The organism is Paenarthrobacter sp. PH39-S1 (assembly GCF_030063245.1).
Lineage (GTDB): Bacteria > Actinomycetota > Actinomycetes > Actinomycetales > Micrococcaceae > Arthrobacter_M.
Genome location: NZ_JASISR010000009.1, coordinates 55519 through 112469 on the forward strand (window position 1 = coordinate 55519; position 56951 = coordinate 112469).

Consider the following 56951-nt stretch of genomic DNA (forward strand, 5'->3'; position numbering starts at 1 on the left):
TCCGCCGATGATGCCCCTGAGGATTATGCAGAATTGGCTGCGGTGGTCCAGCTTGTGATTGCCGCCGTGCCCGTCAAGCCCAAAAAGAAGTTCCCCTGGGTCCCCGTGGCAGCAGCCATCGTCGTCCTCATCCTCGGCGTCGGTGCCGTTTGGTTCTTTGTGGCACGCGGGGCAGGACGGCAGGGGGCCCAGCCGGCCCCTTCGACGACCGCACAAACTCCTGCTGCGCAACAGCTGCAGTTGGCATCGTTGCAGCCGGCGCAAGGGAGCGTCAGCGGCGGAACGGTGGTGCAGCTGATCGGCCGATTTAAGGAGCCCACGGTGGTTACCCTGGGCGGAGTCAGCATTCCGGCGGCGCGCGTCAGTGACACTCAGTTCTCCTTCACGACACGGCAGGCAACACAGGCTGGGAAGGTGCTGCTGGAAGTCCGCAGCGGCGATCAGCTGGTTGGAGCATCTTTGTTCGAATACACCGCTGAGCCGACGGGCGGCACCGGCCGATGCTTGAATCCGAAAGAATGTGTGAACGTGCAGATTCAGGACTGGAAGGTCATGCGCGACCCCGGCGGACCGGTGATCGATCCGGAGCCGGGCAAAATCTTCAATCCCAAGCTGGACGGGGCAATCATTGACCAGCTGCAGAAGCTTGGTCAGTGACCGAACCGCTGACCCGGATGGCGTTAACGATCGCGGGAATTGAGCCGATCAGCATGGTGAGCGCCCAGATCAGGGCGACAATACCTATAACGATGGCCCAGAACTGATCTCCGATCGCCACCACGGGTCCTGGAAGAAATCCGTGGATGAGGCCCAATACCAGCTGCAGCACGACGGATACGGCGACGAGAATCACCAGGCCTTTGACCCGAAGGAAACGCGGTTGTGAGAGCACGAGGGAAACGCCGAAGACGACTTTCAGAACCAATATGAGTGCCAGCACCGCTGCCGCGGCCCCGGTGGGGAATCCTCCCCAGATGGCGAGGTATGCGAGTGTGCCAAAGGGTGCGGCCACGAACAAGCCAATCATCAACAGCAACTTGACCACGGCGAGCAGGACCAAAAGGACGCACATCAGCAACCACAGCAGGCTCACTATGAGAGTGACGACCCCCTGGACCCTGCCGTACGTCCGCAGTGGAACAATCAGACTCAGGCCGAGCATCAGCAACGTAAAGAGCAGGAGCCCGTCCAGCAGGGCGAGAAATCCGATTCCCGCCCCGGGCGGCTCGGAACTGCCTTCGGTGCTTGCCGCAGCCACGCCCGGCGGAACCCCTAGATCCATCGCACCATCAGCGGCTGATCCTGCGGCCCCGTTATTGCCCAGCCAGAAAGACAGACCCACCTCGGCCAGGACGATCAGGACGACCATCAGGACAGCGACAACGAAAAACGGCCGACGCAAATCACCGGCGGCAGGCACTGCCTAATCCGTTTGTCCGCGCGTGCCGTAGGAGAGAGCGAGAAAGATGCCGCCGAGAATTATCAGAGCGATTCCGACGACGATAAGGAACACCGTATTGGTGGCGATGCCGATAATTAGGACAATGATGCCAACAACAATCGCGAGAATCCAAGAGATCCGGCCTCTGGAAAATAAGCTGACCATGGTGCCCTCCACGGGATGAAAACCCGAACTGCCTACCTCCGCATTTTAGCCCCAAACGGCGGGATCAGGAGGAAAACCGTTGGGAATATGTCAGGCAAGTTGCAGTCCCCGGCAGCTAACAAAACGCCGGGGACTGCCGACAGTAGCTTGCGACGGCCCCGTAGGGTCTGACGAGGCGAGGATGAACCGATGATCGTAGTGACCCGGCTGGATAACCGCGAATTTGCGATCAACCCTGACCTCATCGAGCGTATCCATGCCAACCCGGACACCACCTTGGTGATGGCGGACGGTGCCAAGTATATTGTCACCGAGCCGCTGGCCGAAGTCATCGAACTGATCGCTCGGTACCGTGCCTATGTCATCAGTCTGGCGCGCCATGCCCCCGCAGCGGTGGCGCAGCACGGCGGCCGCACCCTAACGATTGTTCCGCCCTCTGATCCCGGCAGCGAGCGGCCCGGCAATACCGTCCCGCTACCACCAGCAAGGTAACTCCATGGACCCGTCAACACTTATTGGCCTGGCCCTCGCCTTTGGCGCCCTGTTCGGCATGGTCACCCTCGAGGGCGCCCATATTCAGTCCCTGCTCCTGCCTCCGCCGATGATCCTGGTCTTTGGCGGGACCCTCGCCGTCGGGCTTGCCGGCTCCACCTTCAAGGACGTCATGCAGGCTGCGAAGGCGCTGCCCCGTGCCATCAAGGGCAAGACCACGCCGCCGACGGAAAGCATTGACCAGGTGGTCAAGCTGGCGGAGACGGCCAGAAGCGAAGGCCTGCTCGCCCTGGAACAGGAGGCCGCCAAGGTCAGCGATCCCTTCCTGCGCGGCGCCCTGCAGAACATCGCCGACGGCACGGATGGCGATGAACTGCGGATGATGCTCGAAGACGAGGTCGGTACGAAAATCAAGACCGATCATGGCGCCGCCAAGTTCTTCAACAGTCTCGGCGGGTATGCCCCGACCGTCGGCATCATCGGTACGGTCGTTTCGCTGACCCACGTGCTGGAGAATCTCAGCAGCCCGGACAAGCTGGGACCGATGATCGCCAGCGCGTTCGTCGCCACGTTGTGGGGGCTGCTGTCGGCCAACTTCATCTGGCTGCCGATCGGCAGCAGAATGGCCCGGATTTCGGAGCTGGAGGTGGAGCGGATGGTGCTGCTGATGGAAGGTGTCCTGGCCGTCCAGGCCGGCAGTCAGCCGCTGCTGCTGCGCGAACGGCTGCGGGCCATGGTCCCCGCCCATGATCTGAAGACCGGCTCCGCATTGAAGGGCGCCAGCGGACCTAAGAGTCCCAAGAGCAAGGAAAAGGAAGCGGCGTGAGCGCACGTCCGCGCCGGCGGAACTTCGGGAAGCCGGCGGTACAGCACGCCGACGAACGGTGGATGGCTTCCTATATGGATATGGTCACCGTCCTGATGTGCATGTTCATCGTCCTGTACGCCATGTCCACGGTGGATTCCAACAAATTCGAGAGGCTGAAGAATTCCCTCGCCACCGGCTTCGGCGTCGAACAGACCACCAAGGTTGACACCGCCACCGGCGTCGTGGTCCCGCCGGACAAGATCAATTCGGAAGCCGAAGGCTTTGCCGATCCGGCGGTGATCCAAACGAACGTGGCCCCACCGGAATCCGTCCAGAAGGAATTGGCCCAGAAGGAAGTCGCGCGGCTGACAGCCCTGCGGGACAAGATGGAGGCCAACCTTGCGGCCATTGGCATGACTGCTGCCGTGAAGTTCAAAATCGACGAGCGCGGCCTCACCGTCCGACTGGTGAGTTCGGAGACATTCTTTATGCCCGATGATGCCCGACTGACCAGACCTACGACCGCCGTCTTGGATGCGATTGCCCCGGTCCTGGCAGAGGTGTCGTTGGATGTCTCGGTGGAGGGAAACGCAGCGCTGGTGCCGGAGTCGATTCCCAATCCGCAGTACTGGGAAATCTCCGCAGCCCGGGCCACCAACGTCGTCCGGCATCTGATCGAGGCGGATGGTATATCCCAGACCCGGATGGCCGCGGTCAGCTTTGGGGCGGCCCGGCCGGTGGGGGCGACGAACAGCGCCGACGATCTGGCCAAGAACCGCCGGGTGGATATCGTGGTGCTTTCGGACCAGCCCGAGAGCGTGCGCTCGCTGATTCCTCAGGTCCTCAAGGCCGGCGGACAGTGAGCGCCGGCTGCCGGCAGAAGAGGTTCGACGGCGGCGGCTAAGAAAGCCGCGGGTAACTGCTAACGGCGCGGACAGACCGGCCGATAGTGGCTGACGTGAGAGTAGTGCGAGAAGGAACGCCCGACGGGACGGCCGGCAGGCAGACCTCAGGCATCGACGTTTTCGATTTCGGACGTCCCACGACGCTGGCACGTGAACACAGCCGCGTCCTGGAACTCGCCATGGAGACCTTCGCCCGGCAGTGGGGCACGCACCTGACCGCCAGGGTCCGGGTGAAGTCGCGGATTGTTTCCGGTCAAGTCCTCATGCAGACCTATGACGAGTACTCGGCGGCGTTGCCGTCCACGACGGCGATGGTGCTGTGCGCGCTCGAAGGCAACACCTCCCAGGCGGTGATTCAGTTTCCGACGGCGGCCGGGCTCGGCCTAGTGGTCCATATGCTGGGCGGCAACGGGAGCCAGCCGTTGCCGAACCGGAAATTTACCCAGATCGAGCAGTCCCTGGTCCTGCATTTGATGGACGACGCACTGGAGAATCTGCGCTACTCGCTGGATTCGCTGCTGACCGTGCCTATTAAGATCGCCGGTATCCAGTACAACTCCCAGTTCGCCCAGGCAGCGGCTCCCTCGGATCTGATGATTGTGTCCTTCTTTACGATCACGGTGGGCGGAGTCAGCGCCCCCGCCACGGTGGCCATACCTGCCGAAATACTGCTCCCGCACCTGGGCGCAGCCAATCCCCTGGATACGGCCGTGCATTGCCGGGAACGCATCCTAGCGCAGCTGGTACACATTCCGGTGGATGTCTCCCTGCAGCTGACCCCCACCACCATCCGGCCCGGCGCCATTTTGAACCTTGCTGTGGGAGACGTCCTTCCTCTGCCGCACCCGAAGGACCGCCCGGTCGACCTCGCCGTGGATGGCCAGCCGCTGGCCGCCGCGGCGCTGGGCTCCAAGGGATCCCGATTGGCCGGCATCATCGTTACTACCGAGGAGAACCCGCGATGAGCGCGAATCAGACCCTACACACCGCCGCTGCCGCTGCACTGACCGACCTGCTGCCGACCGTGACCGCGCTGCGTGCGGCCGTGCATCCGGGCGGCCTGCCCGCGCGGGTATCGGTAACCGGCACCGTCATGGCCTCCTTTGTGGGTGCACTGTCCGCGGATATTGCGCTGGTGCTGACGGACGCTGCCCCGCTGGCCGGTGCCGGCGGGACGGACTCGTCCCTGGTTTCGCTGGCGGATGTGCTCCGCCCTTCCTTCGAGCGTGCAACCTCGGTGCTCGGTGCGGGCGTGCTGGGCCAATCCCGGACCGAGGACGGTGCCGCGCTGTTCTCGGATCCCGAAACCGTAATCTTCGAACTGACCGGCGCGGCGGAGACGGCGGGCTGGTTCGCCATCCGGATCCGGGAACACGCCCCGAACGGTGCCGGTGCCCGGGCCTCCGATGAATCGATGATTGGCAAACTGGGCCGGATCAACAACGTCGAAATGACCCTCACCGTCGAGATCGGGCGAACCCGCATGTCCGTGCGCGACGTGCTCGGGCTGGAACCGGGCCGCGTGATCGAGCTCGACCGCTCTGCCGGCGCTCCTGCCGACGTGCTGCTTAACGGGCGGCTGATCGCCAAGGGCGAGGTCGTCGTCGTCGATCAGGACTACGCCATCCGCATCACCAAGATTCTCGACGTCGCCGAAGCGGTCGGTTAGATGGACACGTTGATCCTCGCCCTGCGGGTGGTGCTCTCCCTCGGGGCGGTGATAGCCGTGCTCTGGCTGGTGCAGCGGCGGCTCAGCCGCGGCGCCGGTGTGCGCGGCGCCCTGGATCCGCTGAAGGTGGTCGCGAGGCGGGGTCTTGGCCAGAAAGCGTCCGTGGTGGTGGTGGAAACCGGGGGACAGCGGTTCGTGCTCGGCGTGACCGAGCACTCGGTCAACGTCCTGCACTTATCCGAGCTGCCGGTTGAAGAAGCCGCCGCCGAAGCGTTTGCCGGTACGCTGCATCAGGCACAGGCACAGGCACAGGCACAGGCACAGGCACAGGCACAGGCACAGGCACCGTCGGAGGGGTTCGGGGCCGCCGGTCCCGCAAGGGCGCCGTTGAGCCGGCGCGAACGCAAATCGGCACTTAACAGATCCTGGCGGGGACCCATTCGGGCACCCCTGCAGGGCGAAGCCCCCAACCAGGGATCCATGGGCGGGTCCCTGGGCGGATCCATCCTGTCCGCCTCCACGTGGCGGCAGGCGGCCGCGGCGGCCCGGAAAGGGCTGGCCGGTTGAAAGCCGCCGTCCGGGCGCGCCGGGCGGGCAGGCCCGTTTCATGGCTGGTGCTCGCGCTACTGGCTGTCACGGCGCTCCTTTTCCTCGGCACCGCCGGTGCGCACGCTGCACCGCTGGATGCCGTTCCCGCGCACCCCCTGCCAGCGGCGCAGGTCCCGCTGGCTCCTGTCCCCTTTGTCTACGCCCCGACGGCGCAGGTCCCGCTGGCTCCTGTTCCCTTTGACCCGGCGGATCCCACCGTGCCGGCGGACCCAACGGCGCCGGCTGATCCGACGAATCCGGCCAATCCGCCGTCGTCCGACGGCGGCGTAACGGTCAAAATCAACGGTCCCGACGGCACTCCGTCCAGCGCCGTCGTAACGCTGATTGGTATCACGCTGCTCTCCGTTGCGCCGGCACTGCTGCTGATGATGACCTCGTTCACCAAGATCTTTGTGGTGCTGGCGATGACGCGCAATGCCCTGGCCCTGCCCAATATTCCGCCGAACCAGGTGCTGGCCGGCCTGGCGCTCTTCCTGTCCTTCTTCATCATGATGCCGGTCCTAACGGACGTGAATAACCTGGCCGTGCAGCCCTATCTGGGCGGGCACCTCGATTTCGGTGCGGCGGTTGAGGCGGCATCGAAACCGCTGCAGACCTTCATGCTTGCGCACACCCGGCAGGAGGACATTGCCCTGATGACGCGGGCCGCGGGGATGGATAATCCTGCCAGTGCTGCTGACGTGCCGATGACCACGCTCATTCCGTCGTTCATGATTTCCGAGCTCCGGGCCGCCTTCATCATCGGTTTCGTCATATTCATCCCGTTCCTGATTATCGACATTGTGGTCTCCTCGGCCCTGATGTCGATGGGCATGATGATGCTTCCGCCGGTGATGGTTTCGCTGCCCTTCAAGATCCTGCTGTTTGTTCTGGTGGACGGCTGGGGCATGGTCATTACGGCGCTGATCCAGAGTTACCGGGGCGGCTGATGGATACCAACGCCGTTCTGGACATCGGAACACAGGCGCTGCTGACGGCGGCGAAGCTGGCCGCCCCGGTCCTGCTGACCGCGCTCGCCGTCGGCCTGCTCATCTCGCTGCTGCAGTCGATCACGCAGATCCAGGAGGTCACGCTCTCCTTCGTGCCTAAAGCCATCGCTGTGGCCGTGGTGCTGTTGATCGCCGGGCACTGGATGATCACCGAGATGGTCACGTTCACGCATGAAATGTTCGCCAAGATCCCCGCCCTGCTCAATGGCGGCGGCTGAGGTGGCGCTCACGCTGAACCCCGCCTGGCTGGAGGCGTTGATGCTTGCCAGCGTGCGGATGGTGGCGTTCTTTGTGGTGGCCCCGCCCTTTTCCTACAACGGATTCCCGCTGCGGATAAAGGCCATGCTGGGGCTGGGGCTGGCCTTGGCCGTGTCGCCGAAGGTGGCGCCGGGCTACAAATCCGCCGATACCGCCGGTTTCATCACCGGCCTGGTGCTGGAGGTGGTAGTGGGTGCGTCCCTGGGCTTTTTGGTGCTGCTGATCTTTTCTGCGGTCCAGTCGGCCGGCAGCCTGGTGGACATGTTCGGCGGGTTCCAGATGGCCCAGGCCTTCGACCCGCAGGCGATGCTCAACGGGGCCCAGTTCACCCGGCTGTTCCAGATGACCACCCTCGCTCTGCTCTTCGCCTCGGACGGCTACCAGCTGGTGATCGGCGGAATGGTCCGCAGTTTCACCGCGCTGCCGTTGGGCGGCGGGATCGACCTGACGCACCCGGTTCAAGCCATGACCGCGGCCACCGGACTGATGTTCCTGGCCGCCGTCCAGATCGCCGGACCGCTGTTGGTGGTGCTGTTCCTGGCCGACGTCGGGCTTGGACTGCTGACCCGGGTGGCACCGGCGCTGAACGCGTTCGCGCTGGGCTTTCCGTTGAAGATTTTCCTCACGCTGGCCCTGGCCGGTGCGGTGTACGCCGCCCTGCCCCGGATTGTTGCGGCGCTGGCCGGCCAGGCGTTCAGCCAGTTGTCAGGGGACGGTTAGATGTCGGATTCACAGGAACGCACCGAAGACGCCACACAGAAGCGGATGAAGGAGGTCCGTTCCAAGGGCCAGTTGTCCCGGTCCCAGGACGTCACCGCGTGGCTGGGTGTGGGCGCCGCCGCCATCATGCTGCCGATCACCATCGCACGGGCCGGCGACGCCGCGGCGGATCAGCTGTTCAGCATCCGTGTCGTCGCGTCCAACCCCGATCCCGGCCGGGCCCTCGCCGCCCTCGGCGCCGGGTGCGCGTCGCTGGCCGCCACCCTGACGCCATTGCTGGTGGTGGTGGCCCTGGCCGTACTGGCCGGAGCGGCCCTGCAGGGTGGCATCCACTTCAAGAAATTTGAGGTCAAGTTCGATCACTTTGACCTGTTGAAGGGACTCAAGCGGGTCCTCGGCACGCAGGCGCTGTGGCAGGGTCTCAAAGCGCTGCTGAAGACCGCCGTCGTCGGCCTGGTTCTTTATGCCGTGGTTCAGGGCCTCATGCCCGTACTCCTCAATGCCGGGGGACTGCCGGTCAGCGCGCTGCTGTCCGCGGCGGGCGGCGGCGTTGCCTCGATGCTGGAGTTCGCGGTGGCAGCCGGTCTGGTGCTGGCCGCCGCGGACGTTTTTGTCATCATGCGGCGGAACCGGAAGAAGACGCGGATGACCAAGCGGGAGGTCAAGGACGAGAACAAAAACACCGACGGCGACCCGCTGATCAAGTCCCAGCGGCGGTCCCGGCAACTGTCCATGAGCCGGAACCGCATGATCACCGCCATCTCAAGCGCCGACGTCGTCCTGCTGAATCCGACGCATCTCGCGGTCGCGGTCAAGTACGAACCAGGGAAATCGGCGCCGCGGGTGGTGGCCAAGGGGGCCGGCCACATGGCGGCGCGGATCCGCCGGGAGGCCGAATCCAAGGGCGTGCCGATGATCCGTGACGTTGCGCTGGCACGTGCCCTGCATGCAGGCTGCGCGCTAGGTCATGAGATTCCTCTTGAGCTTTACGACGCCGTGGCCCGGGTGCTGGCCTTTGTGCTGGCGCTGAAATCCCGGGGCCGGCCCGGCAGGCCCCAGACCATGACCGCGCTTCCGTTGATATCCGAAGGAACCTAGAGTGAACCGCAACTTCTCCAAGCTCGCCGTGCCCGTGGGAGTGGTGGGCGTCATAATGCTGCTGATCGTGCCGATCCCGGCGCCGCTGCTGGATGTGCTGATCATCATCAACATTCTGCTGGCGCTGGTGACGCTGCTGACCACCATGTTCGTGAAAAAGCCGCTCGACTTCTCGGTCTTCCCGTCCCTGCTGCTGGTGGCCACGCTGTTCCGGCTGGGACTCAACGTCTCCTCCACCCGGCTGGTGCTCGGACAGGCCCACGCCGGGGCCGTCATCAACGCCTTCGGCAAGGTCACGGTGGGCGGCTCGCTGATCATCGGCTCGGTGATCTTTATGCTGCTGGTGGTCATCCAGTTTGTGGTGGTGACCAAGGGCGCCGAGCGGGTTGCCGAGGTGGGGGCGCGCTTCACCCTTGATGCCATGCCGGGCAAGCAGATGGCCATTGACGCAGATCTCAACGCCGGGCTGATCACCGATGTGCAGGCGCGTGAACGGCGGGCGGAGGTGTCCGCGGAAGCCGACTTCTACGGTGCGATGGACGGCGCGTCGAAGTTCGTTAAGGGTGATGCGATCGCCGGCATCATCATCATCGTCATCAACCTTGTCGGCGGGATCGCCATCGGCATGGCCCAGCGCGGCATGTCCATCACGGACGCGCTCAACACCTATGCCTTGCTCACCATCGGCGACGGGCTGGTCACTCAGATTCCCGCCCTGCTGATGGCCGTTTCCACCGGTATGATCGTGACCCGCTCCAACGCCGAGTCGGACATGGGCACCACGGCGTCGGCGCAGCTGGGGCAGTCCCGGACGGCCCTGCAGATTGCCGGCCTGGCCGCCATCGCCATGGGCCTGATCCCGGGCATGCCGGTCATTCCCTTTATGCTGGTGGGGATCGGGCTCCTGATCGCCTCGCAGCGGATCAAAACCAAGGACCGGGCTGACAAGGCCGCCAGCGCTGCAGTGGCGGCGCAGGAGGCGGCTGTTCCGCGCCCCGAAACGACGGAGGACCTGATCGAAGCGATGCGGGTGCACGCGGTGGAGATCCTGCTGGCCCCGGACCTGGTAGACCTGGTCTCGGGTGCCTCCGACGACCTGTTGGCCAGGGTGCGTTCGCTGCGGCACAAGATCGCCATGGATCTGGGCCTGGTGGTCCCGCCGGTTCGCACCCGGGACAGCGTGGAGCTTCCCTCGGGCAGCTACGTGATCAGGATTGCCGGCGTGGAGGCCGGGCGCGGGACGGCGCCGGGGGGGAAGGTGCTGGCGCTCGGTGAGAACCTGGAAGGGCTGCCGGGAGTCACCACGGCGGAGCCGGTGTTCGGCCTGGCCGGCAAATGGATCCCGGCGGAGCTGCGGCACAGCGCCGAGATGGCCGGGGCAACCGTCATAGACCGCGTCTCCGTACTGGTCACGCATTTGTCCGCCATCGTCACGGACAACGCCCCCCGCTTGCTCTCCCGCGAAGACGTCCGAGTGCTGACGGACGGGGTCCGGGCGGTCAATCCCTCCGCGGTGGAGGAGCTCATCCCGGGGGCCCTGTCCCTAGCCGAGGTGCAGCGTGTGCTGCAGGGCCTGTTGGCGGAGCAGGTACCGATCAACGATCTGCCGCGCATCTACGAGGCGCTCACGCTGCGGGCCAAGGTGGCCACGGATCCGGAGGGTCTGATCGAAGCCTCACGGCAGGCGCTGGGACCCGCGCTCGCGGCACGTTACTTGGATGGCCAGACGCTCTCCGTCATCATGATCGACCCGCTGCTGGAACAATCCATGCTCGAGGCGGTGCGGCCCTCGGAGCAGGGTACTCAGATTGTGATGCACGCCGGCCGCGTTGAGGCGGTGCTGGAATCTTTGAAGTCTTCCGTCGCCGCGGCCGGCGCACTGGGCCGGGACGTGGTGCTGGTGTGTGCGCCCGCGCTGCGTCCGGCCGTCCGGCGGCTGGTGTCAGCGCAGTCCGGTGGCCTGCCGGTACTTTCATATCAAGAGGCGACGGCGGCCAATGTGGCCATTGAAACGGTAGGGGTGGTACGTGGTGTCGAGCAGATTTCAGCTTAGGGGCGAGTCCATGGAGGGGATTGAATGGAAGCTGTTTAACAGCCATGGCAGCGCGGCCCGGATCATCGCGGCCGAAAAGGTCTCCGAAGGCGGGCTTGGCGGGTTCTTCGCGCGGCACTTTTTTGAGGTCACGGTGGAAGTTGACGGCGCCGTCGTGCCGGCAGCCGCCGTACGGCCTGCACGGACCGGTATAAGCGCGCTGCTGAAAGAGGCCGACGCAGCGGACGCCGCCGCAAACGGGGCACGGTTCCCGACCGTTTCGACCGCTTCAAACGGCTTCGCGGCGCTGCTGGAAGACCTCACGGCGGCAGCCCCGGCGGACGGGGCCCCGGAGGTTACTGACGCGCCCGCCCTCGTTTCCGGATCCGGCAAGGTGGTCATGGTTGTCGGGCTGGCTGCGGATCCGATGGAAATCACCCGATCCATGGGCCGGGTGCTCAAGGACGCGGAGATCAGAACCGCCGGAGCGATCAAATCCATGGGGACCGAACATGTTGCGGGGCGCATCGGTCTGGCGGCTGCGCGTGCAGCCGGCGTGGCGGCCGGGCGGACGGTGATCATCGCTTTCGGGATCAGCCCGGGGGGCCACGTCCCGTCCGCTGCCCTCAGCGAGGTGGATGCGGATCAGGTCTGGGTGGCGGTGGATGCCGCACGCAAGCCGGCCGACACGGCGGTCTGGGTGGACAGGGTCGGCTGGGCCGTGAAGGCAGATGCCCTGGCCGTGCTGGGCAGCACGGAAACCCTGACCCCTGGCACGGTCCTTGAACTGGGACTGCCGGTGGGCTGGATCGAGAGCGGTCCGGCCACCGCCGCGGATCTGTAACGGCTCGTCGCCTGGCCTGGGCCGTCCCCGCCGGCTTCAGCCCCTGGGGAGGGCCCATGCCAGGCAACATATCGTTTCCTCAAGGCAAGGTAGGCTCAAACAGTGCTGGTACTAACACGGAAGCTCGGTGAAAAGCTTCTCATCGGGGAGGACATCGTCATCACGCTCCTCGACGTGCGCGGAGACAGCGTCCGGCTAGGTATTGACGCCCCGCGCGGCATCACTATTGCCCGCGCCGAGGTCATCGAGGCGGTCAGCGCGGCAAATATCGCAGCGGTGCAAACCGATGCCGCAACCGAGGAGCAGATTAAAAACATGCTGGGCCACGCTTTTCCGGGAAAGGCGACCTGAGCAGGACCGGCGGCCGGAACCCTTGACGCGGGCCGTGCAGCCTCTAGCGTTGACGGGGGGACCAATCGACGAAGAGGAAGCATCAGCCATGAAGAAAATCTCATTGGGATCACAGGGTCTGGAAGTTTCCAGGTTGGGGCTGGGCTGTATGGGGATGTCGGCCTTCTACACCGGCAGCGGTGCGGACGACGCCGGCGCCATCCGCACCATCCACCGCGCACAGGAACTGGGGGTCACGTTTTTCGACACGGCCGAAATGTACGGACCGTATCTCAACGAGGAGTTGCTGGGCAACGCGTTCGCGGGAGGGCGTGACGAGGTCGTGATCGCCACGAAATTCGGCACCCTCCTGCACCGCGGTGATGGCGGCCGCGGGCTGGACGGCAGCGCCGAAAACATCCGGCTGTCCGTGGAGGGATCCCTCAGGCGCCTGAAGACGGACTACATAGATCTGTACTATCAGCACCGGATGGATCCCGGCACTCCGATCGAGGATACGGTAGGTGCCCTGGGGGAGCTGATCCAGGAGGGGAAGATCCGTCACTATGGTTTGTCCGAGGCAGCGCCGGAAACGATCCGCCGGGCGCACGCGGTGCACCCGGTTACGGCTGTTCAGACGGAGTATTCGCTCTGGTCACGGGATCCGGAAAAGGAGATCCTGCCGACCGTCCGGGCGCTGGGGATCGGGTTCGTGCCGTATTCCCCACTGGGGCGCGGCTTTCTGACCGGCACGATCAGGTCCGTGGATGAGCTCGATGATTCCGATTTCCGCCGGCAGAACCCGCGATTCGAGGGCGACAACCTGAAGGCCAACATCCGCATCGTGGAGCAGGTGGATGCGGTGGCCGCCGAAGCCGGGGCCGCGCCCGGGCAGGTGGCTCTGGCCTGGCTGCTCGCCCAGGGGGATGACATAGCGCCCATCCCCGGGACCAAGCGGATCGCTTACCTGGAGGAAAACGTGGGCGCCGATGCGCTGGTGCTCACACCCGGGCAGCTTGCGGAGCTGAGCGATCTGCCGGCCGCCGCGGGAGACAGGTATTCGGACATGTCCCCCCTGAACAAGTAAGCGCTGAACAAGTAGCTGTTGAATCAGTAGCCACTCGTCCCAGGCCGTGTCTCAGAGCGGCGCATTCGCGCTAAGGCGGGCGTTCGCTGGCCCGTCAAAGCGGGGCTGGCTCGCGACGAAGGGGCTCGCTCGCGAGAGCGGAGCTGCGCAGCACCGTTGTCGCGGCTCCGCCCCGTCATCGGCGCCCTGGGCTTGCCTCATCACGGCGCACCGGTGCGGGTGACCATCCGCAGCACCGTGGTTCCCTGCTCCTCCAAGGCGGTGAGGTCTACGGCGATCCGGCCGAGGCGCGCCAGCGAATCGACGTGCGTGCCGCCGCACGGGATGCGGGCCTCCCCCTCGGGCAGCGCGCACACCCAGCACCGGCGGGCCGTGAGGGCGCCGCCGTCGCACTCTATCTGCACGGGCGCGCCGGCACGGACCCAGCCGGCCAGGGTTTCGTCGATGGACACGGTGAGCGCGCCCAGCTCCGCGACCAGACCGTCGGCGTTGAACCCTTTGCGCCGCAGGGACTTGTTCAGCCGGAAAACGTCCACCGACCCGTATTCCTCGATGTTGGAGGAGGCAATGGCCGCGCCGTTAAAGTCCGGGCAGCCCAAGGCATCGGCACGGGTTTCCTTGGACCACCGCTGTGCCAGCGCACGGTTCAAGGCCAGCGACGCCTCGTGGCAGGCGCTGTGTCCGGCGCTCAAGGCGGCGCGGTGGTCCGCATCAATGTAAACCTCGACGGCGGCGCCCTCGGGCAGGCGGGCAGCAGCCGGCAGCAGGTGGACCACCACGAAATTCCAGCCTTCGGTTCCCTTGCGGACCGGGATATCGCCGCCGATGAACAGGTCCTGTCCATTCGTCGCGGCCACAACGCAGTCCAGCACCGGCCACTGGCCTGGCTGATCTGCGGCACCGGCTTCTGCGGCACCGGCTTCTCCGGCACCGGCCAGGCGGATCACCGCACGGTCCGCGCCCTGGTCAGGCCAGCCGGCGTCCACCGGATGGCACGGCGTGGTGTCCAGCAGGACTGCCAGCCTGCCGTCGTCGTGCTCCTGCCTGTGCTGGAGGAGCGGACCGTGATGGCGCAACTGACTGGGACTAAGCAGCTGAGTGTGCAGCACGACGGCTTTTCCCGAGGTCTGCCCGGCAGGGTAGGTAACGAGGGTGTCGGATACGGGAAGTGTCATGGAAATCAGCGTAGCCGCACGGATCTGAATTCCGGCGGCACCGGACGCGGGTTGAATGGGGATGGAGATTTCGGAACTACAGCGTCCCGCAGCGCCAATGATGCTCGCTGGCCCATGCACGTCCTTGCTTCCGTCTAGAGCCACTTCTTCCGTTTGAACACCGTGTACATCAGGGCACAGAGGGCCAGCATCAGCCCGATCGCAAAGGGGTAGCCGAACGTCCAGGACAGCTCGGGCATGATGTGGAAGTTCATCCCGTACACCGAGGCGACGAAGGACGGGGCAAAGAAGATTGCAGCCCAGGAGGAGATCTTTTTGAGCTCCTCATTCTGCGCCGCGCTGGCCTCGTTCTGCCGGTTGGTGGTCAGTGTGCCGTCCACCGTCAGCGCATTCTGCAGCAGCTGACGGAAGGAATCCGCGCGGGCCGTGACGTTCTGGACGTGGTCCTGGACATCGCGCAGGGAGCGCTCGAGCTCACGGTGTACGCCGTGTTTTTCAAAACCGAGTTCCAGCGCGGTCAGCATATCCGTCAGCGGGTGAATGGCGCGCTGAAACTGGATCACCTCGCGGGAAAGCTGGTAGATGCGGCGCGAAACGGTGGGATCGCCGGCAAAGAGCTGGTCCTCGATCTCATCGATATCATTTTCCAGCCCGGCAATCACCGGCGCATAGTCATCCACCACCTGGTCCAGGATGGCGTACAGGACGGCCTCTGGCCCCAGCGCCAATAGCTCGGGATTGCCTTCCAGCCTGTGCCGCACGCGGGCCAGCCCCGGGGTCTCGGCATGCCGGATGGCGATCACGAAGTTCGTGCCGGTGAAGATGTGCAGCTCACCGAATTCCACCACCTCATCGGCATCGATGTAGTGCGCGGGCCTCAGGACGGTGAAAAGGATGTCATCATAGCGTTCCATCTTGGGCCGCTGGTGCGCCTTGATGGCGTCTTCCACCGCCAGCTCATGCAGCCCGAATTGGCCGGCGACGGAATCCATCTCGGTCGGGGTGGGGCGGAACATCCCGATCCACACCATCCCGCCGCGTTCGGCGAGCGTCGCGTAGGTCTGTTCGAGACTGAGGGGATCCGCGGTGCGCACGCCGTTGACGTAAACGGCGTTGTCGATGATGGTCACGGGTTCATTATCCGCGTCCGGGGCGGAAACGTCCTTTTAACCACGGCCAGCACTGTTCTGCGGCCATCACTGTTCTGCGGCCATGCCGCCCAGCAGTGGTTGGACACGGTAGGGGATGTGCTCGTGCAGGGCCAGCGACGTTTCGGTGCGGATGACCCCACGGATGCGCAGCAGCGCCCGCAGGGCGTTCTGCAGATGGTGGACGTCGGTGGCGGCCAGCCTGCACCAGACATCGCCGCGGCCGGAAATTTCATAGACCTCCAACACCTGCGGCTGTTTGCGCAGGGCCGCGATGACGCCGTCGAGTTCGCGGTGTGTCACCTCAATCGTGACGAAGGCGACGACGTCGTAATCGATCGCTGCCAGGTCCACCTCACGCCCGCCGTCGCGCAGGGTTCCGGAGCGCAGCAGGCGTCGGAGCCGGGTCTGCACCGTGTTGCGTGCCACGCCCAGTGTCTCGCCCAGCTCACCGATCTGGGCGCGCGGATCCCGCACCAGTTCGAGCAGCAGCTTCAGGTCCAGGGCATCGAGTTTGCTCATCGGGAGCACTCCGGTTCGGTAGTAACGGACGATGTTGATCAAAACCATCAAATATAGGCGCCGTGCGAGTTCAACTGACTCGTGCTGCTTCAGTCTATAGAGGAAATAGTACAGTTCCGGTCACCCTCCGGCAGTACCTGAGCCCCTGAGGAAATGAGCCGCATGACCGTCCTGAATGAATTACGGATGCGTCCCGTCGACGCCGGTCCCCGGGGCTGGAACGCTTCCGTATCGGCGCGCCTGGTATTGGCCGGCGTCGTCATTTTCACCCTGCTGATCGGCGCGAACCTGGCCACCCCGCTCTACGCGCTGCTGGCCGGCCGGCTGGGGTTGAGCCCCTTGGACATCACCGCCGCCTTCTCCAGCTACGTCCTCGCACTCGTGGCGGGGCTGATCTTGTTCGGGCACTGGTCGGACCATATAGGCCGCCGCGCCACGCTCGTACTGGCCGTGCTGATCGGTCTGGCCGGCGGCCTGGTCTTCGGCGCGGCGGAGAACCTGCCGACGCTCGCTGCGGGTCGCGCTCTGCAGGGAGTAGCCGTTGCGCTCGCCACCGGTGCCAGCGCCGCTGCCCTGCGGGATCTGCTGCCCGACCGTCCGGAGTGGGCTTCTCGGTTCACTTTGCTGGCATCCTTCGGGGGTGTCGCCGCCGGCCCAGTGATCGGCGGCCTGCTGTCCCTGTTGCCGGACCCTACCCGGACCCCGTTCGTGATCCACGCCGCGGTGCTGCTGCTGCTGTTGGTGCCGCTGTATCTGCTCGACGCCCGACCTGCGATCAGGCCGGCGGCCAACGGCGCCGCACTGGCCGCGCTCAGGCCCCGCCGGCCCACTGTTTCGCGCGGGGCCCGCGGCACCTTCTGGCTGGCCGCCGGCGTCGGCTTTCTCAGTTTCGCCGTCTTCGGTTTCTGCCTCTCGCTTGCCCCCGGCTATTTTGCCGTCGCCCTGCACACCCAATCGCGGCCGCTGATCGGCGTGCTCGCCGCGCTGACTCTGGGCTCGTCCGCCCTCAGCCAGCTGCTGAGCGTTCGGGGCCGTTTCCTGGTCCCGGCCGGGCTGGCCGTGCTGGGGCTGTCCGTGCTGCTGATCGCGGTGGCCGGCGCGGCACCGTCAGCCTGGCTGTTGGTCCTGGCCAGCGTCACGGCCGGAGCGGGGCAGGGCATCGCCTTTCACATGGTCTTCAACGACGTGGCCCGCGCAGTGGAACCGGCCCGGCACGCGCAGATCATCAGCGCGGTCTATGTCATCACCTATCTGGGCAGCGCCCTGCCGGTGATCGGGATGGGTGCGGCGGCCGGCGTGTGGGGGCTGCCGACCGTGGTGGCGGGATTCGCCGCAGTCGTCGCCGCAGCCTGTGCCGTTCTCGCCGTCGTCGCCTGGCGCCGCGCCTGCAGCCGCCGCGCGGCCGCCATCAGCTGAAGGGGAGGGGGCTCAGCAAGCAGGGGAGAGGCGACCGCTGAGGCGTGATGATTCCCTCCGGGCCCGGGGACGATGGCGCCGTCGAAGAGGTAGGTGTTGACATTGTCCTTTCCGGCATTGTCCTTTTCCACTGACGACAAACGCTGTGAACTGTCCGCCCCCCGGCCCGGTAAGCTTGGCTACATTGGGTTGATGTTCGATGTCCCGCGAGGAGAATTTTTAGTGCCGTTGTGGTTGTTCGTTGCAATCATCGTCGCGGTCTGGCTGGCCGCCATCTTCGTCATCGTTATTTTCATGATGGGCGCAGCCAGAGGCCGTGAACGCGACCGTGCCGAGTTGCAAAAGAGTCAATTGCAGCCGGCCGGCGATGGCGTCGCCAACGAATCTGACGTGGCCGCATAGACCTGCCGGGAGCCGGTGACGGTTCGGGGTACTGCGAGGCTGCGGGTGTCCTTTGGGCCCGAGGATAGGGCGAACATTAAGCGGGCAGGGGGCCGGTGTTGCCCGGAAGATGGCTGAACACAAGGGTGGTTTCGGTCTGCCCGACCACCGGATCCGTCGTGAGGTTGTCCAGCACCCAGTCGCGGAGCACATCCGTATTGGGCACGGCAATGTGCAGCAGGTAATCCACGGATCCGGAAACGTGGAAGGTGGACAGCACCTCGGGAAGCAGCGGCACCGTTCCGGTAAACCTGTCGATCTGGTCCCTGTCGTGCGCGCGCAGCCGGACGGCGATCAGCGCCTGCACCGACCGGCCGACGGCGTTCAGGTTCAGCTGCGCGTGGAAGCCCTCGATGGCGCCCCTGTCCAGGAGGGCGCGGGTGCGCATCAGTGCGGTGGATGGCGCAATGCCGACGGCGTCGGCCAGATCCCGGTTGGTGATCCGAGCGTCCGCCACCAGTGCGTCGATGATCTGACGGTCGACGGCGTCCAAGGGTTCCGGGGTCGGCCCGCCGGCGGACGGGTCACGTCGGGCGTTCTTCGCGGCCGAGGCCATGCCGGGCTCCTGGTTCTTTTCGGACCTGCCGCCCGGCGGAATGTGGGCCCGCGGCTTGGTCTTTAGGTTGAATTCTACGCAGTTGCCGGCCGTGCAGGAGCCTGTCCAGGAGGTTATCCAATCGCGGTCATTTTCCGTGGGCGGCGTGCCTCGGTGCCTCCGGCGGGCAAAAGCAACAGCGCGGTGGAGGCGGCGAGCACCGCCAGGACCGCCAGTGCCACCACCAGCGCGGTCCAGCCGGCGGACTGAAAAACGAAACCGGAAGCCCATCCGACCACGCTGGATCCGGCGTAGTAGCTGAGGTTGTACAGCGACGCGGCCTGCGCCCGGCCGGCGGGGACGACGCTTCCGGTCCAGCCCGAGGCGATGCTGTGGGCACCGAAGAACCCGGCCGTAAAAAGCACCAGCCCGAACAGAATCAGCGGCAGGCCGGCGAGGAGTGTCACCCCGAGGCCGGCGGTCATCACGGCGATGCTGCCGAGCAGGATGTTCCGCCGTCCGGCGCGCAGGGACAGCGACGCCGCCCAGCGCGAAGACACCGTGCCGGCCAGGTAGGCCAGGAAAATCAGGGCGACGGCGGCCATCGGCAGCAGGTATGGTGGCGCCTCCAGTCGGAAGCCCATGTAGTTGTACACGCTCACGAACGAGCCCATCAGCAGGAACGCCTGGGCGTAGAGGGCCAGCAGCCGCCGGTGGCGCAGCGCCGGGAGCAGCCGGGACAGCGCCTGGCCGAAGCTGTTCCGCGGCGCCGGAGTAAAGCCGCGCGGTTCCGGAGCCAGCAGCAGAAACCCAGCGGCGGCCGCCGCTGAAACAACCGAAACGGCAAGGATCCCGACCCGCCAGCCGGCCAGTTCTGCGATCGGGCCGGCCAGCAACCGGCCGAGCAGACCGCCAACGGTGGTACCGGCGACGTAGGCTCCGGCGGCCATCGCCGCGTACACCTTGTTGATCTCCTCATTCAGGTAGGCGATGGCCAAGGCCGGGATTCCGCCCAACGCCATTCCCTCCAGCGTCCGAACCGTCAGAAGGACCGGAAAGTTCGGGGACAGCGGCGCCAGCAGCCCCAGAATAGTGGCCGCGATGATGGCGGTCCCCATCACTGCGATCCGGCCGAACCTGTCCGCCGCAAAGGACCACGGAATGACCGTCACTGCCAACCCGATGGTGGCCACCGAGATGGTCAGGCCCGCCTGTGCGGCGGTGATCTGCAGGTCCCGCGCCAGCAAGGGCAGCAGCCCTTGAACCGAATACAACTGGGCAAAGGTGGCGATTCCAGCGCATAACAGGGCCAATAGAACCCGGCGGTAACCGCGGCTTCCCTTGTTGTGGCCCAGCCATGGCTGTTCAAGGGGCGGGGTTTCCTGCGGGGACGAGTTCACCCTTCCAGCGTAGAAAACAGGATTGGATGCGTCTAATGCATGTCTAAGCGATAATTGATAGCAGCCGATCATATGACGTGGAGCTGCACTGTGTCAGTACGGCACTAGTCAGGCACTGGTCGGGACAGCACTGGTCACGACGGCACTGGGCGAACGGCATTCGTCGACCGGGACGGGTCGGACCGCATGGGGGATTTCTAATGAACGAGACGGACTACCGGGATCTGCTGCGGCTGCTGCCGGTGATCCCGATCCTGGTGACGTTGGGGAGAACCGGCAGGATCACCGAGACGGCGGAACTGCTGAACATTCCACAGCCCACGGTGAGCCGCGCGCTCGCCCGGGCCGCCGCCGTCGTCGGCACCGAACTCACCGTGCGGAACGGACGCGGCATCCGGTTGACCCCGGCAGCGCAGTTGCTCATCCCCCGGCTCCAGGCCGCCCTCGCCGAGGTGCAGGCCGGGCTCGATGAGGTGCGGACGCAGTCGAAGCAGGCACGCGGCCGGGTTGCCGTAGCATTTCAACCCACCTTCGGGGAGGCAACCCTTCCGCTGCTGATCAGGGCATTCAGTTTGCAGCACCCGGCCGTGACCTTTGCGCTGCTGCAGGGCCCGCGCGCCGAATGCCTGGGAGCCCTGACCGAGGGCCGGGTGGACCTGGCCATCGTTGCCCCGGTGCCGGAGGTCACCGGGACGCTGGGCGCGGAACTGCTGTATGCCGAACCTTTGCGGCTCGTGGTACCGCAGAATCATCGGCTCGCGGCACACCGCAGCGTCCGGTTGGAGGATGCCCGGACCGAGGGATTTGTCGTGCTCGGTGAGGGGTTTGGACTCCGATCGATCTTCGACGACCTGTGCCGGGAAGCGGGGTTTAAGCCCCGTATCACTTTCGAGGGGCAGGATTCGCACACCCTGCGCGGGCTGGTTTCCGCCGGGCTGGGGGTCAGTGTGCTGGCCCCCTCCGGAGTCGATCACCTCACCCCGGTGACACCAGTCCGCTGGGCTGGAAGGAGTTGGTGATCGAGGCGCCCGTGGCCCAGCGGGAGATTGGTCTGGCCTGGCGGATCCGGGCCCGGGAACCGGATCCGGTCAGGCGTTTCCGCGAGCTGGCACTGGCCGACGGCAGGCCCCTGCTGCGCCGTGCTTTTGCCGGCAGCGCGGGTCTGGATACCGGCTTTCCGGGTGCCCATGGCTAGTCTATGGAGGTGACCATCGATGAGACCGGCACCGCCTCCCGTACCGTCAGCATCATCGGGCTGGATATCGGCGGGTCCAAAACCAGGGGCATCCGATGGCGCGATGGCGTGATCGAGGTCGACGCCGAGGCGGGCAGCGCCAACGTGCAGAACGTCAGCCGTGAGGAAGCGGCGGCGAACCTCGGAGCGATATTCGCCAAGATCGGCGGAGCCGACGTTTCACAGGTTTTCGCGGGCTCCGGCGGCGTTGACACCGACGACGACGCCGCGGCGCTGGCCGCGCTGATTGCCCCGCATGCAACCAGCGCCAAGGTGACCGTGGTCCATGACACCCGTCTGCTCCTCGCCGCCAGTGGTGCCGATACCGGCGTGGCGGTCATTGCCGGCACCGGTTCGGCCGCCTGGGGGACCAACGCCGCCGGCGCGCAAGCCCGGGCCGGGGGCTGGGGCTACCTGCTCGGTGACGAGGGCAGTGGGTACTGGTTCGGGCGCGAGGCCGTACGGCATAGTCTGCACAGGATGAACCTGGGGCTGGCGCCGGACGTCCTGACCCGTGCCCTGCTGGCGGAATGCGGGCTGCAGGCTCCGGGCGAGCTGATTGCACATTTCCACGGCGCTACAGGCCGGCGCTACTGGGCGGCGATGTCGCCGCTGGTCTTTGACGCCGCCGCAGCAGGGCACCCGGAGAGCCTGGCGATGATCCATCAGGGTGGCGGGGACCTCGCTGCGCTCGCCGCCCAATGCGCCGAACAGTTGAATATTTCCGGGCCGATTGTGCTGGGCAGCGGGCTGGGCATGAACCAGCCACCGCTGCAGGACGCATTCAAGGCCCATCTGGCCACTTTTGGTCTGATCGATGTGCGGGTGCTCGCGCAGGATCCCATTTTCGGCGTCCTGAGGCTGACCTCCGGGGTTTAGCGCCGGGCCGTGGCTGTCCCGGCGCAGCGGACGCCCGCCCGCGGTGAATCCCGTCTGCCCGTGGTCCTGCCCGCCCCGGACCCTGCCGCCCATCTGCTGCGGAAATGGACCGGTGCCGCGGGAATTTCCACGGCAGCGGTCCATCTCCACGGCATCGGTCCATCTCCACGGCATCCGGCCGAAGCACCCTACCGACTACGAACCGCACCGCCGCCGTGGTGAAAGCCGGACTGCGGGCATCGGCGGGGCCGGAATCCGCCCGGCCTCGGCTTTCGCGTCGGGACCGTGCCCGCGGACCTCGGGGAACCGGCCGCTGCGGTCCTCCCAATCCTGCCGGGCGCGGACGATTTCGTCGTGGTTCCTGCCGACGAAGTTCCACCACATCAGCAGTTCTTCTTCGAACGGCTCGCCGCCGATCAGGAGGAACCTGGCACCCTCGGCAGCGGCAGCGTCCAACCCGCTCCGACCTGTGCCCAGATGCGCCAGCGGTCCCGGTGATACTGGTACGCCGTCGATCTTCAGGGCGCCGTCCAACACCAGCACAGCGTGCTCGAAACCCGGATCCAGCGGCATCGACACCTCTCCGGCAGCGCCAACGGACACGTCCGCGGCCAGCAGGGGCGTATGGACCAGCGCAGGGGAGACGGCTCCGCCGAGGCTGCCGATGATCACGGTAGCGGCGTAGTTGCGGCCGTGCAGAACCGGGAGCTCGGAGTGTTGCTCGAACCGGGGTCCCTGCTGACGCACCCGATCCGGCAGCGCAACCCACAGCTGCAGGCCACGGAGGGTCCCGTCGTCGTCCTCCTTCGGCGGCCGCACCGAAAACTCGGAATGGGCGACGCCGGCACCGGCTGTCATGAGGTTCAGCTCGCCCGGGCGGACCAGGACATCCGAGCCGAGGCTGTCGCGGTGCCTGATGGTGCCGGTCAGGAGCCAACTGACGGTCTGCAGCCCGATGTGCGGATGCGGCAGGACCGTCATGGCGTCCGATCCGGGACCATAACTGTCCAGGAAACACCAGGCCCCGATCGTCGGCAATCCGCGTTGCGGCAGCGTGCGGGAAACGGTCATGGCGCGGATCCCGCCCAGCGGCACCTCGCGCGCGGGCCACAGCCGCACGGACGGGCCCTCATCATCAGACGGTGGGCACACCGTTTCCTGCGGATGGGCCTCCAGATTGCTCATGCCGCCAGTCTAGGCGCGCCTCCGGGGCACTGGTTGAACTGACTCGGCGGCACGGTATTCTCCGCCGTCTCCCGCGGCCGAAAGGATGGCCGCGCCGCCTGACCGAGAAATTCCCTCCCGCGCCAAGTTCCATGCTGCCGGTCTGCGCGCGCTCCGGTTCCCCGGTGCCCCGCGTCGCCCCGCTGTCTTTCGAGCAGCTTGGTTTGGACCGCGGCGTGGTGCTCTAGAGCGCCGTCGCGGTGCCTCCGGAGGCTGGATCCGCCCTCAGGATCGGCCGGCCGCACGACCGCGCATACTTCTTGATCGACGGCGTGTATGCCGGCGTGTTGGAGGGTTTCCACAGCGGTCGACGGCATCAAGGCGGCCGTGGTGCCGGGGTCGCCGTGGTTGCCGGGGTTGCTTCGCATTCGCGGACGTGGACATGGACGCCCCGCCGACACATATGTGGCGCTCCCGTGATCCGGTAGGGTTTTGTCTCCGGTGAATGGTTTCCTGTTGGGCCTTTATTGGGAAGTGCGGCCGCAAGTCACGTTGTACCTAACGCCACCGCTGCTGCGGGGCGGTTTCAACCGCATCACGGTGCTTGAGCTGGAGCACCTGGGACCGAACTGGAAGTGCGTGACCGCCCGGACCTCGGCCCGGGCGGAACAGTACGTGCACGATCTGCCCTGACCTTTCCCTCCGGGTCGCCGTGTGGTTACGGTAGGTCTATGAGTTCATACAAAAGTGTCAACCCGGCCACCGGTGAAACCGTGCAGGAATTCCACTCCGCGACGGATGCGGACATCGAGAGTACGCTGCAGCGCTCGCATGCGGCCTTTGCCTCCTGGCGCGCTACAGAGGTCACTGAGCGCAGCCGCATCTTGGCGAAAGTCGCGGCGCTGTACAGCGAGCGTAAGGAAGAGCTGGCCGCAATCATCACTTTGGAGATGGGCAAACCGGTCCGCGAGGCCCAAGGCGAGGTGGAACTGGTCGCGAGCATCTACAGCTATTACGCCACCCAGGGCCCGCGGTTCATGGAGGATGAAGCACTTGACGCGGTCGGCGGCGGAGAAGCGGTGATCCGGACCGAACCCATCGGTTCCCTGGTCGGCATCATGCCATGGAACTACCCGTACTATCAGGTGGCGCGGTTTGCGGCCCCGAACCTGATGTTGGGGAACACGGTCCTGCTGAAGCACGCTGAAAACTGCCCTCAGTCGGCGCTGGCCATCGAGCAGATCTTCAAGGATGCCGGGCTGCCGGAGGATGCGTACATCAACATCTTTGCCAGCAAGGAACAGATTGCGGACATGATCGCTGATCCGCGTATTCAGGGCGTGTCCTTGACCGGCAGCGAGCGGGCCGGATCGGCCGTGGGAGAGATTGCCGGGCGGAACCTCAAACGCTATGTGCTGGAGCTGGGCGGATCCGACCCGTTCATCGTGCTGGACAGCGATGACATGGACAGCACCGTCAAGGCGGCTGTCGCCGGGCGGATGGGGAACGCCGGCCAGGCCTGCACTGCCTCCAAACGCTTTATCGTCCAGGAGGATTACTACCAGGAATTCGTGGAAAAGTTCACCGCCCGGGCGGCAGCCCTGCAGCCCGGCGATCCGTCTGATCCGGCGACCCGGATGGGTCCGCTGTCCTCGCAGAGCGCCGCCGATGGCCTGGGTGAACAGATTGACGACGCCGTTGCCAAGGGCGCCACGGTGCACACCGGCGGTGGCAGGGTGGACGGCCCCGGCTCCTACTTCACCCCGACCGTCCTGACCGGGGTCACGCCGGACATGCGCGCCTACTCCGAGGAGCTGTTTGGCCCGGCAGCGGTGATCTACAAGGTCGCCAACGCGGACGAGGCGGTGGACCTGGCCAACGCCTCTCCGTTCGGGCTGGGAGGCTCGGTCTTCAGCGCCAGCGCAGATAAGGCCAAAGAGGTGGCGTCACGGCTGGACACCGGCATGGTCTGGATCAACTCGGTGACCGGTACCCAGGCGGACCTGCCCTTTGGCGGCGTCAAGCGCTCGGGTGTCGGCCGTGAGCTCGCCAAATTCGGGATGAACGAATTCGTGAACAAGAAGCTGATCCGGCAGCCTGCGGCGCGGCCGGCCCGGCCCGCCAGCTAGCGGCGCGCCGGCGGACGGCCCCGAAGTGCTGTCCGCCGGCGGCCCGCGCCTACTAGGCTGGTTCTGTAAGACCGGCTGCGTTTTTGTCCGGAAAGCATGCCGGTAGGCTTTACAGCGGAAATCACCTTGCTTATGATCATTTGGCACGGGTATTGATCTTGATCGCGATGGCCGCCAACAGTGAGGAAACCACGATGGCAGTACCAGACGCCCGGACATCCGTGCCCGAATCCGCGGCGCGGCCCGGCAGCATTCCCGCAGTCAACGGATCCGGGGTGCAGCCGATGATCGAGTTCTCCCGGATCACCAAACGCTATCTGGACAACCAGCCCGCGGTCGAAAACCTGACCATGGCAATCGACAAGGGCGCCATCACGGTGTTCGTGGGGCCGTCCGGCTGCGGCAAAACAACCTCGCTGCGGATGATCAACCGGATGGTTGAACCGACCAGCGGGACCATCACCGTGGACGGCAAGGACGTATCTGCGGTGCCCGCGGCCGCCCTCCGCCGGTCTATGGGCTACGTCATGCAGTCTGCGGGTCTGCTCCCGCACCGCACCGTGACGGATAATGTGGCCACCGTGCTGCGGCTGAACCGGGTGCCGCGCGCGCAGGCTCGGCGCCGGGCCGAGGAGCTGCTCGACGTCGTCGGGCTCTCCGCCGGCATGGGCAGACGCTACCCCAGCCAGCTCTCCGGCGGCCAGCAACAGCGCGTCGGCGTGGCCCGGGCGCTGGCTGCGGACCCGCCTGTGCTCCTGATGGACGAGCCGTTCAGCGCCGTCGATCCGGTAGTCCGCGCCGAACTGCAGCAGGAGCTGCTCAGGCTGCAGCGCGACCTGGCCAAAACGATTGTTTTTGTCACACATGACATTGACGAGGCCACGGTGCTGGGGGACAAGGTCGCCGTCTTCGCCACCGGGGGAAGGCTGGCCCAGTACGCCGCTGCAGAGGAAATTCTGCGGGCGCCGGTGGATGATTTTGTCGCCAACTTCGTCGGCCGCGACCGCGGCTTCCGGCACCTGGCTTTTTCCGGCGCGGATTCCGTGCAGATCCATCCCGTCCCCACCGTCGGGCCGGCGCAGCTGATGGCCGGGTTCACGGCAGCGTCGTGGACGCTCGCCGTTGATGACGCCGACCGGCCGCTGGGCTGGCTCTCCCCGGTGGCAGGCCCCGATTTGGTGCCCGGCGGTTCGCTGTTCCACGAGGGGGAGACGCTGCGCCGTGCCTTGGACGCCGTGCTCTCCTCGCCGGCCGGGCTCGGTGTGGCAGTGAACGACGGCGGCGTGGTCACCGGGGTGGTCAAGGCGCCGGAGGTGCTGGCGGCCATCGAAGCTGCGCGCCGTGCCCGCGAGGGCGGTGCCTGATGGCCTGGCTGGTCGCAAACTTCGGCCATGTGCTCTCGCTGGCCGCACTGCACCTGTACCAATCGGTGATTCCGCTGCTGATCAGCGTGCTGATTGCCATTCCGCTGGCCCAACTGGCGCGGATGAACAAGACGCTGAGGGGTTTCCTGCTCTCCGCCGGGTCGGTCCTGTACACGATCCCCTCGCTGGCACTGTTTGTGATCCTGCCGGTCATTCTGGGAACCCGGATCTTGGACATGGCCAACGTCATCGTGGCGCTGGTGATTTACGCGGTGGCGCTGTTGCTGCGCTCGACGCTGGATGCGCTGAATTCGGTCGATGAGACCATCCGGCAGGCCGCCGTGGCGATGGGCTACAAACCGCTGATGCGGTTTTTGTCCGTGGACCTGCCGCTGTCCGTGCCGGTGCTTTTTGCCGGCCTGCGGGTGATTTCCGTCAGTAACATCTCGCTGGTCAGCGTGGGCGCCCTGCTCGGCATCGGGAGCCTGGGCTCGCTGTTCACCGACGGGCTGAAGCGTGACTTCGTGACGGAAATTGTCATTGGGATCATCGGGACGCTGCTGCTGGCGTTGCTGATGGACGCGGTTCTGGTGCTGCTGCAGCGGCTGCTCACGCCGTGGCTGCGGACCGCCGGCCCGCGCGCCAACAGCCCGCGCGCCAAGGCGGTAGCCTTATGAGCATCGGGACCGTGCTGGAGACCTATTCCTCGGACAATCCATTGGTCCAGGGCTATGAGTGGCTGATGAATCCGGCGCATTGGCAGGGGCAGGACGGCATCCCATTGCGCACGGTGGAGCACTTGGGTTATACCTGTCTGACGCTCGCCATCGCCGTCGCAATAGCTGCGCCCATCGGACTGTACGTCGGGCACACGGGCCGGGGACGCGTCGTCGTCATTGCCCTTGCGGGAGTGCTGCGCGCCCTGCCGACACTGGGTGTGCTGACGCTGTTCGTGTTGCTGGCCGGGCTGGGGCTGATGCCGCCGATCTGGGCGCTGGTCCTGTTGGCCGTGCCGCCGATCCTGGCCGGAACGTATGCGGGGATCTCCGCCGTGAGCACGGACACCGTGGATGCCGCCCGGAGCATGGGAATGACCGAGGTGCAGATCCTGTGCCGGGTGGAAGTGCCCAACGGGCTCCCGGTGATACTCGGGGGATTCCGGGCCGGTGTTCTGCAGGTGGTGGCGACCGTCGCGGTGGTCGCCTACATCAATCTGGGGGGTCTGGGGCGTTTCCTGATCGACGGGCTCTCCGTGAGCGACTACGGCCGCGTGCTGGGCGGGGCCGTGGTCATTGCGGTACTGGCGATCTGTCTGGACACCGTGCTCGCGGGTGTGCAGCGGCTGGCCGTATCACCTGGTTTGAAGGCCGTCCCGCAGCGGACGGGCGATTCATTGACTGGCCGTGAAATTATCACAGCCGGCGTACAAGGAGGAAATTCATGACGCATATTCAGCGCCGTATGATTGCACGCCGTGCTGTCTTTGGCCTAGCCGCCGGAATATCGGTGGCCTTGACCCTGAGCGCCTGCGGCGGCGGTGGCGGAAGCCCGCTCGGAAACGCCACCGCGACCGGTTCGGCCGACGCGGGCGGCGCCGTCATTGTCGGCAGCGCAGACTTTCCGGAAAACGCGACGATCGCGGAGATTTACGCCGGGGCGCTGACCGCGGCGGGAGTCACGGCCACCACCAAACTCAACATTGGTTCCCGCGAGATCTATTTTCCGGCCATCAAAGACGGCTCGATCGACATCATCCCGGATTACAGCGGCAATCTGTTGACCAAGGTGGATCCGACCAGCACCGCGACGGATCCGGACGCCATTGTGAAGGCGCTGCAGGCCAAGCTGGACAGCGGCCTGAGCGTGCTGGAGGCGTCCAAGGCCGAGGACAAGGACGCCATGGTGGTCACCAAGGTGACGGCGCAGAAGTACAACCTCAAGACGATTGAGGACATGGCGAAGGTCTGCGACAAGCTCACCGTGGGGGCGCCGCCGGAATTTGCCGAACGGGCCAACGGTCTGGCCGGCCTGAAAACCAAATACAACTGCGTTCCGGCGAAATTCGACCCGCTGCCCAGCGGACCGGTGACCGTGAAGGCGCTGACCAGTGATGACGTGCAGGTCGCGGACATCTTCACCACCACCCCGGACATCGTGGACCAGGACCTGGTGGTGCTCGAGGACCCCAAATCGAACTGGGCCGCCCAGCAGGTTCTGCCACTGATTAAAACGGACAAGGTCAGCGACACGGCCAAGACGGCGCTGAACAAGGTTTCGGGTCTATTGACCACCAATGATCTGATCGACCTGAACCGCCAGGTCAGCGGCGACCAGAAGATGGACCCCAAAGATGCGGCGGCTAAATGGCTCAAGGACAAGGGCATCACGAAGTAGCATCTCCCGCCTTAGAGGTCATGCCTGCACCCGCTCCGGAGCCTGTTCCGGGGCGGGTGCTGGCGTTTTCCATCAGAGATTCCTGCAGTGATGACGGAGGAAATCCGGTGCGGAGCGGGAATTCAACGCGAACGGTAATCCCGCTGCCGTAGACGGCACACTGCGTGGGAGGGGCCAATTTCCCGGTATTGGACCGTGCGTCGCGGCCTGAAATGCGGCCCGCGACCAGGGCTCCTGTGCCATATTGGGTGAATGGCAGAATTCAGGCAGTCCACCAAACTCCACAATGTTCTCTACGACATCCGAGGACCGGTGCTCGAACACGCCCAGAAAATGGAGGCGGAGGGACAGCGCATCCTCAAGCTCAATATTGGGAACCCCGCGCCGTTCGGGTTTGAAGCGCCGGACGCCATTCTGGTGGACATGATCCGCCATCTGCCCCATGCTCAGGGTTACAGCGACTCGCGCGGCATCTTCTCGGCCCGCACCGCCGTCGTGCAGTATTACCAGACACGTGGTATCAGCAACATTCATGTCGACGACGTCTACCTCGGCAACGGGGTCAGCGAACTGATCACGCTTTCCCTGATGGCGCTGCTCAACAACGGTGATGAAGTGCTGGTGCCGACGCCGGATTATCCGCTGTGGACTGCGTCGGTGAGCCTGGCCGGCGGCCGGCCGGTGCATTATCTATGCACCGAAGAAAACGAATGGTGGCCGGATCTGGCGGATCTGGAGACCAAAATTACGCCCCGGACCAAGGGCATCGTCATCATCAACCCGAACAACCCCACCGGGTCGGTCTATCCCCGGCACGTCCTGACATCCATGGTGGAGCTGGCCCGTAAACACGGGCTGGTGATTTTCTCGGATGAGATCTACGAGAAAATCCTCTATGACGAGGCCACTCACATCAACGCAGCGTCGATTACCGGTGACGATGTGCTGTGCATGACCTTCAGCGGGCTCTCCAAGGCCTATCGCATCTGCGGCTACCGATCCGGCTGGCTCGCGATCTCCGGTCCCAAGGTCGAAGCCGCGGATTATTTGGAGGGGATCAATTTGCTGGCGAATATGCGCATGTGCGCCAACGTCCCTGGTCAGCACGCCATCCAGACCGCGTTGGGCGGCCACCAAAGCATCACCGATCTGATCCTGCCGGGCGGTCGACTCAAGGAACAGCGCGATGTTGCGTACCGGATGCTCAACGCGATCCCGGGGGTCAGCGTGCAGCAGGCGCAGGGCGCGCTGTACCTGTTCCCGAGGCTGGATCCCGAGGTTTATCCGATTAAGGACGACGAGAAATTTGCCCTGGACCTGCTGACCGAACAAAAGATCCTCATCTCCCATGGCACCGCCTTCAATTGGATCCGCCCGGATCACTTCCGGCTGGTCACTTTGCCGAACGTCAAAGACCTTGAAGAGGCCGTGGGCCGCATCGGCGAATTCCTCAGCCACTACCGGCCCTAGCCCCCTCCCGGGTACGGTGGAACGATCTGATCCGGCGCAGGCCTGGAAATCGGCAGCTGCGCACCGAAGGGAAAGTGCACCATGGCCACGAAACATGTCGTAAGCAAAGTGGGATTCAACAAAAAACCAGCCAAACTGCTCAAGACCGGGCCCGGCTTCAAGCTGGCAGAGGCTCCCACGGACGCGTCACCCGGATTCACCGGGAACAAGAAGGACGGCCAGCTGATACTGGCGGCGCGGGCGCGGAAACTGACGGTGCTGCAGGAGCAGCTCTTTGCGCAGGGCCAGTACGGCGGCGCGAAATCCGTGCTGCTGGTGCTGCAGGCGATGGACACCGCGGGCAAAGGCGGGATTGTTTCCCATGTGGTGGGCTCCGTCGACCCCCAGGGCGTGCGGCTTAAGGCATTCAAGGCTCCGACGCCCGCGGAGAAGCGCCACGACTTCCTCTGGCGGATCGAGAAGGAAGTACCTGCCGCAGGGATGCTCGGCGTCTTCGACCGTTCGCACTATGAGGACGTGCTGATCCACCGGGTGCATAAATGGGCCACTCCGGAAGAGCTCGACCGACGCTACGGTGCCATCAACGATTTTGAGGCCAAGCTGATGGCTGACGGAACGCGGATCATCAAAATCATGCTCAACATCAGCCCGGACACGCAGAAGGAGCGGCTCGCGGCGCGTCTGCAGGATCCCACCAAGTACTGGAAGTACCGGGTGGATGACCTCACTGAGCGGGCATTCTGGCCGCAGTACATGGAGGCCTATCAAGAGGTCATCAAGCGGACCAGCGCGGCCGTGTCCTGGTACGTGGTGCCGGCCGGGAAGAAGTGGTACGCCAGGCTTGCCGTGCAGGAAATCCTCCTGGCCGAGCTGGAGGGCATGGAACTGACCTGGCCGACTGGCGATTTTGATTTGGCCGAGGAGCGCCGCAAAGTCGCCGCGTCCTAAACGAAGGGCGACGGCGTCCCAAGCCGGGGAGCGCCGCAAAGTCGTTGCGTCCTGAACCGGAGTCGACGGCGTTCAAAGCCGGGGGCAGGCCAACGACGAGAGCGCGGTCGGTTGACGCAGTGCCGGACATCGAACACGACGAAAAGTGCCCAGGATGCTGGTGGTGCCGACGACGCCGGTCGTTACCTGCCGTCGTCGCCGTGCGCACTCCGAGTACCGGCGTCTGCCATGCTGGGGTCGGCGCGGCCCAATGACCCCGCGGCGTCGCGGGCGAGCCGGGCTTTAGCGCCCTCAAGCCATTCCTCGCACCGCTTAGCCAGCGCCTCACCGCGTTCCCACAGGGCCAAGGATTCTTCCAGGCTGGCACCGCCGGCTTCGAGCTGGCTGACGACGCTGACGAGCTGCTCGCGTGCCTGTTCATAGCTCAATGCGGCCACCTCGGAATTCGGCTCTGGGGATGATCCATTGGTGATATCGGTAGTCATGATGATCCGTTCATCGGTGATGGCCGTATACGGCCGGCGGGTGGGGGAGGTCTGCTGAGCGGGATCAGCCCGCATCAGCCCGGTTCCGCGGCGGCGGCGGCGAATTCACCGGCGGCGACGCGAATCCGCAGTGCGGCACCTGGGCTGACCTGCTCAGGCGCGCGAACCACCGAACCGTCCGTCAGTTGTACGACGGCGTAGCCGCGGTCCAGGGTCTTCTGCGGCGAGAGTGCCCGGACCTGGGCCCGAAGATGCAGGATGCTGTCCATATGCCGCGCCAGCGCAGTATTCATGGCAGCACGGGACCGCAACTGGAGCCGGCTGATGTCCTCCGCGCGGACGATGACCATACCAGCAGGGTTGGCCAGGACCGGCCGGGTGCGGAGCTGGTGCAGGCGCTCCGATTCGCGTTCGATCAACGAACGGACTCTTCGATTAAGCCGTTCGCGGGCCTGCTGGACGCGGGTGCGCTCCTCGGCAACGTCCGGGACTATTCTCTTGGCGGCATCGGTGGGGGTGGATGCCCGAAGGTCCGCGATGTCGTCCAGCAGGGGGCGGTCCGCCTCATGGCCGATGGCGCTGACCACGGGAGTGCGGGCGGCCGCCACGGCGCGGATCAGGCTTTCATGACTGAACGGCAGCAGATCCTCCAGCGAGCCGCCGCCCCGGGCAATCACGATGATGTCAACGGCCGGATTGGCGTCGAGCTCGGCCAGCGCGGCGCTGACCTGGGTGACGGCGTTGACTCCCTGCACCGCGACCTCGCGGACTTCGAACTGGACGGCCGGCCAGCGAAGTGAAGTATTGCGCAGGACATCCTTCATGGCGTCCGAATTCCGGCCTGTGATCAGACCGATGCAGTGCGGCAGCAGCGGCAGCTTCTTTTTCCGTTCGGCTGCAAAGAGACCCTCGGACGCCAAAGCCTGACGGAGCTGCTCGATCCTCGCCAGTAAATCACCCAAGCCGACCGGACGAATATCACTGCTCTGCATGGACAGCCGACCCGTTTTGACCCAGAAATGCGGCCTCAGCTGGGCGACCACCCGAGCGCCCCGCTCCAACGGGCGTTCCATGGCGGCGATGACGGAGCCCCAAACCGTGACGCTGAACGAGACTTCCGCGTCGATGTCCCGCAGCGTCACGTAACTGACGCTGGCCCGGCGGTTGAGTTCAATGATCTGCCCCTCGACCCAGGCGGACGGTGCCCGCTCGATATGCGCTTTGAGCTTTTCGGAGAGCAAATGCAGCGGCCAGGGATTTTCGGCGCTCGTCTCGCCCGCCGTTGCCGCTATCACCCGCTGCTGGGGCAGGGCGGGCTCCAGCTCCACGGGTCCGCGCCCTAAAGCTGGCGTCCTGCCGGCGCAGCTGCTGTCGGCGGACAGCGGATCCTCAGTCACAGGCCTAACCTCCACATTCACATTTCCACTCTAACCACATCATGTACCCGACCACCGACACATCCACAGCACCTCGATGTCGCCTCCACAGCGGCGCGGGCGGCTTCTCCGCCGTCGAAAAGCGGCCCTTTGCAGCAGCGGCAGATACAGTTATCGCCTGACAGGTCACTTCATGGGAGACAGATGCGTAGTTTTTTCGCGGCGATTATGGTGCTGCTGGCCCTGGCACTGACGGCCGTGTCCGTTCCGGCCATCTGGGCTGACCGGAATGTCGTGCAGGAATCAGGCTTCGTCGCGATGGCCGCACCGCTGGGCTCCGATGCCAAGTTCCAAAAGGCGCTCGCTGATGCGACCGCGAAGACATTGTCCTCGCAGCTCAAGCTTGACTCCGGAGTGTTGGCGTTCGTTCAACCCATCATCGAATCGGCGACGCACGCCCTCAGCTCGGACCCGGGGTATCCGGCCGCGTGGACGGAGACCCTCCGCCGCAGTCATCGGCTCACTGTTGCGGCCACCCCGTCGGATGGGCAGCAGGTCAGCGGGCGGGACCGGTTGACACTGGATATTGCCCCGCTGCTGGGTCTGGTGGAGCTGAAGGTCGCGGCGGGACTCGGCAGCCAGGTGACTGCGCCGGAGCAGGTTCTGATCGAGGTTGGCCAACCGGAGCAGCGGACGGCTATCGTCAAATTGGCCACATTCGCTCCCCTGGGGTACTGGCTGGCCGGTGGAGCGCTGCTGGCGCTGCTGCTCGCCCTGGTTATTGCGCGGCGGCGTTCCACGACCATCCTGTTCGCGGGGATCGGCCTGGCCGTGGTCGCTGGCCTATGGAAGCTGGCGATGGACCGCGTCGTGGAGACGGTACTGGCCAGCACCAGCGGCAATGACGTCGCGGAACTTTTCAAACAGCAGTTCGTCATGGCTTCCATCGCCAGCTTCGGCCAGTGGATCGGCATCGTGCTCGCCGGGGCCGGGGTGCTGGTCGTGGCCGGTGGCCTGGGACGCATTTTCTCGCGGCGCTGACCGGGCAGTGTTGCAGCGCCAACGGTCGACGGCGATGCGGCGTTAAGGTCGACGGCGGCGCGGCGCTAACGGTCGATGACGGGACGAGGGTTTGGCCTCGCGGAGGGCTCGCTGTGGGCCACCACGTAGAATGGGAGCATGATCAGCACCGCCGTTTCCGTCCCGATGCCCATTGTTCCGCGCCGACGGCGAACGCCTTCAGAAGTCGCGGCCGCCTCGCCGGTCGACGGTCCCAGGCGGGTTCTGCTTGCCGCCCCGCGGGGCTATTGTGCAGGCGTCGACAGGGCCGTCATAGCGGTGGAAAAAGCCCTGGAGCACTACGGGCCGCCAGTCTACGTGCGCAAGCAGATCGTGCACAACGTGCACGTAGTCAGCACCCTGGAGGCCAAGGGCGCCATTTTTGTGGACGAGAACGAGGAGGTTCCCGAGGGCGCACTGGTGGTCTTCTCCGCGCATGGTGTGTCGCCGGCCGTCGTCGCCTCCGCGGCCGACCGCGGGTTGCGCACCATTGATGCCACGTGCCCGCTGGTGACGAAAGTCCACCGGGAAGCGGTGCGCTTCGCCAAGGACGACTTTGACATCCTGCTGATCGGCCATGAAGGCCACGAAGAGGTCGAGGGCACCGCCGGTGAAGCACCCGAGCATATCCAGATCGTCAACGGCCCCCATGATGTGGACAAAGTCCAGGTACGCGACCCGGAAAAGGTCATCTGGCTGTCCCAGACGACGTTGAGCGTGGACGAGACGATGGAAACAGTCCGGCTGCTCAAGGAACGTTTCCCCACGCTGCAGGATCCGCCCAGCGATGACATCTGTTACGCCACCACTAACCGCCAGGTGGCCATCAAAAACATTTCCCCCCGCGCGGATCTGGTGATCGTCGTCGGCTCGGCAAATTCCTCCAACTCGGTGCGGCTGGTGGAGGTTGCCTTGGAATACGGCGCCCTGGCCTCATACCGGGTGGACTTTGCCAACGAGGTGGACGAGCGCTGGTTCGAGGGCGTCGCCACGGTGGGTGTCACCAGCGGCGCATCGGTGCCCGAGATCCTCGTGCAGGACGTGCTGCGCCTGCTGGCTGACTATGGTTATGCGGACGTTGAGGAAATTGTGACGGCCGAAGAGGATCTGTTGTTCTCCCTGCCGAAGGAACTGCGCGCCACCCTGAAGGCCGCCGGCGACACCAGCCATGCCCTGGGGGGCAGAGGCACCCGCCCGTCGAATTAGGTAGCAGCACCCGCAGCCGACCGCGGTTTGAGTACAGGTGCTGCGGCCTGGTTGGGTTGACGGGGTTGAGGCACGACGGCGGCAGGGCCGGCTGACCCGAAGTTGCGTGGGCTAACGGATGTCTGCCGTGAGTTCGGGGGCGCTGAGCGAGCGCGGTGAGACGTCAACCTGGGACGGCGCCGCCAGCGTGTCCGCATCCAGCGAGTTCAGTTTGCGGGCGGTGGGAAGCACGCGGGCCTCCAGCGTTCCCACCAGCGCGTTGTAGCGGTCCACTGAGGACTTAAGCGAAGAGCCGAGTTTCCCCACGTTGTCGCCGAGTGTGCCGAGACGGGTATACAGGGAGCTGGAGAGCTCGAAAAGTTCCTTGGCGCTCTCGGTCAGTACATCCTGGCGCCAGCTGAAGGCCACGGCTTTGAGAATGGCGAGCAGGCTGATGGGGGAGGCCAGCACGACATTGCGGGTGATGGCATAGTCCAGCAGCGCCGGATCCGTCAGCAGGGCCGACGAAAGGATCGATTCGGCAGGCACGAAGCAGATGACCAGCTCCGGAGTGTTCGCCCCCGCTTCCCAGTACCTTTTTCCCGCCAGTGCGTCCACGTGCGCCTTCAGTGCCTTGACATGGCGCAGGAGCAGTTCCTCGGAGTTGAGCGCTGCGCCGGCGGTGTCCGCCGCGGATCCGTGCGCACCGCTGGCGGGACCGGACAGCCCGGAGTTTTCGTGTGCCTGCAGGTACGCGGACAGCGGCACCTTTGCGTCCAGGACCAGTTCCTTATTACCCGGCAGCCGCACCACCATGTCCGGGCGGCTGATTCCGTCCGCGGTGGCCGTGTGGACCTGCTCGGTGAAGTCCACGTGCGCCAGCATGCCGGCGGCTTCCACTACTCGCCGCAACTGCACCTCGCCCCACTTTCCACGCGCGCTGTTGGACCTCAGCGCGGAGGCAAGTGACGTCGTGGTCAGCAGCAGCTGCGCATCCGCGTCCTTGGCATCCCGAAGCTGCTGGGCCAGCTGACCGTACTGTTCCACGCGGTCCCGCTCCAACAGCCCCACCTGCCGCTGCACCTCCGAGAGCTTCTCCGCCACCGGTCCCAAGGCGTTAAGCACGGAGGCGTCAGTGGCCTGGCGTTCACCCAACGCCCGGTTCGCCGTCCCCAGCAGCCTGCGCTCGGCGTCGGCACCCGCGAGCTCCGCGGTGACCTGCCCCAGCCGCGAGCTCACGCCGTCGAAATCCTCCTCCGACGCTGCCAGCCGCCGGCGGAAGTGCACAGCCGCGACGGCGGCTCCGACCATCAGGCCGACCAGAAGCATCAAAGCTGCCAGCAAAACCGCGAATCCATCCATGTAATTACCTTCGCACGCCGCACCGACAGTTTCACAAAAGCATCGATGTCGCACTTCGCGCCCATGCGCACCTCGCGCCCATGGCCGCCGTGCGGCATGGGCGCCAATTGCTTCATCTATGTGTCCGCGACGGCACTGGCGCCGTGACCAGGGCCCTGCCGGTAGGATTGCATACCGTGGCTCTTACTATTGGCATTGTCGGACTGCCCAACGTCGGCAAATCAACCCTATTCAACGCGCTGACGCGCAACAACGTGCTCGCGGCGAACTATCCGTTCGCGACGATCGAACCGAATGTCGGCGTCGTCAGCCTCCCGGATCCGCGGCTGGCAAAGCTCGCCGGGGTCTTCAGCTCAGCGCGGCTGCTGCCGGCCACGGTGTCCTTTGTGGACATCGCAGGGATCGTCAAGGGCGCCTCCGAGGGCGAGGGTCTGGGCAACAAATTTCTGGCCAACATCCGCGAAGCCGAGGCGATCGCCCAGGTGATCCGCGTTTTCGATGACCCCGACGTCGTGCATGTTGACGGCAAGGTTGATCCCCGCTCGGACATAGAAACCATCAACACAGAGCTGATTCTCGCTGATCTGCAGACCATTGAAAAAGCCATCCCGCGTATCGAGAAGGCCGTGAAGCTCAAACAGCGCGAGCCGGCGGAGCTCGCCGCCATTCAAAAGGCGCAGACCGTACTGGAACGCGGCGACACCATTTTCTCCTCGGTCGCCAGCGACAAGCTGGAGCCGGAATACCTGAGCGAGCTGAGCCTGTTGACGGCCAAGCCGTTCATCTACGTTTTCAACGTCGACGACGCGGTGCTGGGCAGCCCGGAACGCCAGACGGAGCTGCGCGCCCTGGTTGCCCCCGCGGACGCGATTTTCCTGGACGCCAAGCTGGAAGCGGATCTGGTGGAACTGGACGAGGCCGAGGCCCGCGAAATGCTGGAGCTGAACGGGCAGGAGGAATCGGGGCTGGACCAGCTGGCCCGCGTCGGCTTCCACACGCTGGGCCTGCAGACCTATCTGACGGCCGGCCCCAAAGAGACGCGCGCCTGGACCATCCGTCGGGGTGACACGGCGCCGCAGGCCGCCGGGGTCATCCATACGGACTTCCAGCGCGGCTTCATCAAGGCCGAGGTGGTCAGCTTCGACGATCTGATGGCGGCCGGCACGATGGCGGAGGCCAAGTCCCGCGGCAAGGTCCGGATCGAAGGCAAAGAGTATGTGATGGCCGACGGCGACGTGGTGGAGTTCCGTCACGGAATAACCTCTGCGAATCAAGGTAAAAAGTAGGCTAAAGCCGAACCGAAACGCCGGTTGCAGAGGGTCCGCTCGACCACTCCTCTGACACTCGGCACTGATTACGGCGGAGCTTTTTTGGGGAAGAGGGACCTTGGCAGAGGAACGTCCGAGCATGCCGGAGGCACCGGCGCAGCATCTCACGCTGCGCACCCTTGCCCCTGAATTCGAACCGGGCCAGCACGGGATCTACGTGCGGCACCTCGAGGAGGCGGTCCTCGACAAGAGGAACCGCAACATCGCTCTCACTGGCCGCTACGGAGCTGGCAAGTCGAGCGTGCTGGATTCCTTTCAGGAAAAGCACGACACAGACACGGTCCGCATCAGTATCAATACCCTTGGCCCGGATAAAGACGACGAGGACCTGACCAACCGGATCCAGAAGGAACTGGTCAAGCAGCTCGTCTACCGGCTGAAGCCAGGCAAGATCCGTCGATCCAGGTTCGCCCGGCCCAAACCCGTGACCAAGGGCCGTGCGTTCCTTCATGCCCTCTTTGTCAGCGTGGTGGGCCTGGGGCTTCTGTGGGTGCTTGGGGTGCGTTCCGGACCCGGCTGGCCGGACGCCGTAGCTGACTTGCCCGGGTACCTCGTGCGGGCTGGAATGCTATTCGGTCTTGTTCTGGCGTCCCTGTGGGCGGCCCGGTGGATCATCGGCGACCGGATCGTCTCGGAAGTCACGACCGCCGGCACCAAGATCGCCCTCGGCGAAGGCCCGACCACCTACTTCGACAGCTTTCTCGACGAGATCGTTGCATTCTTTGACATCGTCAAGCCGAAGTACGTGATCTTCGAGGATCTGGACCGCTTCGAAGACCCGCAGATCTTCGACTCGCTCCGCGAACTGAACACCCTCATCAATGCTTCCGCGAACTGGCAGGCCAGGGACCAGCCTCTGCGGTTCATCTACGCCATCAAGGACAGCCTGTTCGAGCAGCTCGGAAAGGAGCCGGAATCCAAGGACGGAGAAGGAAAGTCCAAGGACGGCGAGGCTAAAGCCAGTGACGGTCAGGACAGACCCACGGCCAGCGCGACGCCCCGGCTCGACATTGCTGCAGAGGCGGTCCGGCGGGCGAACCGGACCAAGTTTTTCGAAATCGTCGTTCCCATGGTGCCGTTCATCTCGCACCGCAACGCCCGTGACCTCCTCGCCGGGGAGCTGGTGAAACTCGGTCTTGCCGAGAACGTCGTGTCGCGGATGCTTCTTGATCTGGTGGCACGGCACACCACCGACATGCGCCTGATGAAGAACATCTGCAATGAGTTCGTGGTGTTCGCAGAGCACCTCCTGTGGACGCGGACCCCCGCGCCCGGCATGACGGCGGACCATCTCTTCGCACTGGTTGCGTACAAGAACTTCCACCTCGCTGACTTCGAGGCCATCTCGCAGCGCACCAGCACGCTCGATGAGCTCGAACGGCTCCATCGCGACGACGTCAGGACCCTGATCGAGGGTCTGCAGGAGCAGCGGCGCAAGCGGATGAGGACCGAGGAGCAGCGCGAGCAGAAAGAGGAGACCGCTGCGAAGCTGGGAAGTCGGCTCCGCGAGATCAAGGACTTCTTCCCTCCGTCAAACGGCTGGCCGTACGTCTCGGTCAAGGTTGACGGCCAGAATTACGCGTTCGACGCCGTCGACAGGGTGGGGTTCTGGGAGGGCGTCGCCAAGTCGAAGTCCTTCTCCATCGTCCAGAGGCATAACTCGACCCTCCTGACGCCCTCTGCGGAACAGATCAGCCGCGTCTTCCCAGAGGTCATGAATTCCGCGCAATGGTTGGATCCTGATCTCGTTGAGCTTGCCCGCCTGATCCATCGGTACGACCAGGACATCGCGACGTTGCGAGGTGCGGACTTCGCCGGACTGGCCCGCTACGAACGCGTACCGAAGGGGCGAATCGGGTTCGATCAGCGCATCACCGACGTGCTTGAGTCGGAGCTGGCGCGTGATCTCGTGCGGCGGGGTTTCATCACGCGCAACTACGCCGAATACTCCGCGATCTTCTACGGCAGCTTCGTCGGAGTCGATGTCGCCTTCTTCTACAACCACAGCGTCCAGCCGAACGAGATGTACCTCGACCACGAGTTCACCTCTGAGAACGCCATAAGCAATCTGCTCGAACAGGTCCCGGCCGATTTTACGAGCAGCGTGAGCGCGCTGAACCTCCAAGTCGCGTCCTACTTGCTCAGAGAAAAGCCCGAAGTTGCGAAGCAACTCGTCGCGTACGTCGTCACGCATGACGGCAAGGACGTCCAGGCATTCATGGATGCCTTCCTCAACGCACCTAACGCCCCGCGCGAGCTCCTCGTCCAACAGCTAACGGAGCACCCGTGGCGCGATGTCTTCGAGTACGTCGCGAGCCACCCCGGCATCCCGGACGAAGAGACACGGCTGAAGCTGTTCGACGCGGCGCTCCTGAACGCGCTGCATGCCGACGCCTACGAGATCGGCAATTCCTCGCGGGCGCTGCTCGAGTCTTCCTATCCGCGTCTCACCGCCGTCCGCGAGAGTCAGACCGCACCACAGACTGAGCGGGTCTTCGAAATCCTCGAGGCGGTGGAGCTGGTGGTCACGGACCTTGGCGATCTCAACGCCCCGCTCCGGGATCGTATCGTGGCAGCGCACAGGTACAAGGTCAGCGCGCCAAACCTGCAGCTGGCACTCGGGGTCGACGTAGCCCCGACGCTCGATGAGGTGCGCAAAAAGCAGAGCGTGTGGGAGTTCTGCAAGACGCGCATCGAGGACTACATCGCCGCAATGGAGGCCAACGGGTCGACCCAGCCGATCGTGCTCATGGAGTCCGTACTGGTTGAGGTCATCAACGAGCAGCACGACTCATGGACGGAGGACCAGCTGCGCGACGTCATCGATGGGAGCTCCGCTCTCGCCGCGATCCATGAGATCGAGGACGTCCCGCAGCCGACCTGGCCCTTGATCGTGGATGCGGGCCTCATGGCTCCGACGGTCGCCAACGTGTCCGCTTACGCACTGGCTCATGGGGTCGACGAACGTCTGTCCGGCCTTCTCGTCCCGGACGAAGCCGATCCGGTCGAACTGCGGGACGTCGAGGAGATTGCTGACCAGGACCGGGGCGTCCTCGCGGTCCGCGTGCTGGATGCTTCGACGCATCTGACGGCGCAGGTCCGGGTCCAGCTCGTCAAGCAGCTGAATCTCGAGTCCGCGATTGAGCTCGCTGAGGTGACTCCGAGCCCCGACCAGCTACTCGCCAGGGCGCTGGAGGCGAAGCTGCTGCCGGATACCTTCGACACCTTCGCTCATTTCGCGAAGTGCGGGTGGGAATCGGTCTCCGAGGCCTTCGCGGTGTCGGAGAATGCATCGGAGTTCATGACGCCGGCGCTCTTGGCGGGTTTCGTCGGCGAGTTCGTGGAGAGCCCATGGATTCCCGACGAGCTGCGTCGGATCGTGGTCGAGCGCCTTGACGACTATGTGCCCGGCGACGACAAGAAAGCTCTACGCGCCGCTGGACAGTTCGCGATCGGCAACCAGATCTGGCTGCCCCTCGGGGAGATCCGCCGTATCGCTCGTGTCACACAGGACCCGGACGTAGTCCTGCGTCAGCTGACCTACGCTAAAGACACCGCCCCGGTCGATCTCTCGGGCATCCTCGCGTCCCTCGGCCAGCCCTACGACAAGCTGTCGGCAGGTCCCGGGATAGAGTTCGACCTCCCCGCAGGATCGTCGAACGAGACGCTGTTCAAGCGCCTCGAAGCCGCAGGGAGAATCACGATCGTCCAGAAGATCGTCGGACGGGGAAGGAAGGTCCGGAATCTTGTATGAGACCCGGGCGGAGAAGCGCGAGCATGGCAATGGGTGACCCGTTGAATCTCGACGAGGTCGGCGAATGGGCCGGACTCTGGTGGCTGCCGGACGCCCCAGGGGAGCAGATCCCCGGTGTACTGCGGTACGAGCCGGACAACGGTCTGACGCTCTCGTTGATCGGCGCGTTCGAGGACCGCATCATGTCGGCGGTAGCCCCGGGACTCGTCGCGCTACATGAAGGAAGCCGCACATGGGACGTGATCCATGGCGTGGCCGAACAGCGCGAGATCAGCCTCCTCGGCTGCGTGCCGAACGGTGGCAAGAGGGTCATCGCCGCGCGGGTGAAGAGCCCCGACAAGCAGAGCGTGGTGGCGACGACGGCGCTCATCGGGGCGCACGTGATCAGTGGGGACGACGCGGCTTTCTTCGCGGCCGAGGTGTCAGTCGAAGACCTCGGGCTCTGGGCCGCGTCGTCGGTGTTCGAGGGCTTCCTCAGCGCTCCCAATGGCAAGCCGGACGGCAGCGGGAGCATCTCCGTCAAGCCGGTGGAGGCTCAGACAATCATCGTCGACAGAACTGAGTTTCGCCTTGTGCACCAGCACACACTGCCCTTCTTCGACCAGCGGAGGGGCGGGACCGTCGGACGCATGAGCGACACTGTGTTCATGCGGATCGCCCCGGCGTCCCCGTCTTCGCTGAACGGGGCGCTGAGCTCGGCGAGTCTGGTGCAGGACCTGATCGCCCTCGCGACGCATCGTGCGGCCGGTGTGATCTGGCTCCGGTTGGAGCTGGCTAAGTCTGACTCCGCATCGCGCGACGACCGTCCCGCAATGCGCCGGTACGCCGACGTGCTCTACTCGCCCTCTGCCTTCGGCAGGCACGACGCCAAGGCCGTCGACCACCACCGAGTCTTCTTCACCTGCGCGTCTCTCTCGTTTGAGGAGGTCATCCCGCGCTGGTGCAAGGCGCATGCGCGGCTGCATGCGGCAACCAACATGATCCTGGGTCTCCGCTACGCGCCGGCCCGCTATGTTGAGAACAACCTTCTGACTGCAGTCGGTGCAGCCGAGGTGCTGCACCGCGGTCTCGGCATCGATGAAAAACCCTTCGCGGCGGACGAGTTCAAGGCGATGCGCGACGCAATGCTTGAGCAGGTACCTGAAGAGCACCGAGACAGGTTCAAAAGAGCCATTCGCAACGACCCGACGCTCCGGGACCGGCTCCACGCTCTCGCCGCACGCCCCGACCAGGACGCTATCGCGCTGCTCATGCCTGACGTTGACCATTGGGCCCGGAGGACGACTCGAGCCCGCAACGACCTTGCGCACGAAGGAAAGACACCGAATCACTCCATAGAGGAACTGATCGCTGTCGTGGAAGTGACCAAGGCGGTCGTGATCCTCAATTTGCTGCACGAGCTCGGGCTGCCCGCTGAGCGGCAGCGCGAGATCGTGCGGGACCACCCGCAGCTCAGGGTGACGGCCAGCGCCGCTCGCGAGTGGCTAGTCGCCCCCGGTGAAGATTCTTGAGCATGTCGAGCGCGCCCCAGTCCTCGAGCACCTGAGGGTCTACGTTGAACCGATCGCTGAAGTAGACGCCGGCCGGGTCAGCGACCCACTGAGCCCCTTGCTCAGGCACGCTCGACCAGTCGATGCAGCGCCTTGTCGTAGACGTAGTCGGTGATCTCGCCGGACATGATCATTGCGACGGCCTTGTTGATGGTCTCCAGCGGCACCACGAACCACTCCGAGGGGTCGTAGTCGCGTCCCTTCCGGTCGACCTGCGTCAGGTCCAGACGCACCTCGGCGAACACGCGGTGCAAGAGGTGCTCCAGCCACGACGCACGCACGTTGTAGAGCCGGTAGTCCGCCAGCACCTTCACGGGTGCCATCAGGTAGGTCGGCGAATTCGCCGCGTTATTGATGCGGGTCTCGACTTTGGTGGTGGAGAAGCCGATCTTGTGAAGGTCCTTCATCCCCGCCACAACAGGATCCTCGCTGAGCGACTGCAGCACGTAGATGTGACCGCTCTCCACGTCGGCGTCGAGGATTTCGGTGGCTTCGTGGCCTGTCCGCGCCAGGACCTGTCCCTGCGCCTCGTACATGCGGGTCATGAGGCTCTGCTTGTACATCGCCGACTCAGTGCCGTTCTCGAAGACAAGGCGAAGCCGCTGCTTCTGCCTGGGCTTGCCACCGACAATCAGGTCCACGTCCTCGCCTACCTCAGCCACGAAGCACATGACGCCGTTTAGCACGAAGAACGCACCCTTGCGGATGAGATCCATGCCAGTAAAAGGCACCAGCTTGGACGTGCCCTCGGCCAGCTCGGCGTGCTTCGCCTTGAACAGCGGCTCGAACAGGTCGAAGTCCTCGGCCTTCACCCGCTGAGCGACCGAGTCCGGAGACTCAGGACGCTTGATCACGGGCAGATCCGACACGTCGAGGATGCCGCTCTCGTCGCCCAGTAGGTCGTCCAGGTCATCGCTTTTGAGAAGATCGTCGAGCGACTCGGGGGCTGCCTCTACAGCCAGCAGTTCGTACTCCGTGTCGAGGTGTCTGAGCGCCGCGATCTTCTCGTCGTTGGCGAGGATGCCGTCAAGACGGGCCCCGAGCTTTCGCTCGGCGATCTCCCGCGTCGCCGAGCTCGGCAGGCGATCGTGCGTTCGGCGGAACTCCACGATCTCCAGGAACGCACGCTCGAGCCGGTCGGACGAGGTGATCTTCTTGGGTTTCTCGGGCGCGTCGAGCAGCCCGTCGAGGTCGTTGTCGATGAGATCCTGCAGGGAGGTCGGTGCCGCCTCGAAGATGTCGTCGTTCTCGCTCATTCGTCCGTCACCATTTCAGTCGCGCGCTTTTGGGCTTCGAGCTTCTGCTTGGCCCGCTGGAGCCACAGCAGCGCGTCCGCGTACCGTTTCTCGGCCGGGTCCTCTGCCCGCGAGTCCGGTCGCCGACCGTTGACCTTGATCCAGTTCTTGATCCGGGGAACGAGAGCTAGTGCCTCTTCCTCGGTGAACTCGACGCGGGCGGCCGTGATCTGGTCCTGGATGATCCGGAGTACTGAGGGAGTCACCGACTTGGACATAACCTCGAAGGCTCGCTGGAAGGGATTCACCGAGTCGATGAGGTTGATGGTGAGCTCGTCGATGTTGACGAACTTCTCGGCCATCTTGATGAACCGTTTGTCTCCGACTTCGCGCACCTCACCGTTTTTGATCACGGAGTCCACGACGACCTGCTGCCGCACCTCCTCGACCTGCGAGTCGGTGAGGTCCGGATACTTATCCCGGATGATCTTCGGGATCAGGACCTTGTTGGCGGTCTCTGCGTCAATCGAGCCCGCTGCTGCGCGTGCGAAGGTGTCGTCTTGCAAGATCGTAGCTTTCAGGTCGTTCAGGTCCGTCTCGACGATCTGCTTGACACGCTCCGTCGAGGGCTCCTTGAAGCCCTTGATCTTCAGCTGACCGGGGATCTTCGAGTCGTCCCCGTCAAACCTCTTTGTTTTGAAGGTGAAGTTCTGTGCGAGCACCTGCTCCATCAGCAACGACGCAGTGATGGCCTTCAGCATGTTGTTCACCGAGACCTTCACCTCACCCTGAGTGGCGTCGGGCTCAGCAATCAGGTTCGTGAACTGGGCATGCTCCTTGCCGGGGCTGTCGCGTGTGACGCGACCGATGATCTGGATGACCTCGGTCAGTGAAGCACGGTAACCGACGGTCAGGGCGTGCTCGGCAAAAGGCCAGTCGAAGCCCTCCTTGGCCATGCCCAGGGCGATGATGATGTCCACAGCGTCGCGCTCTTTGGAGGCGACATGGGAGAGATAGTGGAGCGTGTCAGCACGTTTTTTCTGGTCAGTGTCATCCACGAGGTCGGCTACGCGAAGAATTTCAGCGGTGTCTTTGTGGCGAATGCTGATGATTCCGGTCTCGGGGTCGGTGCCTTCGACGTGGCCGATCGCGTCGATAATGAACCCGACTTCTTCGATCTTGTCCTTGGTGGACTCGCCCGAGTTGACGTTCGGAATATGAACGATCGTCTTCTTGTCCAGGTACAGGACTTCGCCGATCGCATCGGTATAGCGGCCCTGGTAAAAGTGGTGCCCGATGCCGAGCGAGTGCAAGTACTCGTAGCCGTTGAGCTGGTCGTAGTAGTTGAACGTGACCGGCGTGAACCGGGCCTCATCCTCCGCAGACAGCACAGGCACTGAGTCGCCGCGGAAATACGAACCGGTCATAGCAACGATGTGCACGTCCGAGCCGTTCATGACGTCCCTCAGGAGCGCACCCAACCGGTTGGCTTCCGTGTCCGCTGAGACATGGTGGAACTCATCGATCGCCAGCACAGTGCCGTTGAACGCTTCCGGTGCGAGCTTCTCAAATGCAAACCGCAGCGTCGCATGCGTGCAGACCAGCGTGGCGTCGGGGCCTCCAAGAAAATCGATGAACGCTCCGACCTTGCCCTGAGAGGAACCGGGGTCGCAGAGGTTGTGTTCGTCTTTGATTTCCCAGTCTGCGAAGAACCCGTTCGAGGTGAGCTTCGTTGAGGAGAAGGAGGCCCCGATCGAACGCTCGGGCACGGCGACGATGACTTTCTTCCGACCCTGGTTGTAGAGCTTGTCCAGCGCAACGAACATCAGCGCACGAGATTTGCCCGAAGCGGGCGGTGCCTTGACCAACAGGTGCTGCGCATCTCGCTTGGCAAAGACTCGCTGCTGCATCTCCCGCATACCCATCGCATCGGTGTTCACCGAAGCGCGGGTGCGGGCGTATGTCACATCAACGATGTTCATCGGCTTGTTCACTTCTACTTAGTCCCCTTTGCAGACTCTGCTGCTGTCATTTCCTCATATATGGCAAAGAGGTCTGACAATCTCTGCTCATCGGTTTCGTAGTACCGCTTGGAATAGATCGAATCAACCAATGCATCCACCTCGGCGTGTGCCTGCCGCAGGTCGGCAGGCATCAGATCGGGGTCGTAGAGTTCCGCCAGGGTTCGCTCGCAGTGATACTCACGCACGTCGAGCACCCGCAGCGCAGCGACCGTCAGTCTCTCCTTCAGTGCGTCGATGAGTGCTGGAACAGGGAAGTTGTTGTAGACGATGTACGCGCCGTACTGGTAGTCCAGGCGCATACGGCCGGAGACCGCATTTACCCAAGCCATGTGCATCTGTGATGTCAGAATCGCAAATACCCATGGATCAGCGTCGTATACAGCAAATCCCTTGCTGGATATGACGGTGTCCCGATCGAGATACCCCGTTGGGATATATTCCCTGCGTGATGAAGAAATACTTGGAACAATGACAGATTCAGTAGGTTTGAACGCAATTTGCTTGAAACGATTCGGATGGGCTGCAAAGCTCGCAGTCGTGCCCGCTACACTTTCGCTGCGCCACTGCGCCACTGAATCAAGGCGCGCCGCTATTGACGGCATAGCACGCGCATCTGGCAAATCGTCGTCGGTGATCCAAAGACAGTATCGCTCGATGTCGTTGATGAACTCGGCAGAGCCGACATAACGTTTGATGAATCGACTGGCTTCGGGATTGATCGCCAGAAGGTTGTTGCGCTCGATCGGCTCAAGAAGGAGATACCCACCGTCTTTTGGCATCGAACCAAGAACCATGCGAGGTAAAGACGAAGCGAGCGCCTTCGTCCGTCTGTAGATGAAGACAGATGGTGCATCGGCGAGGTACCCGTTTATATTCTTGGCCTCGATCTGCAAGCCGTCGGAGTAGATATATTTGGGCGCGGCGTTAGCTACGCGGAGCCCAATCACGACAACTGTAACTCCTGCATTGCGCTTGGCATTGTTTTCCCATTTGAACGAGGTGTAGGCATAACCGATCTCGATGCCTTTTTTGAAGATCATCGGGAACATTAGGCCGACGTGTTCGCCTTGAGAAACCGAGTTGGTGGTGACGAAAGCGAGTTCGGCGCGAGTGCCTTCGATGTAGTCTGCACCTTTAACGAACCACAGCGCGATGTAATCGAGGTCTTTGGAATGGGGTCGGTTCCCGAATACGAACGGATAGTCCGCCTTCATCTCCTTATTCTGTGACTTCCCGCCCTTGTACGGCGGGTTACCGATGAGATAGATCTCCTCGGTACCGTCGTTCGGGCACACGCTGTTCCAATCGACGCGTGTGGCGTTGCCCGCCCGGATCTGGCCTGTCTCCTTCAGCGGGATCAGCGGGATGGAGAGATTGAACTTCTCCTTGAACTCAGCGTTCATTTGGTGCTTGGCGATCCAGAGGGAGAGGATCGCCACCTCGACGGCAAAATCGTCGATCTCGAGTCCATAGAAGTGTTCGATGTTGATCTTCGACTCGGCATAGAGCATCTGGTGCTTCGGATCGATCTCGAACAGTCGCTCCAGGATCGCGTGTTCCAGCCGACGCAGTTCCTTGTACGCAATGATGAGGAAGTTTCCGGACCCACACGCGGGATCAAAGACCTTGATCGCGCTGATTCTCTCGAGAAGTGCTTCAAGCTTCTTGACTGAGTCGAAAGACGCATCGAGTTCTTCTTTAAGCGCGTCTAAGAACAACGGCTCGATGGTCTTGAGGATATTCGGCACCGACGTGTAATGCTGACCGAGATCTGAGCGCTTACCTGGAGTGACGATTGCCTGGAACATCGACCCGAAGATGTCGGGGTTGATGTCGCGCCAAATTAGTGTTCCTGATTCGATCAGCAGGTCGCGGGCCTTCTTCGTGAACTGCGGCACCACGTGCTCGGGTGCGACCGTGAACAGTCGGCCGTTGACGTACGGGAACCGCGCCAGGTGGACGGGTTTCGCTTCGGCGTCTTTAGTATCGAGCGCCTTGAAGACCTCCGTGAGGAACTCAGCGACGTCAGAACCGTCGGGCTGAGTATGCGAGCCGACAGCGTTGGTGAACCCACCCTCCTCGAAGATGCCGGTGTCTTCAGCGAAGAAGCAGAACAGGAGCCGGGTGAAGAACACATTGAGCGCATGACGCCCGTGCGCCATGTCGAACATTCCGGGGTTCGCCGCCAGCAACTCATCGAACAGTTTGCCCATTCTCTCGGCAGCCTTGACGTCTGCGTGCGCCTCAGCGACGTACTGCGCCTTCTCCATGCCGGCCCAGGGCAGGAAGAAGGTGAAGTGCTGGTTGATGTCCCGGATCGGGATCATCAGGTTCTCGCCGGTCTTCGTGTCGACGGCCAGCAATTCCGTGTAATCGGTGACGATCACGAAGCGAGTGTTGTACCGGACGACCAACGATGAAGTTTTCAGTTCGTCGATGACGGCGAGAGGATCACCGGTCGTCTCCTTGAAGTAGACGACGTTCTTCTGCGCGACCTCAGTGGACGGGTCATGGGCAACGTTGAGTGAGCCATTGCGCAATCTGGTCACGTTGCCTTGGGGCTTGCCGTAGGCCAGCAAAAGGCTGAAAACGAACTCGCGGTCGTAGGATTCACGGCCTCCGAGTGGGGCAACGCGTTCCTCGACGGCTTTCAGGTTGAGCTTCACCACGGACGAGTGTCCTTCGCGATCCCATCCCGGGCCGCTAGGCCCTTCGTGATTGTGCGCTTGCGTCCGGGGCAGGCAGAAGTACCGTCCTCAGACGACCATGGTTCAAACACGTTCATACTCCTAACTTCGGCCGCGCAGGAGCGCACTGCCCCCCCGTGATCTTATCGGGGACTGTCCGGTCGCACCGACGCACCCCTATCGTCGAGCGGAACGAGGGCAGCATCAGTGCCCATAACCCATCCATCAACGTCCGAGAGATAGATAAGGTCCAGTGCGAAGGGACAAGCCCATATGCTTTGGCCATGACGCAGATTGGTTCAAGTGGAGAGCTGAAGGATACTCAGGGTGTGCGGGTGCTCCTTGATACGAATTTGTGGTCCTCGCTGGATGATGGGTCGCTACCCCGGTTAGAGACGCTCGTCAGAGAGCTGGACCTGCAGGTTCAGGTACTGCCCAGCACGCTGCTGGAGATCGTTGAGATCCCGCACGAGGACGTCCGCAAGAGAATTGTCTCTGGCCTTGCTAAAGGTTCCAGGAGAACGCGCGTTCGCACCGAGGCAGATTTGTTCGCTGAGGAAGTCGTTGCGCTTATCAGCCGAACTCGTCCTGAATGGCTTCTCCAGATCCCTAATCATGCTCGCGTGGCAAGTCTTCGAACCTTTTGGTTGAAAAAGGTTTGGAGGCAGGCCCTGAAGGACTCGTCGGCAATGCACGAGTATCAACGAGGGCAGTTGCCGATGAGGAAACAAGTGGTCCAACGACAGAAGCACAACCGCACAGAGCTGCTGCGCACGAAGTTCAAATTGGACGACCTCACACAGCTGGCAGGACAGGATGAAGATTTCGGGCCAGGCAAAGCCTCCCCTCGGGGGGACCTGCCCGGTTGGGACGGCTCACGCAGGGACCTGTGGCGTCTCAATCTCGCGCAGTTAGCTTGGCACCAGCTGGCGGTAGTTGGGCCTCGGGCCGGCATCACGGGCGAGGACCGGACGATGACCGACTGGATCGAGCCTTGGGTTGACCTGGGGAAGCTGAGATCTAATCCGAAGAGCTTCGTGCAGATGTGGCTTGAGGAGGCACACATCGCTGATGTCCCTCGTAATTGGCTGAACTGGGCAGTCGATGTGGTGCAGTGGACAGGCAGAGTCGGCTCCGGCAATCCGGCGGACGCTCAGCACTCGTCCTACTTGATTGACTGTGACCTGTTCCTAACCGCCGACTCGCGCTTCGTTGACATCTTGGAACGGGTTCGCGCCGACGCTCCATTTCCCTTTGCAGCGACGGTGCTGGTGGACGGCGACCGCGCTAAGAGTACCGCAGATCGTATTGAGCATGCTTTATCTATCAACGCACAAGAAAACGGCATTTAGTGATGCTCGACTGGTGCCGTTGATCGGTTGCATGGCACCCCGAAAGGGCGCCCAGGGATCCAAACAACCTGGTTTGGACTTGTTGCAGCCACCCTCTCGATGGGCCTGCATCGGCGCTCCCTCGAAAGTCGACCAAGACGAATCTGAAAATTTCCAATCGCGCCGTCACTGATCTCGCATTGGGCTTCTTTTCCTGAAGGCATCGTTGCCTGCACATTCGTGAAAGGTCCGTTATATGCTCAGTCAAAGGGCTGATATTCTGCAGCGGCCCCCGCCAAGCCCGGCGTGTGACACAAGGGAATACACCATATTGGGGAGAGCCGTGCAAGAAACTGACAGAACCAACACTAACCAAAAGTGGCGCGCGTGGAAGACTGCGGGAACAGTAGTGCTGCTTGTTGCGGCGGTGATTGCAACCTTTGTGTTGCCCTTCGTATTTTTGGGATTGGCGGACGATGCCCTCGACCGTCACGATATGGCAGGAGCGGCTCGCTGGGAGGAATGGTCCTACGGCGTGATTGCTCTGGGTCCTTCCCTCTTCCTAACAAGTTTCCTTGCCATAGCCAGCCAATTTTTGCCTGTAGAGCGCTGGCTGATCAGGGTGCTCGCGTTTGTACTCAGTGGTGGCATTCTCTGGGGGATCTATGCAACCAGTCCGAAGATTCACCTTACGGTCCTGTTGAGTCTTGTGGGTGTCGTCTATTCCGTGGTTGCCGACATTTGTGCGCCGAATAGTTCGGGTAAGGCAAAGAGCGCCGATGACTCAGCGGACGGCGGGGGGCCGGAGGAGGCTGCATCAAAGGCCGAAGCAACTCGGGCGTCCGTCGTCTCTGCTTCGCTGGAGCCCCGCGTTTAAGCATCACAGTTAGGTGACAAGCATCGGTATATTGGGGCCCCCACGGTCTCGACAGCAAAAGAGGGACACCACGAGGTCGCCCTCTTTGCTGTCGGGGGCTTCGATTCTGCTGTCTCGTAGACATCTCCTAAATGAGATGAGACCCGTTCACCGGCAGGTGCTGATGAACGGGTCTCAATACGTTGTCTCAGAAGTCCCAACCTCAGGTTGGGGTTTATGAGACTCCGGCGGCCGAACGGTGCCGGTAGTAGGTTGCTTTCGACCACCCGACGGTTCTCGTAGCGTCGACAACGCCGAGCCCCTCGGATTCGATGAGATGCTGCACCGTCCGGAGGTTCAGGGCGACCTTCTTCGCATCAGGGGTAGGGCGCCCGAACTTTACGCCCCGGGCCTTTGCTGCATCGACGCCGGCCTGGACGCGCTCCTGGATGAGCTCCCGTTCGTACTCGGCGAAGGTCGCCATGAGGTTGAGCATCAGACGGCCCTCACGAGCGGACGGGTCGATGCCGTCGGACAGCGATCTCACCTCGATTCCCCGGTCGAGAAGGTCCTTGACCGTGGTGATGACGTCGATCATCGAACGCCCGATGCGGTCGATGCGCCAGACGACGAGCTCGTCACCCGCACAGAGCCGACCGTCGAGGTTGGTCCATCCCATGCGGGTCTTGGCTTCCTTGGAACCGGAGACCTGGTCGGAGAATATATGGGTAGCACTGACGCCGACGTCGATCAGCGCCCGACGCTGGAGGTCGTCGTCCTGCTTGTCCTTCGTCGACGTGCGGGTGTAGCCGTACTTCATGGTGATTCCCTTCTGGAAATGTGGGTCAGGACGCTGCCAGGAGCAGGTCGCGCCAGGCTTTCTTGATGTCGGAACGCGGCGACGGAAGGGTGATGAGATCGGGGTAGCCGGAGTACATCGCTCGCAGACTCAGGGCCTTCTCGAAAGCTTGCTGGTCCCCATCTGCTGTGTGAAATTCGGAGCCGGCGAGCTGCCGGCCAGCAGACGACGTTTCCTGGTGGTGCAACATGATCTCCTCACGAATCCCCGGCATGATTTCGTCGATGTCGGCGTCGTCAGGTTCAAGGTCAAGTGCGGCGTAAGCATAGGCCAGCACAGCACCCAGATGAGTCAGTTTTCCGTCCTCGCGGACATGCTCGGAAGAAGTCAGGCCAAGTTCTGCTGCATACCTGGTCGCGTGGGAATCGCGAGCAGAACGAGAGCCCTTGACCTCTTCCCACATAGCGATCATGTCGATCAAATCGACACGCTCGCTTTCGGCCTGTTCGGTGGCAACACGCTCCTGGTACTCGGGTGTGGCCTTCTCTGCCCTGAGTTCGGCTTCGCGAACTGCACGTTCCTCGGCCAGCTGACGTGCCCCTGCTTCGCGTTCTGCTCGCTCCACGGTCTCCCGCTCAACAACGGCCAGGCGCTCTCGCTCGGCCTGTTCTCCGGCGAGACGCTCCCGCTCGGCCTGTTCCGTATCTGTGGCGTGCCGGCGTTCCTCGTGGGCGCTGCGCTCGGCGGCCTCGGCGTCCTGGCGCTTCCACTCGGCAGCCTGGCGCTCCAGCCCGTTCCAGTAGCCCTGACTTTTGGTCAAGTAGATCTTCTTGTTCTGATGATGCACGTCGCGGGCCGTCAGTTCGCCAGCGAGCACGCGCTGAGAGAAGCGTTCAATCAGAGTGAGACGTGCCGGACGCCCAGGATCGACGCCTTCGCGGGCATTGAGCGCATCCACCTCTGCGCGCCAATTCCAACCCGGTGTCGCGATCATTTCGTCGTCGCCGTACCGGGCCTTGCCGAGCGCCTGCTGGTCAGGGTGCTCATGGGTGTTGTACCGGGCGCCCCGCGCCATCGCGAACTTGCCGCGGTCGGCGCCGGGCTCGCCCGGGTGGGCGATGAAGGGCTTGACGATAACCGGCACCGAGAACTTGCGCTGCATCGCCGCAGCGGTGCGTTGGGTGGTCGAGTAGAAGAAGATGTGGCCGTGTACCGCCCTACCCGGGTCGCGGTCGTGAATTGCGCCGTGTGACCGGTCCCTCGGGTGGGCCGCGACGAACTCTTCGATCATCCCGCGGGTCAAGGCGTTGGAGACGATGGACCAGCCACGGGGGCGGCGAGGCTCTAGCGCGATAAGGTGGGAGGTGTTCTTGGACATGTGCTGATGTCCTTTCTGAAACCCCCGGTTGCCGCCGGGGGTTTCCTCGTTATGCCGGTGATGTTGGTAGAGAGTCCCGCTGGGGCGTACTCACTTTTCCTTGACGTACTCACTTTTCTGGAGCTCGTACTCATTTTCTTGTGGCGAAAGTGAGTGCAGATATGAAGAGGAGAAGCGCAGAAATACTGAGAAGTAGGAGGTCCACGGGTACTCACTTTTTCAGCAGCCAAATCAAGCCGGGTACGAGGGCGTACGTGCAGATCCGCATGATTGCGCCGCTTGATGGAGTGCAGAAGGTGAAACGTACTCACTTTTGGTGCGTTGCTTTCGGAGCTGCCTCCCGCACTCTTCTCCGGGATGGGTTCCGTGCTACATGTCATCGCTTCTCCTTCCGCCATCGGGGCCACTGCGGCATCCCGGCGCCCTTCCATGTAGCGACCAAGGAAGTGGTCCATTTGGCTCCAGCGAAGAGACCATAGGTAACCACGCAGAGACCGCTGACCATGGCCAGCCAGCGTCCGATTCCGAGCCATACGCTGCCGTCTACGTCAGTAGCCCACTGCACCCCCGCGAAGAGGCCGGCGCTGACCATCCAGAACCCAGCGACGACGGTTGCCACTGGAAGGAGTGTCAGGAACATCGAGGCAGCCGCCGACCAGAGCTGGCGATCGGCCAGTCTGGCGGTGCCTGCCATGATCAGCTCGGCTCGTTCATTCGCAGCGGCCAGGCTGGCAGTGATGACCTGGGACGCTTCGCCGGCGATCTCGCCGACTGCCTTTTCAATCTGCTGGCTGGCGCGCTTTTCCATGCGCTGCAGAGCCACTCCGGCATTGCTGGTGAAAGCCCTGTTCTCGTCAGCCTGCAGCTGGAGCCTTTCAATCGCCGATATCATGCCCTGCCGGTTCCTCTGCGTCTCGAGGATCAAGCTCTTCGAGGCGGCGCTGAAGTTCTTTCCGTCGAGACTGCGCGAGAAGTCGATGAGCGTCTTCTCGATCTCGCTCAACCTGTTCTCGATGCTCGCGATCGGCCGCGACATGCTGGCGGAGGGCTGTGAGGTCAGCGGCAGGGCCTTCCGCAGTTCGTCCCTGACCGTCTCCTCGATGACGGTCTGCAGATACGCCTTCAGCCCGTTCACGGCCTTCGTCTGCGCGTTCACCGCGGCGATGACTTCTGCGTTCGACGGCTCCGACGGAGTCGACGGTGTCGAGTTCTGCTGCTCCTGACGGAGCTGATCCGCGAGTCCCATGAGTGGTGCCCTTCTGTTGGTTCTGCTGGTGGATGTCGAAGATGCCGGCGGCCCCTCCGGCGGTGAACTCCGGCGTAAGTGCCGAGGCCTTCTTGCGCCCGAGCTTCCCGTTGCCGGAGCGCCGCGTCTTATAGCTCCACCCGTCGCGATGGGTGACGGCGAGCGTGATGCCGTGCTCTTCGAGCACCTGCTCAAATGCCTGTTGATCGACCGAGCGGGGGTCGGAAAGGGCGATGTAGACCTTGTCGCCGAGGGTCTGTTCGAACCCTCCGGGCGTGAAGGCCTCGCGCCGGAGCTCCCAGTCGGGTTTGGGCTGCTCGGGGTCGGGAAGCACTCGCAGCCCCTCATCGCGCATGAGATCGTCGTTCAGCTGGCGCAGCCCGTGCTTCCAACTGGTGTAGCGCTGGATAGACCTACCCGTGAGGTTGTCGTGATTGGCCACGAGAATGTGCGCATGCCCGTGACCACCTGCTGAATCCGCGTGCACCACGATGAGGTAGTCAGCGGTATGCATCCGCTCAGCGAGCTTGACCGCGACGTCCAGAACACGTTTCAGATCGTCCGGGTCGGTGACATCGAACTCGTCGGGAGCGAATGCGAGGACATAGGACTGGAGCTCGACCTTGCGGCCATGAACTGCGGCCATCATCTCGGTTCGTTCGATGAACGCGGCCGGAGCAGCTCCGTGGTCGCCAGCGACAGAGATCGCGAACGCCGCCGCACGGGTCTGACCGGTTTCGATGAGTTCGGCACGCCGCTCCCTCGAGTTCCCGAAGAGGACGTAGTTCACGGCCCCTGCGGCATCACGGGAAGACCGGACATTGACCGTGCTCATGACGCCGTCCGATCCCCGAGGGAAGTGCGCACGTCATTGACCGCGACCCGCACCTGGCGGAGCAAAGCCTCATCGACCGCCGGGACGTCTCCAGAGTGGACAGCCCGGAGGACCTGATTGAGATTCTGACCGACCCTGCGGAGCTGTTCCACAGCCGTCACTAGCTCCGGCTGAGGGGACCCTTGGGCCGCGAGATGCATCCGTGAAACCTCATCCCTGCGGGCGTCGAGAGCGTCAAGGACGACCCCGCGCACCCACGCACTCGGCTTGACGCCGAGCACGTGGGCACGGAGACGGATCGCTTCGCGCTCCGTCTCCGTGAGCCGTACGTCCAACGAGACCCGGCGACGCTCACGGGTGGTCTCATTGGACGTACGGCTGTGCCTACGCGGGAGGGACAAGGGATGCAGGCCAGCAGGGTCTTTGTCGGACATTTCGCTGGCGCTCATGTCTTCCAAATACCGCTGGCCCTCGTCCTCGGTCGCTTCGCTCCCTGCGGGCGAGGGGATGGGGAGAACCGCTTCGCGGTCGTTGGGAGCGTCAGGGGAACGCTCCGGGAACTCACTCTTGAGGAGGGCAAGCTGCTCCTCTACGAACAGCCTGGCTTCCAGGCGTCCGCCAGTCATTCGACCGGCCTCCAGTGCAGCTTTGAAATCGTCGGCAGACATCAGGCACCACCACTCAGGATGGCGGCCAGCCGGTCACGCTGGGACTGGCTCAGTGGAGGGGCAGCTGCCACAATGCGGTCAATGGCAGCATCGACTTGGGGCGAGAAGGGCTTGGTAGGCGCGCGGA

55 protein-coding genes (2 of these 55 only partly in view) are annotated in these 56951 nt (G+C 63.9%); 35 read left to right on the forward strand and 20 right to left on the reverse strand.

The annotated features are described in order from the left end of the window. Positions 1–657, forward strand: partial view of an IPT/TIG domain-containing protein gene (locus QMG52_RS07790; protein WP_283559852.1) — the 3' portion only. The gene continues 279 nt to the left of window position 1, outside the view; the window shows 657 of its 936 coding nt (coding positions 280–936); its start codon lies beyond the left edge, outside the window; it ends in the stop codon at positions 655–657. On the opposite strand, the gene QMG52_RS07795 is transcribed toward QMG52_RS07790, so the two are convergent. Then, a complete protein-coding gene (locus QMG52_RS07795) occupies positions 626–1420 on the reverse strand; it encodes a hypothetical protein (RefSeq protein ID WP_283559853.1) in 795 nt (264 codons plus the stop codon). The genes QMG52_RS07790 and QMG52_RS07795 overlap by 32 nt on opposite strands. Positions 1421–1423: 3 nt before the next feature. Next, complete coding sequence (locus QMG52_RS07800) at positions 1424–1606, reverse strand: hypothetical protein (RefSeq protein ID WP_283559854.1); 183 nt, start codon at positions 1604–1606, stop codon at positions 1424–1426. Positions 1607–1795: 189 nt separating this feature from the next. Here QMG52_RS07800 and QMG52_RS07805 point away from each other — a divergent pair, with 189 nt between their 5' ends. From QMG52_RS07805 to QMG52_RS07870, 14 genes are all read left to right on the forward strand, one after another. Further along, positions 1796–2098 carry a flagellar FlbD family protein gene (locus tag QMG52_RS07805; protein WP_283559855.1) on the forward strand — a complete coding sequence of 101 codons (303 nt, stop codon included), beginning with the start codon at positions 1796–1798 and terminating at the stop codon, positions 2096–2098. Between the two features lie 4 nt (positions 2099–2102). Further along, positions 2103–2924 (forward strand): motility protein A, encoded by an 822-nt coding sequence (locus tag QMG52_RS07810; protein WP_283559856.1) that lies wholly within the window; start codon positions 2103–2105, stop codon positions 2922–2924. Next, on the forward strand, positions 2921–3769 hold the full coding sequence (locus QMG52_RS07815) for an OmpA/MotB family protein (protein WP_283559857.1): 849 nt from the start codon (positions 2921–2923) through the stop codon (positions 3767–3769). Before QMG52_RS07810 ends, QMG52_RS07815 begins: the two co-directional genes overlap by 4 nt. Positions 3770–3864: 95 nt before the next feature. After that, complete coding sequence (locus QMG52_RS07820; RefSeq protein ID WP_283559858.1) at positions 3865–4776, forward strand: flagellar motor switch protein FliM; 912 nt, start codon at positions 3865–3867, stop codon at positions 4774–4776. After that, complete coding sequence (gene fliN, locus QMG52_RS07825) at positions 4773–5480, forward strand: flagellar motor switch protein FliN (protein WP_283559859.1); 708 nt, start codon at positions 4773–4775, stop codon at positions 5478–5480. Before QMG52_RS07820 ends, fliN begins: the two co-directional genes overlap by 4 nt. Continuing rightward, positions 5481–6047, forward strand: a complete 567-nt coding sequence (gene fliO / locus QMG52_RS07830) for a flagellar biosynthetic protein FliO (protein ID WP_283559860.1) — start codon at positions 5481–5483, stop codon at positions 6045–6047. It abuts the gene before it with no gap. A 203-nt stretch (positions 6048–6250) separates the two neighbouring features. Beyond that, entirely contained in the window at positions 6251–7018 is a 768-nt protein-coding gene (fliP, locus tag QMG52_RS07835) for a flagellar type III secretion system pore protein FliP (RefSeq protein ID WP_502920466.1), read from the forward strand. Further along, positions 7018–7296, forward strand: a complete 279-nt coding sequence (gene fliQ, locus QMG52_RS07840) for a flagellar biosynthesis protein FliQ (RefSeq protein WP_283559862.1) — start codon at positions 7018–7020, stop codon at positions 7294–7296. The genes fliP and fliQ overlap by 1 nt, the downstream gene beginning before the upstream one ends. Before the next feature lies 1 nt (position 7297). Further along, positions 7298–8056, forward strand: coding sequence for a flagellar biosynthetic protein FliR (locus QMG52_RS07845; RefSeq protein ID WP_283559863.1), 759 nt, complete (start codon positions 7298–7300; stop codon positions 8054–8056). Beyond that, positions 8057–9154 (forward strand): EscU/YscU/HrcU family type III secretion system export apparatus switch protein, encoded by a 1098-nt coding sequence (locus QMG52_RS07850; RefSeq protein ID WP_283559864.1) that lies wholly within the window; start codon positions 8057–8059, stop codon positions 9152–9154. Positions 9155–9209: 55 nt separating this feature from the next. Beyond that, complete coding sequence (locus tag QMG52_RS07855; RefSeq protein ID WP_502920467.1) at positions 9210–11207, forward strand: flagellar biosynthesis protein FlhA; 1998 nt, start codon at positions 9210–9212, stop codon at positions 11205–11207. A gap of 10 nt (positions 11208–11217) precedes the next feature. Further along, complete coding sequence (locus QMG52_RS07860) at positions 11218–12030, forward strand: hypothetical protein (protein WP_283559866.1); 813 nt, start codon at positions 11218–11220, stop codon at positions 12028–12030. 102 nt (positions 12031–12132) lie between these two features. Beyond that, on the forward strand, positions 12133–12381 hold the full coding sequence (gene csrA, locus QMG52_RS07865) for a carbon storage regulator CsrA (protein WP_283559867.1): 249 nt from the start codon (positions 12133–12135) through the stop codon (positions 12379–12381). A gap of 88 nt (positions 12382–12469) precedes the next feature. After that, complete coding sequence (locus QMG52_RS07870) at positions 12470–13447, forward strand: aldo/keto reductase (protein ID WP_283559868.1); 978 nt, start codon at positions 12470–12472, stop codon at positions 13445–13447. A 200-nt stretch (positions 13448–13647) separates the two neighbouring features. Here QMG52_RS07870 and QMG52_RS07875 read toward each other — a convergent pair whose 3' ends face one another. From QMG52_RS07875 to QMG52_RS07885, 3 genes are all read right to left on the reverse strand, one after another. Continuing rightward, positions 13648–14622 carry an alanyl-tRNA editing protein gene (locus QMG52_RS07875; protein ID WP_283559869.1) on the reverse strand — a complete coding sequence of 325 codons (975 nt, stop codon included), beginning with the start codon at positions 14620–14622 and terminating at the stop codon, positions 13648–13650. A 134-nt stretch (positions 14623–14756) separates the two neighbouring features. Next, complete coding sequence (corA, locus tag QMG52_RS07880; RefSeq protein ID WP_283559870.1) at positions 14757–15752, reverse strand: magnesium/cobalt transporter CorA; 996 nt, start codon at positions 15750–15752, stop codon at positions 14757–14759. 66 nt (positions 15753–15818) lie between these two features. Further along, positions 15819–16292 (reverse strand): Lrp/AsnC family transcriptional regulator, encoded by a 474-nt coding sequence (locus tag QMG52_RS07885; RefSeq protein WP_283559871.1) that lies wholly within the window; start codon positions 16290–16292, stop codon positions 15819–15821. Between the two features lie 162 nt (positions 16293–16454). Between QMG52_RS07885 and QMG52_RS07890 the strand changes: the two genes are divergently transcribed. Continuing rightward, positions 16455–17708: an MFS transporter gene (locus QMG52_RS07890; protein ID WP_283559872.1), complete on the forward strand. Its 1254-nt coding sequence runs from the start codon at positions 16455–16457 to the stop codon at positions 17706–17708. 93 nt (positions 17709–17801) lie between these two features. Continuing rightward, a complete protein-coding gene (locus QMG52_RS07895; RefSeq protein ID WP_283559873.1) occupies positions 17802–18110 on the forward strand; it encodes a hypothetical protein in 309 nt (102 codons plus the stop codon). Positions 18111–18186: 76 nt separating this feature from the next. Here QMG52_RS07895 and QMG52_RS07900 read toward each other — a convergent pair whose 3' ends face one another. Together QMG52_RS07900 and QMG52_RS07905 are read right to left on the reverse strand one after the other, a co-directional pair. Then, positions 18187–18705 carry an Lrp/AsnC family transcriptional regulator gene (locus QMG52_RS07900; protein ID WP_283559874.1) on the reverse strand — a complete coding sequence of 173 codons (519 nt, stop codon included), beginning with the start codon at positions 18703–18705 and terminating at the stop codon, positions 18187–18189. A gap of 113 nt (positions 18706–18818) precedes the next feature. Next, positions 18819–20084 carry an MFS transporter gene (locus QMG52_RS07905; RefSeq protein ID WP_283559875.1) on the reverse strand — a complete coding sequence of 422 codons (1266 nt, stop codon included), beginning with the start codon at positions 20082–20084 and terminating at the stop codon, positions 18819–18821. Between the two features lie 200 nt (positions 20085–20284). On the opposite strand from QMG52_RS07905, the gene QMG52_RS07910 reads away from it, so the two are divergent. From QMG52_RS07910 to QMG52_RS07915, 3 genes are read left to right on the forward strand one after another with little or no spacing between them, the layout of a single operon-like run. Next, a complete protein-coding gene (locus QMG52_RS07910; protein WP_349361672.1) occupies positions 20285–21103 on the forward strand; it encodes a LysR family transcriptional regulator in 819 nt (272 codons plus the stop codon). Further along, the gene (locus QMG52_RS21915) at positions 21100–21279 is read left to right on the forward strand and encodes a hypothetical protein (protein ID WP_349361673.1); all 180 of its coding nucleotides are present in this window, start codon (positions 21100–21102) and stop codon (positions 21277–21279) included. The genes QMG52_RS07910 and QMG52_RS21915 overlap by 4 nt, the downstream gene beginning before the upstream one ends. Before the next feature lie 3 nt (positions 21280–21282). Further along, on the forward strand, positions 21283–22197 hold the full coding sequence (locus QMG52_RS07915; RefSeq protein ID WP_283559876.1) for an N-acetylglucosamine kinase: 915 nt from the start codon (positions 21283–21285) through the stop codon (positions 22195–22197). 195 nt (positions 22198–22392) lie between these two features. On the opposite strand, the gene QMG52_RS07920 is transcribed toward QMG52_RS07915, so the two are convergent. Continuing rightward, positions 22393–23382: a pirin family protein gene (locus QMG52_RS07920; protein WP_283559877.1), complete on the reverse strand. Its 990-nt coding sequence runs from the start codon at positions 23380–23382 to the stop codon at positions 22393–22395. Positions 23383–23862: 480 nt separating this feature from the next. Here QMG52_RS07920 and QMG52_RS07925 point away from each other — a divergent pair, with 480 nt between their 5' ends. From QMG52_RS07925 to QMG52_RS07960, 8 genes are all read left to right on the forward strand, one after another. Continuing rightward, positions 23863–24054, forward strand: coding sequence for a hypothetical protein (locus QMG52_RS07925; protein ID WP_283559878.1), 192 nt, complete (start codon positions 23863–23865; stop codon positions 24052–24054). A 38-nt stretch (positions 24055–24092) separates the two neighbouring features. Next, complete coding sequence (locus QMG52_RS07930; RefSeq protein WP_283559879.1) at positions 24093–25490, forward strand: NAD-dependent succinate-semialdehyde dehydrogenase; 1398 nt, start codon at positions 24093–24095, stop codon at positions 25488–25490. A 284-nt stretch (positions 25491–25774) separates the two neighbouring features. Continuing rightward, positions 25775–26854 carry an ABC transporter ATP-binding protein gene (locus QMG52_RS07935; protein WP_283559921.1) on the forward strand — a complete coding sequence of 360 codons (1080 nt, stop codon included), beginning with the start codon at positions 25775–25777 and terminating at the stop codon, positions 26852–26854. After that, a complete protein-coding gene (locus QMG52_RS07940) occupies positions 26854–27531 on the forward strand; it encodes an ABC transporter permease (protein ID WP_283559880.1) in 678 nt (225 codons plus the stop codon). The genes QMG52_RS07935 and QMG52_RS07940 overlap by 1 nt, the downstream gene beginning before the upstream one ends. Further along, on the forward strand, positions 27528–28298 hold the full coding sequence (locus tag QMG52_RS07945; protein WP_502920464.1) for an ABC transporter permease: 771 nt from the start codon (positions 27528–27530) through the stop codon (positions 28296–28298). Before QMG52_RS07940 ends, QMG52_RS07945 begins: the two co-directional genes overlap by 4 nt. Beyond that, on the forward strand, positions 28295–29248 hold the full coding sequence (locus QMG52_RS07950; protein ID WP_283559881.1) for an ABC transporter substrate-binding protein: 954 nt from the start codon (positions 28295–28297) through the stop codon (positions 29246–29248). Before QMG52_RS07945 ends, QMG52_RS07950 begins: the two co-directional genes overlap by 4 nt. Before the next feature lie 252 nt (positions 29249–29500). Then, a complete protein-coding gene (locus QMG52_RS07955) occupies positions 29501–30718 on the forward strand; it encodes a pyridoxal phosphate-dependent aminotransferase (RefSeq protein WP_283559882.1) in 1218 nt (405 codons plus the stop codon). Between the two features lie 81 nt (positions 30719–30799). Beyond that, positions 30800–31666, forward strand: coding sequence for a PPK2 family polyphosphate kinase (locus tag QMG52_RS07960; RefSeq protein WP_283559883.1), 867 nt, complete (start codon positions 30800–30802; stop codon positions 31664–31666). Positions 31667–31848: 182 nt separating this feature from the next. Here QMG52_RS07960 and QMG52_RS07965 read toward each other — a convergent pair whose 3' ends face one another. Beyond that, positions 31849–32151 (reverse strand): exodeoxyribonuclease VII small subunit, encoded by a 303-nt coding sequence (locus QMG52_RS07965; protein ID WP_283559923.1) that lies wholly within the window; start codon positions 32149–32151, stop codon positions 31849–31851. 74 nt (positions 32152–32225) lie between these two features. Next, the gene (gene xseA / locus QMG52_RS07970) at positions 32226–33473 is read right to left on the reverse strand and encodes an exodeoxyribonuclease VII large subunit (protein WP_283559924.1); all 1248 of its coding nucleotides are present in this window, start codon (positions 33471–33473) and stop codon (positions 32226–32228) included. Between the two features lie 258 nt (positions 33474–33731). On the opposite strand from xseA, the gene QMG52_RS07975 reads away from it, so the two are divergent. Both QMG52_RS07975 and QMG52_RS07980 read left to right on the forward strand, forming a co-directional pair. Next, the gene (locus QMG52_RS07975; RefSeq protein ID WP_283559884.1) at positions 33732–34568 is read left to right on the forward strand and encodes a hypothetical protein; all 837 of its coding nucleotides are present in this window, start codon (positions 33732–33734) and stop codon (positions 34566–34568) included. A 138-nt stretch (positions 34569–34706) separates the two neighbouring features. After that, positions 34707–35792: a 4-hydroxy-3-methylbut-2-enyl diphosphate reductase gene (locus tag QMG52_RS07980; RefSeq protein ID WP_283559885.1), complete on the forward strand. Its 1086-nt coding sequence runs from the start codon at positions 34707–34709 to the stop codon at positions 35790–35792. Between the two features lie 111 nt (positions 35793–35903). Here QMG52_RS07980 and QMG52_RS07985 read toward each other — a convergent pair whose 3' ends face one another. Continuing rightward, positions 35904–37133: a DNA recombination protein RmuC gene (locus tag QMG52_RS07985; protein ID WP_283559886.1), complete on the reverse strand. Its 1230-nt coding sequence runs from the start codon at positions 37131–37133 to the stop codon at positions 35904–35906. Positions 37134–37309: 176 nt separating this feature from the next. On the opposite strand from QMG52_RS07985, the gene ychF reads away from it, so the two are divergent. From ychF to QMG52_RS08000, 3 genes are all read left to right on the forward strand, one after another. After that, positions 37310–38419: a redox-regulated ATPase YchF gene (gene ychF / locus QMG52_RS07990; protein ID WP_283559887.1), complete on the forward strand. Its 1110-nt coding sequence runs from the start codon at positions 37310–37312 to the stop codon at positions 38417–38419. A gap of 121 nt (positions 38420–38540) precedes the next feature. After that, positions 38541–42215, forward strand: a complete 3675-nt coding sequence (locus QMG52_RS07995; RefSeq protein ID WP_502920468.1) for a YobI family P-loop NTPase — start codon at positions 38541–38543, stop codon at positions 42213–42215. 23 nt (positions 42216–42238) lie between these two features. Then, a complete protein-coding gene (locus QMG52_RS08000; RefSeq protein WP_283559889.1) occupies positions 42239–43726 on the forward strand; it encodes an ApeA N-terminal domain 1-containing protein in 1488 nt (495 codons plus the stop codon). Positions 43727–43827: 101 nt separating this feature from the next. On the opposite strand, the gene QMG52_RS08005 is transcribed toward QMG52_RS08000, so the two are convergent. Genes QMG52_RS08005 through QMG52_RS08015 form a run of 3 tightly spaced genes read right to left on the reverse strand, consistent with a single transcriptional unit; the run spans position 43828 to position 49693 of the window. Further along, positions 43828–45021 carry a GIY-YIG nuclease family protein gene (locus QMG52_RS08005; RefSeq protein WP_283559890.1) on the reverse strand — a complete coding sequence of 398 codons (1194 nt, stop codon included), beginning with the start codon at positions 45019–45021 and terminating at the stop codon, positions 43828–43830. Next, on the reverse strand, positions 45018–46982 hold the full coding sequence (locus tag QMG52_RS08010; RefSeq protein WP_283559891.1) for a DEAD/DEAH box helicase: 1965 nt from the start codon (positions 46980–46982) through the stop codon (positions 45018–45020). The genes QMG52_RS08005 and QMG52_RS08010 overlap by 4 nt, the downstream gene beginning before the upstream one ends. Positions 46983–46996: 14 nt before the next feature. Then, the gene (locus tag QMG52_RS08015; protein WP_283559892.1) at positions 46997–49693 is read right to left on the reverse strand and encodes a DNA methyltransferase; all 2697 of its coding nucleotides are present in this window, start codon (positions 49691–49693) and stop codon (positions 46997–46999) included. 302 nt (positions 49694–49995) lie between these two features. Here QMG52_RS08015 and QMG52_RS08020 point away from each other — a divergent pair, with 302 nt between their 5' ends. Together QMG52_RS08020 and QMG52_RS08025 are read left to right on the forward strand one after the other, a co-directional pair. Beyond that, complete coding sequence (locus QMG52_RS08020; protein ID WP_283559893.1) at positions 49996–51063, forward strand: hypothetical protein; 1068 nt, start codon at positions 49996–49998, stop codon at positions 51061–51063. Between the two features lie 322 nt (positions 51064–51385). After that, positions 51386–51919 carry a hypothetical protein gene (locus tag QMG52_RS08025; RefSeq protein WP_283559894.1) on the forward strand — a complete coding sequence of 178 codons (534 nt, stop codon included), beginning with the start codon at positions 51386–51388 and terminating at the stop codon, positions 51917–51919. 214 nt (positions 51920–52133) lie between these two features. Here QMG52_RS08025 and QMG52_RS08030 read toward each other — a convergent pair whose 3' ends face one another. The 6 genes from QMG52_RS08030 to QMG52_RS08055 form a co-directional block, all read right to left on the reverse strand. After that, on the reverse strand, positions 52134–52718 hold the full coding sequence (locus QMG52_RS08030) for a recombinase family protein (protein WP_283559895.1): 585 nt from the start codon (positions 52716–52718) through the stop codon (positions 52134–52136). A 25-nt stretch (positions 52719–52743) separates the two neighbouring features. After that, on the reverse strand, positions 52744–54075 hold the full coding sequence (locus tag QMG52_RS08035; RefSeq protein WP_283559896.1) for a flotillin family protein: 1332 nt from the start codon (positions 54073–54075) through the stop codon (positions 52744–52746). A 376-nt stretch (positions 54076–54451) separates the two neighbouring features. Continuing rightward, positions 54452–54967 carry a hypothetical protein gene (locus tag QMG52_RS08040; RefSeq protein ID WP_283559897.1) on the reverse strand — a complete coding sequence of 172 codons (516 nt, stop codon included), beginning with the start codon at positions 54965–54967 and terminating at the stop codon, positions 54452–54454. Then, positions 54951–56156, reverse strand: a complete 1206-nt coding sequence (locus QMG52_RS08045) for a relaxase/mobilization nuclease domain-containing protein (protein WP_283559898.1) — start codon at positions 56154–56156, stop codon at positions 54951–54953. The genes QMG52_RS08040 and QMG52_RS08045 overlap by 17 nt, the downstream gene beginning before the upstream one ends. Next, positions 56153–56782, reverse strand: a complete 630-nt coding sequence (locus QMG52_RS08050; RefSeq protein WP_283559899.1) for a plasmid mobilization protein — start codon at positions 56780–56782, stop codon at positions 56153–56155. The genes QMG52_RS08045 and QMG52_RS08050 overlap by 4 nt, the downstream gene beginning before the upstream one ends. A gap of 41 nt (positions 56783–56823) precedes the next feature. After that, positions 56824–56951, reverse strand: the 3' portion of a protein-coding gene (locus QMG52_RS08055; RefSeq protein ID WP_283559900.1) for a hypothetical protein. It continues 70 nt past the right edge of the window; the window shows 128 of its 198 coding nt (coding positions 71–198); its start codon lies beyond the right edge, outside the window; its stop codon occupies positions 56824–56826.

Coding starts and splice junctions, on each gene's coding strand:
- QMG52_RS07890 (WP_283559872.1), top strand. CDS start 16,455: ATGACCGTCCTGAATGAATTACGGATGCGTCCCGTCGACGCCGGTCCC.
- QMG52_RS07860 (WP_283559866.1), top strand. CDS start 11,218: ATGGAGGGGATTGAATGGAAGCTGTTTAACAGCCATGGCAGCGCGGCC.
- QMG52_RS08005 (WP_283559890.1), bottom strand. CDS start 45,021: ATGAGCGAGAACGACGACATCTTCGAGGCGGCACCGACCTCCCTGCAG.
- QMG52_RS07900 (WP_283559874.1), bottom strand. CDS start 18,705: ATGGCCTCGGCCGCGAAGAACGCCCGACGTGACCCGTCCGCCGGCGGG.
- QMG52_RS08030 (WP_283559895.1), bottom strand. CDS start 52,718: ATGAAGTACGGCTACACCCGCACGTCGACGAAGGACAAGCAGGACGAC.
- QMG52_RS07870 (WP_283559868.1), top strand. CDS start 12,470: ATGAAGAAAATCTCATTGGGATCACAGGGTCTGGAAGTTTCCAGGTTG.
- QMG52_RS07875 (WP_283559869.1), bottom strand. CDS start 14,622: ATGACACTTCCCGTATCCGACACCCTCGTTACCTACCCTGCCGGGCAG.
- QMG52_RS07955 (WP_283559882.1), top strand. CDS start 29,501: ATGGCAGAATTCAGGCAGTCCACCAAACTCCACAATGTTCTCTACGAC.
- QMG52_RS07805 (WP_283559855.1), top strand. CDS start 1,796: ATGATCGTAGTGACCCGGCTGGATAACCGCGAATTTGCGATCAACCCT.
- QMG52_RS07855 (WP_502920467.1), top strand. CDS start 9,210: ATGCTGCTGATCGTGCCGATCCCGGCGCCGCTGCTGGATGTGCTGATC.
- QMG52_RS08045 (WP_283559898.1), bottom strand. CDS start 56,156: ATGAGCACGGTCAATGTCCGGTCTTCCCGTGATGCCGCAGGGGCCGTG.
- QMG52_RS08050 (WP_283559899.1), bottom strand. CDS start 56,782: ATGACTGGCGGACGCCTGGAAGCCAGGCTGTTCGTAGAGGAGCAGCTT.
- QMG52_RS08035 (WP_283559896.1), bottom strand. CDS start 54,075: ATGTCCAAGAACACCTCCCACCTTATCGCGCTAGAGCCTCGCCGCCCC.
- QMG52_RS07810 (WP_283559856.1), top strand. CDS start 2,103: ATGGACCCGTCAACACTTATTGGCCTGGCCCTCGCCTTTGGCGCCCTG.
- QMG52_RS07985 (WP_283559886.1), bottom strand. CDS start 37,133: ATGGATGGATTCGCGGTTTTGCTGGCAGCTTTGATGCTTCTGGTCGGC.
- QMG52_RS07945 (WP_502920464.1), top strand. CDS start 27,528: ATGAGCATCGGGACCGTGCTGGAGACCTATTCCTCGGACAATCCATTG.
- QMG52_RS07915 (WP_283559876.1), top strand. CDS start 21,283: ATGGAGGTGACCATCGATGAGACCGGCACCGCCTCCCGTACCGTCAGC.
- QMG52_RS08020 (WP_283559893.1), top strand. CDS start 49,996: ATGACGCAGATTGGTTCAAGTGGAGAGCTGAAGGATACTCAGGGTGTG.
- fliQ (WP_283559862.1), top strand. CDS start 7,018: ATGGATACCAACGCCGTTCTGGACATCGGAACACAGGCGCTGCTGACG.
- QMG52_RS07995 (WP_502920468.1), top strand. CDS start 38,541: ATGCCGGAGGCACCGGCGCAGCATCTCACGCTGCGCACCCTTGCCCCT.
- QMG52_RS07940 (WP_283559880.1), top strand. CDS start 26,854: ATGGCCTGGCTGGTCGCAAACTTCGGCCATGTGCTCTCGCTGGCCGCA.
- QMG52_RS08010 (WP_283559891.1), bottom strand. CDS start 46,982: ATGAACATCGTTGATGTGACATACGCCCGCACCCGCGCTTCGGTGAAC.
- QMG52_RS07965 (WP_283559923.1), bottom strand. CDS start 32,151: ATGACTACCGATATCACCAATGGATCATCCCCAGAGCCGAATTCCGAG.
- QMG52_RS07850 (WP_283559864.1), top strand. CDS start 8,057: ATGTCGGATTCACAGGAACGCACCGAAGACGCCACACAGAAGCGGATG.
- QMG52_RS07935 (WP_283559921.1), top strand. CDS start 25,775: ATGATCGAGTTCTCCCGGATCACCAAACGCTATCTGGACAACCAGCCC.
- fliO (WP_283559860.1), top strand. CDS start 5,481: ATGGACACGTTGATCCTCGCCCTGCGGGTGGTGCTCTCCCTCGGGGCG.
- QMG52_RS07975 (WP_283559884.1), top strand. CDS start 33,732: ATGCGTAGTTTTTTCGCGGCGATTATGGTGCTGCTGGCCCTGGCACTG.
- QMG52_RS07980 (WP_283559885.1), top strand. CDS start 34,707: ATGATCAGCACCGCCGTTTCCGTCCCGATGCCCATTGTTCCGCGCCGA.
- QMG52_RS07950 (WP_283559881.1), top strand. CDS start 28,295: ATGACGCATATTCAGCGCCGTATGATTGCACGCCGTGCTGTCTTTGGC.
- QMG52_RS07800 (WP_283559854.1), bottom strand. CDS start 1,606: ATGGTCAGCTTATTTTCCAGAGGCCGGATCTCTTGGATTCTCGCGATT.
- QMG52_RS07885 (WP_283559871.1), bottom strand. CDS start 16,292: ATGAGCAAACTCGATGCCCTGGACCTGAAGCTGCTGCTCGAACTGGTG.
- QMG52_RS07910 (WP_349361672.1), top strand. CDS start 20,285: ATGAACGAGACGGACTACCGGGATCTGCTGCGGCTGCTGCCGGTGATC.
- QMG52_RS08040 (WP_283559897.1), bottom strand. CDS start 54,967: ATGATATCGGCGATTGAAAGGCTCCAGCTGCAGGCTGACGAGAACAGG.
- QMG52_RS07960 (WP_283559883.1), top strand. CDS start 30,800: ATGGCCACGAAACATGTCGTAAGCAAAGTGGGATTCAACAAAAAACCA.
- QMG52_RS07920 (WP_283559877.1), bottom strand. CDS start 23,382: ATGAGCAATCTGGAGGCCCATCCGCAGGAAACGGTGTGCCCACCGTCT.
- fliN (WP_283559859.1), top strand. CDS start 4,773: ATGAGCGCGAATCAGACCCTACACACCGCCGCTGCCGCTGCACTGACC.
- QMG52_RS07930 (WP_283559879.1), top strand. CDS start 24,093: ATGAGTTCATACAAAAGTGTCAACCCGGCCACCGGTGAAACCGTGCAG.
- QMG52_RS08000 (WP_283559889.1), top strand. CDS start 42,239: ATGGCAATGGGTGACCCGTTGAATCTCGACGAGGTCGGCGAATGGGCC.